Annotated in this window: 58 protein-coding genes and 4 pseudogenes (2 of these 62 running past the window's edge); 40 read left to right on the top strand and 22 right to left on the bottom strand. The window is 34.8% G+C overall.

Going from position 1 to position 57,671, the window contains the following annotated elements; all coding sequences use genetic code 11:
- A protein-coding gene (locus tag ACZZ9T_RS05055; protein ID WP_463441185.1) for a hypothetical protein crosses the window boundary here: on the top strand, positions 1 to 571 show its 3' portion. It extends 404 nt beyond the left edge of the window; only the last 571 of its 975 coding nucleotides appear in the window; its start codon lies beyond the left edge, outside the window; it ends in the stop codon at positions 569 to 571.
- Positions 568 to 2,391, top strand: a complete 1,824-nt coding sequence (locus tag ACZZ9T_RS05050; protein ID WP_463441184.1) for a T9SS type A sorting domain-containing protein — start codon at positions 568 to 570, stop codon at positions 2,389 to 2,391. The genes ACZZ9T_RS05055 and ACZZ9T_RS05050 overlap by 4 nt, the downstream gene beginning before the upstream one ends.
- 79 nt (positions 2,392 to 2,470) lie before the next feature.
- Here the strand turns inward: ACZZ9T_RS05050 and ACZZ9T_RS05045 are convergent, their stop codons facing one another.
- Both ACZZ9T_RS05045 and rho read right to left on the bottom strand, forming a co-directional pair.
- Positions 2,471 to 3,067 (bottom strand): superoxide dismutase, encoded by a 597-nt coding sequence (locus ACZZ9T_RS05045; protein WP_463441183.1) that lies wholly within the window; start codon positions 3,065 to 3,067, stop codon positions 2,471 to 2,473.
- Between the two features lie 175 nt (positions 3,068 to 3,242).
- Positions 3,243 to 5,141 (bottom strand): transcription termination factor Rho, encoded by a 1,899-nt coding sequence (rho, locus tag ACZZ9T_RS05040; RefSeq protein WP_463441182.1) that lies wholly within the window; start codon positions 5,139 to 5,141, stop codon positions 3,243 to 3,245.
- Between the two features lie 146 nt (positions 5,142 to 5,287).
- Between rho and ACZZ9T_RS05035 the strand changes: the two genes are divergently transcribed.
- The 4 genes and pseudogenes from ACZZ9T_RS05035 to ACZZ9T_RS05020 all read left to right on the top strand — a co-directional run bounded on the left by ACZZ9T_RS05035 (position 5,288) and on the right by ACZZ9T_RS05020 (position 9,053).
- A complete protein-coding gene (locus tag ACZZ9T_RS05035) occupies positions 5,288 to 5,677 on the top strand; it encodes a DUF4293 domain-containing protein (protein WP_463441181.1) in 390 nt (129 codons plus the stop codon).
- 189 nt (positions 5,678 to 5,866) lie between these two features.
- On the top strand, positions 5,867 to 6,793 hold the full coding sequence (locus ACZZ9T_RS05030; RefSeq protein ID WP_463441180.1) for a M28 family peptidase: 927 nt from the start codon (positions 5,867 to 5,869) through the stop codon (positions 6,791 to 6,793).
- Between the two features lie 50 nt (positions 6,794 to 6,843).
- Positions 6,844 to 8,683, top strand: a pseudogene (locus ACZZ9T_RS05025) (ABC transporter ATP-binding protein).
- Between the two features lie 22 nt (positions 8,684 to 8,705).
- Complete coding sequence (locus tag ACZZ9T_RS05020) at positions 8,706 to 9,053, top strand: DUF1801 domain-containing protein (RefSeq protein ID WP_463441179.1); 348 nt, start codon at positions 8,706 to 8,708, stop codon at positions 9,051 to 9,053.
- A 52-nt stretch (positions 9,054 to 9,105) separates the two neighbouring features.
- On the opposite strand, the gene ACZZ9T_RS05015 is transcribed toward ACZZ9T_RS05020, so the two are convergent.
- The 6 genes from ACZZ9T_RS05015 to rsfS all read right to left on the bottom strand — a co-directional run bounded on the left by ACZZ9T_RS05015 (position 9,106) and on the right by rsfS (position 15,328).
- Positions 9,106 to 10,434, bottom strand: a complete 1,329-nt coding sequence (locus tag ACZZ9T_RS05015) for a peptide-N-glycosidase F-related protein (protein ID WP_463441178.1) — start codon at positions 10,432 to 10,434, stop codon at positions 9,106 to 9,108.
- Positions 10,435 to 10,627: 193 nt separating this feature from the next.
- Positions 10,628 to 11,281: a phosphatidylserine decarboxylase family protein gene (locus ACZZ9T_RS05010; protein WP_463441177.1), complete on the bottom strand. Its 654-nt coding sequence runs from the start codon at positions 11,279 to 11,281 to the stop codon at positions 10,628 to 10,630.
- A gap of 66 nt (positions 11,282 to 11,347) precedes the next feature.
- Positions 11,348 to 12,220 carry a phosphatidate cytidylyltransferase gene (locus tag ACZZ9T_RS05005; RefSeq protein ID WP_463441176.1) on the bottom strand — a complete coding sequence of 291 codons (873 nt, stop codon included), beginning with the start codon at positions 12,218 to 12,220 and terminating at the stop codon, positions 11,348 to 11,350.
- A 21-nt stretch (positions 12,221 to 12,241) separates the two neighbouring features.
- Positions 12,242 to 12,823: an LUD domain-containing protein gene (locus tag ACZZ9T_RS05000; protein ID WP_463430270.1), complete on the bottom strand. Its 582-nt coding sequence runs from the start codon at positions 12,821 to 12,823 to the stop codon at positions 12,242 to 12,244.
- Positions 12,824 to 12,955: 132 nt separating this feature from the next.
- Complete coding sequence (ftsH, locus tag ACZZ9T_RS04995) at positions 12,956 to 14,941, bottom strand: ATP-dependent zinc metalloprotease FtsH (protein ID WP_463441175.1); 1,986 nt, start codon at positions 14,939 to 14,941, stop codon at positions 12,956 to 12,958.
- Positions 14,942 to 14,959: 18 nt separating this feature from the next.
- Entirely contained in the window at positions 14,960 to 15,328 is a 369-nt protein-coding gene (gene rsfS / locus ACZZ9T_RS04990; RefSeq protein ID WP_129535260.1) for a ribosome silencing factor, read from the bottom strand.
- An 86-nt stretch (positions 15,329 to 15,414) separates the two neighbouring features.
- Between rsfS and ACZZ9T_RS04985 the strand changes: the two genes are divergently transcribed.
- Positions 15,415 to 16,128 carry a biotin--[acetyl-CoA-carboxylase] ligase gene (locus tag ACZZ9T_RS04985; RefSeq protein WP_463441174.1) on the top strand — a complete coding sequence of 238 codons (714 nt, stop codon included), beginning with the start codon at positions 15,415 to 15,417 and terminating at the stop codon, positions 16,126 to 16,128.
- Here the strand turns inward: ACZZ9T_RS04985 and ACZZ9T_RS04980 are convergent.
- From ACZZ9T_RS04980 to ACZZ9T_RS04965, 4 genes are read right to left on the bottom strand one after another with little or no spacing between them, the layout of a single operon-like run.
- A complete protein-coding gene (locus tag ACZZ9T_RS04980) occupies positions 16,122 to 17,234 on the bottom strand; it encodes an LptF/LptG family permease (protein WP_463441173.1) in 1,113 nt (370 codons plus the stop codon). The genes ACZZ9T_RS04985 and ACZZ9T_RS04980 overlap by 7 nt on opposite strands.
- Positions 17,235 to 17,243: 9 nt before the next feature.
- A complete protein-coding gene (gene tgt / locus ACZZ9T_RS04975) occupies positions 17,244 to 18,377 on the bottom strand; it encodes a tRNA guanosine(34) transglycosylase Tgt (RefSeq protein ID WP_463441172.1) in 1,134 nt (377 codons plus the stop codon).
- A 2-nt stretch (positions 18,378 to 18,379) separates the two neighbouring features.
- Entirely contained in the window at positions 18,380 to 18,748 is a 369-nt protein-coding gene (locus ACZZ9T_RS04970) for a DUF4296 domain-containing protein (protein WP_463441171.1), read from the bottom strand.
- Positions 18,745 to 19,461, bottom strand: a complete 717-nt coding sequence (locus ACZZ9T_RS04965; protein ID WP_463441170.1) for a polyprenol monophosphomannose synthase — start codon at positions 19,459 to 19,461, stop codon at positions 18,745 to 18,747. Before ACZZ9T_RS04965 ends, ACZZ9T_RS04970 begins: the two co-directional genes overlap by 4 nt.
- A gap of 59 nt (positions 19,462 to 19,520) precedes the next feature.
- Here ACZZ9T_RS04965 and ACZZ9T_RS04960 point away from each other — a divergent pair, with 59 nt between their 5' ends.
- The 5 genes from ACZZ9T_RS04960 to ACZZ9T_RS04940 all read left to right on the top strand — a co-directional run bounded on the left by ACZZ9T_RS04960 (position 19,521) and on the right by ACZZ9T_RS04940 (position 23,786).
- Complete coding sequence (locus ACZZ9T_RS04960; RefSeq protein WP_463430264.1) at positions 19,521 to 20,207, top strand: DUF4271 domain-containing protein; 687 nt, start codon at positions 19,521 to 19,523, stop codon at positions 20,205 to 20,207.
- Between the two features lie 12 nt (positions 20,208 to 20,219).
- Positions 20,220 to 20,960 (top strand): uroporphyrinogen-III synthase, encoded by a 741-nt coding sequence (locus ACZZ9T_RS04955; protein ID WP_463441169.1) that lies wholly within the window; start codon positions 20,220 to 20,222, stop codon positions 20,958 to 20,960.
- Positions 20,961 to 21,126: 166 nt separating this feature from the next.
- The gene (locus ACZZ9T_RS04950) at positions 21,127 to 23,175 is read left to right on the top strand and encodes a S9 family peptidase (RefSeq protein ID WP_463441168.1); all 2,049 of its coding nucleotides are present in this window, start codon (positions 21,127 to 21,129) and stop codon (positions 23,173 to 23,175) included.
- Between the two features lie 46 nt (positions 23,176 to 23,221).
- Positions 23,222 to 23,398, top strand: a complete 177-nt coding sequence (locus ACZZ9T_RS04945) for a hypothetical protein (protein WP_463441167.1) — start codon at positions 23,222 to 23,224, stop codon at positions 23,396 to 23,398.
- Positions 23,399 to 23,444: 46 nt separating this feature from the next.
- Entirely contained in the window at positions 23,445 to 23,786 is a 342-nt protein-coding gene (locus ACZZ9T_RS04940; RefSeq protein ID WP_463441166.1) for a hypothetical protein, read from the top strand.
- A 34-nt stretch (positions 23,787 to 23,820) separates the two neighbouring features.
- Here the strand turns inward: ACZZ9T_RS04940 and ACZZ9T_RS04935 are convergent, their stop codons facing one another.
- Positions 23,821 to 24,306: an SRPBCC family protein gene (locus ACZZ9T_RS04935; RefSeq protein WP_463441165.1), complete on the bottom strand. Its 486-nt coding sequence runs from the start codon at positions 24,304 to 24,306 to the stop codon at positions 23,821 to 23,823.
- A gap of 193 nt (positions 24,307 to 24,499) precedes the next feature.
- Between ACZZ9T_RS04935 and ACZZ9T_RS04930 the strand changes: the two genes are divergently transcribed.
- The 9 genes and pseudogenes from ACZZ9T_RS04930 to fabF all read left to right on the top strand — a co-directional run bounded on the left by ACZZ9T_RS04930 (position 24,500) and on the right by fabF (position 34,759).
- Positions 24,500 to 26,047: a sensor histidine kinase gene (locus ACZZ9T_RS04930; RefSeq protein WP_463441164.1), complete on the top strand. Its 1,548-nt coding sequence runs from the start codon at positions 24,500 to 24,502 to the stop codon at positions 26,045 to 26,047.
- 28 nt (positions 26,048 to 26,075) lie between these two features.
- Positions 26,076 to 26,761, top strand: a pseudogene (locus ACZZ9T_RS04925) (response regulator transcription factor).
- A gap of 134 nt (positions 26,762 to 26,895) precedes the next feature.
- On the top strand, positions 26,896 to 27,555 hold the full coding sequence (locus ACZZ9T_RS04920; RefSeq protein WP_463441163.1) for a hypothetical protein: 660 nt from the start codon (positions 26,896 to 26,898) through the stop codon (positions 27,553 to 27,555).
- A 442-nt stretch (positions 27,556 to 27,997) separates the two neighbouring features.
- Positions 27,998 to 30,700 carry a TonB-dependent receptor domain-containing protein gene (locus ACZZ9T_RS04915; RefSeq protein ID WP_463441162.1) on the top strand — a complete coding sequence of 901 codons (2,703 nt, stop codon included), beginning with the start codon at positions 27,998 to 28,000 and terminating at the stop codon, positions 30,698 to 30,700.
- Between the two features lie 128 nt (positions 30,701 to 30,828).
- Positions 30,829 to 31,701 carry a helix-turn-helix domain-containing protein gene (locus ACZZ9T_RS04910; protein ID WP_463441161.1) on the top strand — a complete coding sequence of 291 codons (873 nt, stop codon included), beginning with the start codon at positions 30,829 to 30,831 and terminating at the stop codon, positions 31,699 to 31,701.
- Positions 31,702 to 31,792: 91 nt separating this feature from the next.
- Positions 31,793 to 32,209, top strand: coding sequence for an OsmC family protein (locus tag ACZZ9T_RS04905; RefSeq protein WP_463441160.1), 417 nt, complete (start codon positions 31,793 to 31,795; stop codon positions 32,207 to 32,209).
- A 119-nt stretch (positions 32,210 to 32,328) separates the two neighbouring features.
- Positions 32,329 to 32,934, top strand: a complete 606-nt coding sequence (locus ACZZ9T_RS04900) for a TetR/AcrR family transcriptional regulator (RefSeq protein WP_463441159.1) — start codon at positions 32,329 to 32,331, stop codon at positions 32,932 to 32,934.
- Positions 32,935 to 32,943: 9 nt separating this feature from the next.
- Positions 32,944 to 33,369, top strand: coding sequence for a PaaI family thioesterase (locus tag ACZZ9T_RS04895; protein WP_463430252.1), 426 nt, complete (start codon positions 32,944 to 32,946; stop codon positions 33,367 to 33,369).
- 148 nt (positions 33,370 to 33,517) lie between these two features.
- Positions 33,518 to 34,759, top strand: coding sequence for a beta-ketoacyl-ACP synthase II (gene fabF, locus ACZZ9T_RS04890; RefSeq protein ID WP_463441158.1), 1,242 nt, complete (start codon positions 33,518 to 33,520; stop codon positions 34,757 to 34,759).
- Between the two features lie 68 nt (positions 34,760 to 34,827).
- Here the strand turns inward: fabF and ACZZ9T_RS04885 are convergent, their stop codons facing one another.
- Both ACZZ9T_RS04885 and msrB read right to left on the bottom strand, forming a co-directional pair.
- Complete coding sequence (locus ACZZ9T_RS04885) at positions 34,828 to 35,586, bottom strand: murein L,D-transpeptidase catalytic domain family protein (protein ID WP_463430250.1); 759 nt, start codon at positions 35,584 to 35,586, stop codon at positions 34,828 to 34,830.
- A gap of 127 nt (positions 35,587 to 35,713) precedes the next feature.
- Positions 35,714 to 36,199 carry a peptide-methionine (R)-S-oxide reductase MsrB gene (msrB, locus tag ACZZ9T_RS04880; RefSeq protein ID WP_463442982.1) on the bottom strand — a complete coding sequence of 162 codons (486 nt, stop codon included), beginning with the start codon at positions 36,197 to 36,199 and terminating at the stop codon, positions 35,714 to 35,716.
- A gap of 143 nt (positions 36,200 to 36,342) precedes the next feature.
- Here msrB and ACZZ9T_RS04875 point away from each other — a divergent pair, with 143 nt between their 5' ends.
- Positions 36,343 to 37,587 (top strand): DUF445 domain-containing protein, encoded by a 1,245-nt coding sequence (locus ACZZ9T_RS04875; protein WP_463441157.1) that lies wholly within the window; start codon positions 36,343 to 36,345, stop codon positions 37,585 to 37,587.
- Between the two features lie 67 nt (positions 37,588 to 37,654).
- On the opposite strand, the gene ACZZ9T_RS04870 is transcribed toward ACZZ9T_RS04875, so the two are convergent.
- The 3 genes from ACZZ9T_RS04870 to ACZZ9T_RS04860 all read right to left on the bottom strand — a co-directional run bounded on the left by ACZZ9T_RS04870 (position 37,655) and on the right by ACZZ9T_RS04860 (position 39,717).
- Complete coding sequence (locus ACZZ9T_RS04870) at positions 37,655 to 38,692, bottom strand: quinone-dependent dihydroorotate dehydrogenase (protein WP_463441156.1); 1,038 nt, start codon at positions 38,690 to 38,692, stop codon at positions 37,655 to 37,657.
- 91 nt (positions 38,693 to 38,783) lie between these two features.
- Positions 38,784 to 39,479, bottom strand: a complete 696-nt coding sequence (locus tag ACZZ9T_RS04865; protein ID WP_463441155.1) for a pseudouridine synthase — start codon at positions 39,477 to 39,479, stop codon at positions 38,784 to 38,786.
- A gap of 43 nt (positions 39,480 to 39,522) precedes the next feature.
- Entirely contained in the window at positions 39,523 to 39,717 is a 195-nt protein-coding gene (locus tag ACZZ9T_RS04860; RefSeq protein ID WP_463441154.1) for a DUF4177 domain-containing protein, read from the bottom strand.
- A gap of 160 nt (positions 39,718 to 39,877) precedes the next feature.
- On the opposite strand from ACZZ9T_RS04860, the gene ACZZ9T_RS04855 reads away from it, so the two are divergent.
- From ACZZ9T_RS04855 to ACZZ9T_RS04840, 4 genes are all read left to right on the top strand, one after another.
- A complete protein-coding gene (locus tag ACZZ9T_RS04855; RefSeq protein ID WP_463441153.1) occupies positions 39,878 to 41,419 on the top strand; it encodes a glycine--tRNA ligase in 1,542 nt (513 codons plus the stop codon).
- Between the two features lie 102 nt (positions 41,420 to 41,521).
- The gene (locus tag ACZZ9T_RS04850; RefSeq protein ID WP_463441152.1) at positions 41,522 to 42,652 is read left to right on the top strand and encodes a serine hydrolase domain-containing protein; all 1,131 of its coding nucleotides are present in this window, start codon (positions 41,522 to 41,524) and stop codon (positions 42,650 to 42,652) included.
- A gap of 82 nt (positions 42,653 to 42,734) precedes the next feature.
- Positions 42,735 to 43,397, top strand: a complete 663-nt coding sequence (locus ACZZ9T_RS04845; protein ID WP_463441151.1) for a hypothetical protein — start codon at positions 42,735 to 42,737, stop codon at positions 43,395 to 43,397.
- The gene (locus tag ACZZ9T_RS04840; protein WP_463441150.1) at positions 43,345 to 44,265 is read left to right on the top strand and encodes a hypothetical protein; all 921 of its coding nucleotides are present in this window, start codon (positions 43,345 to 43,347) and stop codon (positions 44,263 to 44,265) included. The genes ACZZ9T_RS04845 and ACZZ9T_RS04840 overlap by 53 nt, the downstream gene beginning before the upstream one ends.
- A 25-nt stretch (positions 44,266 to 44,290) precedes the next feature.
- Here the strand turns inward: ACZZ9T_RS04840 and ACZZ9T_RS04835 are convergent, their stop codons facing one another.
- On the bottom strand, positions 44,291 to 45,589 hold the full coding sequence (locus ACZZ9T_RS04835) for a M48 family metalloprotease (protein WP_463441149.1): 1,299 nt from the start codon (positions 45,587 to 45,589) through the stop codon (positions 44,291 to 44,293).
- A 94-nt stretch (positions 45,590 to 45,683) separates the two neighbouring features.
- Between ACZZ9T_RS04835 and ACZZ9T_RS04830 the strand changes: the two genes are divergently transcribed.
- The 3 genes from ACZZ9T_RS04830 to ACZZ9T_RS04820 are packed head-to-tail and all read left to right on the top strand — an operon-like array spanning position 45,684 to position 47,435.
- The gene (locus ACZZ9T_RS04830; RefSeq protein ID WP_463441148.1) at positions 45,684 to 46,205 is read left to right on the top strand and encodes a hypothetical protein; all 522 of its coding nucleotides are present in this window, start codon (positions 45,684 to 45,686) and stop codon (positions 46,203 to 46,205) included.
- The gene (locus tag ACZZ9T_RS04825; protein ID WP_463441147.1) at positions 46,171 to 46,818 is read left to right on the top strand and encodes a serine hydrolase domain-containing protein; all 648 of its coding nucleotides are present in this window, start codon (positions 46,171 to 46,173) and stop codon (positions 46,816 to 46,818) included. The genes ACZZ9T_RS04830 and ACZZ9T_RS04825 overlap by 35 nt, the downstream gene beginning before the upstream one ends.
- A 2-nt stretch (positions 46,819 to 46,820) precedes the next feature.
- Positions 46,821 to 47,435 (top strand): YdeI/OmpD-associated family protein, encoded by a 615-nt coding sequence (locus tag ACZZ9T_RS04820; RefSeq protein WP_463441146.1) that lies wholly within the window; start codon positions 46,821 to 46,823, stop codon positions 47,433 to 47,435.
- 75 nt (positions 47,436 to 47,510) lie between these two features.
- On the opposite strand, the gene ACZZ9T_RS04815 is transcribed toward ACZZ9T_RS04820, so the two are convergent.
- The 3 genes and pseudogenes from ACZZ9T_RS04815 to dinB all read right to left on the bottom strand — a co-directional run bounded on the left by ACZZ9T_RS04815 (position 47,511) and on the right by dinB (position 52,041).
- Positions 47,511 to 47,711 carry a DUF4113 domain-containing protein gene (locus ACZZ9T_RS04815; RefSeq protein WP_463441145.1) on the bottom strand — a complete coding sequence of 67 codons (201 nt, stop codon included), beginning with the start codon at positions 47,709 to 47,711 and terminating at the stop codon, positions 47,511 to 47,513.
- 108 nt (positions 47,712 to 47,819) lie between these two features.
- A complete protein-coding gene (locus tag ACZZ9T_RS04810) occupies positions 47,820 to 50,873 on the bottom strand; it encodes a DNA polymerase III subunit alpha (protein ID WP_463441144.1) in 3,054 nt (1,017 codons plus the stop codon).
- 18 nt (positions 50,874 to 50,891) lie between these two features.
- Positions 50,892 to 52,041 (bottom strand): annotated as a pseudogene (gene dinB, locus ACZZ9T_RS04805) (DNA polymerase IV).
- A gap of 61 nt (positions 52,042 to 52,102) precedes the next feature.
- Between dinB and ACZZ9T_RS04800 the strand changes: the two are divergent.
- The 11 genes and pseudogenes from ACZZ9T_RS04800 to ACZZ9T_RS04750 form a co-directional block, all read left to right on the top strand.
- Complete coding sequence (locus ACZZ9T_RS04800) at positions 52,103 to 52,345, top strand: helix-turn-helix domain-containing protein (RefSeq protein WP_463441143.1); 243 nt, start codon at positions 52,103 to 52,105, stop codon at positions 52,343 to 52,345.
- Positions 52,346 to 52,364: 19 nt separating this feature from the next.
- On the top strand, positions 52,365 to 52,880 hold the full coding sequence (locus ACZZ9T_RS04795) for a S24 family peptidase (RefSeq protein ID WP_463442981.1): 516 nt from the start codon (positions 52,365 to 52,367) through the stop codon (positions 52,878 to 52,880).
- 19 nt (positions 52,881 to 52,899) lie between these two features.
- On the top strand, positions 52,900 to 53,127 hold the full coding sequence (locus ACZZ9T_RS04790; protein ID WP_463441142.1) for a hypothetical protein: 228 nt from the start codon (positions 52,900 to 52,902) through the stop codon (positions 53,125 to 53,127).
- A 62-nt stretch (positions 53,128 to 53,189) separates the two neighbouring features.
- Positions 53,190 to 53,795: an alpha-ketoglutarate-dependent dioxygenase AlkB family protein gene (locus ACZZ9T_RS04785; RefSeq protein ID WP_463441141.1), complete on the top strand. Its 606-nt coding sequence runs from the start codon at positions 53,190 to 53,192 to the stop codon at positions 53,793 to 53,795.
- A 24-nt stretch (positions 53,796 to 53,819) separates the two neighbouring features.
- Entirely contained in the window at positions 53,820 to 54,101 is a 282-nt protein-coding gene (locus ACZZ9T_RS04780; RefSeq protein WP_463441140.1) for a DUF7829 domain-containing protein, read from the top strand.
- Positions 54,102 to 54,605: 504 nt separating this feature from the next.
- Positions 54,606 to 55,106: a M15 family metallopeptidase gene (locus tag ACZZ9T_RS04775; RefSeq protein ID WP_463441139.1), complete on the top strand. Its 501-nt coding sequence runs from the start codon at positions 54,606 to 54,608 to the stop codon at positions 55,104 to 55,106.
- A 72-nt stretch (positions 55,107 to 55,178) separates the two neighbouring features.
- Positions 55,179 to 55,526 (top strand): patatin-like phospholipase family protein, encoded by a 348-nt coding sequence (locus ACZZ9T_RS04770; RefSeq protein ID WP_463441138.1) that lies wholly within the window; start codon positions 55,179 to 55,181, stop codon positions 55,524 to 55,526.
- A pseudogene (locus ACZZ9T_RS04765) lies at positions 55,523 to 55,723 on the top strand (patatin-like phospholipase family protein); the annotation flags it as partial. The gene ACZZ9T_RS04770 and the pseudogene ACZZ9T_RS04765, both read left to right, overlap by 4 nt.
- On the top strand, positions 55,724 to 56,215 hold the full coding sequence (locus ACZZ9T_RS04760) for a patatin-like phospholipase domain-containing protein (RefSeq protein ID WP_463441137.1): 492 nt from the start codon (positions 55,724 to 55,726) through the stop codon (positions 56,213 to 56,215).
- 606 nt (positions 56,216 to 56,821) lie between these two features.
- Positions 56,822 to 57,484 carry a DUF2589 domain-containing protein gene (locus tag ACZZ9T_RS04755; protein WP_463430232.1) on the top strand — a complete coding sequence of 221 codons (663 nt, stop codon included), beginning with the start codon at positions 56,822 to 56,824 and terminating at the stop codon, positions 57,482 to 57,484.
- An 82-nt stretch (positions 57,485 to 57,566) separates the two neighbouring features.
- Positions 57,567 to 57,671: the beginning of a hypothetical protein gene (locus ACZZ9T_RS04750; RefSeq protein WP_463441136.1), read on the top strand. 642 nt of this gene lie beyond the right edge of the window; the window shows 105 of its 747 coding nt (coding positions 1-105); it begins with the start codon at positions 57,567 to 57,569; the stop codon falls past the right edge of the window.

Genomic DNA, 57,671 nt, shown 5'->3' with positions numbered 1-57,671 from the left:
AACCGTGAATGGTGACATTTATGCAATTGGGAGTTCTGCTTTAAGTTTACAGGACGATACTAGATTTGATGTTACGACAGCTGATGTCCCTGTACTTAATTCTACAGTATCCATGCCACATTACGGTATTCTTGCTGCATCTGTGACAGCTGGTGCAGAATTATGGATGGCAGGATTTAAAGGTGTTAGGATATTTACAGGAGGTGAGTCAAATCCAAAATTCTTTATTAATACTAATGGTAATGCTTATCTGCAAGGGAAATTAGAAGCAAAAGAAATAAAAGTAACACTTACCCCAACTGCAGATTTTGTATTTGAAGAAAAATACAATCTCCCAAAATTAGAAGATGTTGAAAAACATATCAAAGAGAAAAAACATTTACCAGAAATTGCTTCTGCAAAAGAAATGGAAAAGGAAGGTGTAAATGTGGGTGAGTTCCAAATTAAGTTGTTACAAAAGATCGAAGAATTAACTCTCTACACGATTGAGCAGAATAAGATGATTAAAGAGCAACAAAAGAGAATTGAGACGCTTGAGAATTCTAATAATAAACAAACAAATAAGTTATGAGAACAAAAATATATATCGTTTTTGCTCTGCTTTTCTGTTTGTTAAAAACGTTTGCACAATCATATGAAGAGCTATACTTGCAGGAAGAAACCACTCGTTTAAACCAAGTGCAGATTATAGAAAATGAAATTCAAGTTTTTATTAATCAGAACATCAATGCTTATGATTTTACAGAAGTAATAAACAATGTAAATAACATGAAAGATGAAGATGGAAATTCTTTATCGGGGAATTCTTATCAAGAAGCATTACTTTACGCAAAAAAACAAAAATTAAGAGATGTTTTTTTTCAACAAAACCCAGAGAAATTAAAATATTTTTATGCTACAACACTTAAACAACAATGTGTGAATGGTGGTTTTGAAACTGGAACAACTGCAGGATTTAGCATGGGAACTAGAGCTTACAATCCGCCAAACTGGTCGGTTTACAATATGTTTCCTCCAGCCTCACCCCAATCATTTGTTACTTTGGTTGACAATACGGTTCCAGATCCATTAATTGGTTCAGCCCTAGCGAGGGTGAATACCGGAACATATGCAATTAGGGTGAATAACAGTGTTAATGGGCAATATGATGTATCAATGCTTACAAGACAGTTTGTAGTAAATGAAAATAATATCAGCTTTGCATACGCTTTGGTTTTTGGAGATTCCATGAGTCATTTTGCTACCGGAGATAATCCTTATTATCAAGTAAGATTACTAAATAGCAATAACATTCCTGTTTACACTCGAAATGTAATGCTAAATCCTGGCAATACATTTTTTATCAATCAACAGAACACTCAGATATTTTATACCAATTGGTTATGTGAGCGTATAAACACATCTGGATTGATGGGACAGACTGTAACACTGCAAATTATCATGGCAGACTGTGGTGGAAGTGCACACTGGGGATATGGATATTTTGATGATTTTTGTGGGTTTACATGTAATCAACCTGCATTTAATCCAAATATTTCCTTAAACCCAATCATTAGGGGTTGCCCAACCTTTCCCCTTCCAATTACTGGCAATATCTCTTTGCCTAATAATGCTTTTTTTACAAATGTTACTATACAAGTTCTTGACAGCTCTAATAATGTGGTAAGTACCATTATTAATTCATCTGCACCGAGTGGTTTTTTTTCTACCAATCTTAATTATGATAACTTTTACCCAAATGGTTACAACATTAATACAGATTTTAACATTAGAGCACTTTTGAATTACACAATTAATGGAGTATCACAAACACCTATTATTGCAAATAACACTAATCCACCAGGTCCTGATGTTTCTTTTAAAAACTGTCCTACACCATGTAGAGAAGATTGGTATTTTACAACTAATCAGCCGATTCAAACATCAACAAATTTTCAGGCTAGTTGCTGCATCACCTCCGAATCTTTAATAAACCCTAATCTTAACGTAGAATTTAGAGCAGGATATGAAATAATATTAAAACCAGCCCCAAACGGAACTGCAGGATTTTATGCTACAAGCCATCAATCTGGTAATTTTCATGCATATATTGCCCGTTGTGATGAAAGTAATAGTTTTTCAGAAGCTCAAAGAAAACAATCAAAAACAATTACAAAAAGCACTTCCATTGAGTCATACATTAAAATACACCCCAACCCTACATCCACATACATCAACATAGATTCAGGAAATGAAAAGATCATTTCTTGGGAATTATTTGATGTTTCAGGGAAAAGTATTCTGAAAGGAAGCTCAACTCAAGTAAATGTGCAAAGCTTACCAAGAGCTGTCTATTTACTAAAAATTAATGTTAATAATAAAATAACCACTAAAAAAGTGATTGTAAAATAAAGACAGTACATCAAAAAAGTATAACAAAAAAGGTTCAGAATAATTCTGAACCTTTTTTGTTATTTCTAAATCAAGTTGATTATTTATTAAATAACTCTTCAACTTTATCCCAGTTGACTACTTCAAAGAATGCAGCTACATAATCAGGTCTTCTGTTTTGGTAGTTTAAATAATAAGCATGTTCCCAAACATCTAATCCTAAAACCGGAGTTCCTTTTGAATCTGCAATTGGCATTAATGGATTATCCTGGTTTTGAGTAGAAGTTACAGATACAGATCCGTCTTCATTTTTCACCAACCAAGCCCAACCCGAGCCAAATCTTGTTTTTGCAGCATCAGAAAAATCATTTTTAAATTTTTCAAGGCCACCGTAATTTTCAATAGCAGCTTTTACACTTCCCACTGGCTCTTTGCTTCCGCCTGGAGTTAAAATTTCCCAGAATAAAGAGTGATTGAAGTGACCACCTCCATTATTTCTAACTGCCGGCTTTTCAACACCGTTTCTACAGATATCTTCAATTGACAATTCTGCAAGATCAGTTCCTTCAATCGCTTTATTTAAATTATCGATATATGCTTGATGGTGCTTTGTATGGTGAATTTCCATAGTTTTTGCATCAATCGTTGGCTCAAGAGCATCGTAAGAGTATCCTAATTTTGGTAATTCAAATGACATAAATTTAATTTTTAATGTTAATAGGTAAATTTAGCCAATATTTAAGCCAATATCAACAATTACAGATTATTTTAATAAATCTTTAACATTGATAAATAATTAGGAATTTTAGATTTACACCAAATAAAAAAGCACAGACCAAAATCTGTGCTTCGTTTAAACAATATTAATATATCTATCTATTCATAGACATTAAAAATTCTTCGTTGTTCAGAGTACCTCTGATATTTTTATTTACAAATTCCATGGCTTCGACAGGATTCATTTCTGAAAGATATTTTCTGAAAATCCACATTCTCTGTGAAGTTACCTCATCCAGCAATAAATCATCTCTCCTTGTACTGGAAGACACCAAATCAATAGCAGGATAAATTCTTCTGTTGGCAATTTTTCTGTCTAATTGAAGTTCCATGTTGCCGGTACCTTTGAATTCTTCAAAAATAACCTCATCCATTTTAGAACCTGTATCGATCAATGCGGTTGCAATAATTGTCAGCGATCCGCCGTTTTCAATTTTTCTTGCTGCACCAAAGAACCTCTTCGGTTTGTGTAACGCATTTGCATCTACACCACCCGAAAGAACTTTTCCAGACGCTGGAGTTACGGTATTATAAGCTCTTGCTAATCTGGTGATTGAGTCTAATAAAATAACCACATCGTGACCGCATTCTACCATTCTCTGGGCTTTAGCCAAAACAAGGTTGGCAACTTTCACGTGCTTATCTGCTGCTTCATCAAATGTAGAAGCGATTACTTCTGCATTTACACTTCTTTCCATATCGGTAACCTCTTCAGGACGTTCGTCAATCAAAAGTACCATCATATAAACTTCAGGGTGATTGGCTGCGATAGAATTGGCAATATCTTTCAGCAACATTGTTTTACCGGTTTTTGGCTGGGCAACGATCATTGCTCTCTGACCTTTTCCGATTGGCGCAAATAAATCAACGATTCTTGTAGACATCGTAGAATTATCTCCAGAAAGATTAAATTTCTCTTCAGGGAAAAGCGGAGTTAAATATTCAAAAGCGACACGATCTTTAATGAATGCCAAATCACGCCCGTTAACTTCAACCGGCTTTAATAAAGAAAAATATTTTTCACCTTCTTTCGGCAAACGCACAATACCTCTTACCGTATCCCCTGTTTTTAACCCAAAATTCCTGATTTGTGCAGTAGAAACATACACATCGTCCGGAGATGAAATATAACTGAAATCTGAAGACCTCAGGAAACCATAGTTATCAGGTAATATTTCTAATACGCCTTCAATACTAACCATTCCGTCGAAATTGAATTCTTTTCTGGATTCATTCTCTTCCTGTCTTTCAGAATTTCTGTTCTGATTCTGATTAGGGTTTTGGTTTTGATTAGGATTAGAATTCTGGTTTTGATTGGGATTCTGATTATTGTTTTGGTTAGGATTCTGATTATTATTCTGATTCCTGTTTTGAGGGTTCCCACCGTTTTGCTGCGGTTGGTTTGGTCCTTTTTGATTAGGATTCTGACCTTGTTGTTGTGGTCTTTTAGGTCTTTCTTCTCTCGCCTGTGTCGGAGCCGGAGTTGCAGCTTCAGCTTGAGAATCTGTATTTGCCTGAGTTTCTACTTTTTCCTGAACCTGATTTTCAGGATTATTAGCAGGAGCTACTCTTTTTCTTTTTTGTTTTGATGCATTGTTCAAAGGCCTTTCTTCGGTCTGCTCTTTTGCATCTTCCTGAATCGCCGCTTCTGCAGCAGCTGGCTTTTCTTCAGCTGGCTCGTCTTTTTTCGCAGGTTCTGCTTCTGCTGGATTTTCGGCAGCAGCTTTTGGTCTCGGTGCCTTTTTGGGAGCAGATTTTTTAGGTGCAGCTTTCACTGTTTTTTCTGCTGTGGCAGGTTTCTCTTCAGGTTCTGTGTTACTTTCTGTGGTATTGAAGTAATCTTTTGCAACTTTAGGGTTAGAAGCCTGAAAATCAAGAACAGCGAATATTTTATCATTATCTGTGCTGTTTCTTGCAACCTTAACGCCTAAATCTTTTAGAATTTTAGCCAATTCCGTTACGGATTTTGACCTTAACGTTTCTATGTTAAACATATATAAAGTAAAAAATGTAATTAGTTGTGAGTAAGAAAAGTAAGTCCGGTGACTTTTGTTTTCAAGTACATTGTATATTGCAAATCTACACTTATTTTTGAATTGTGCAAAATTTATGTTATTTTTGCATCTGAATTTAAAATTCTATGTTACAAAGAATACAGACTATTTGGATTTTACTGTCGGTTTTAGCGGCAGCTTTCCTATATATTACAGGACAGGATGTAGAAGTTTTCGGAAAGACTCCGATAATCAGCATCCTATCAATTGTTTTGGTTTTGGTAGGCGCATTTAGTTTGTTTAGCTTTAAAAACAGAAAAAGACAAATCATGCTGAATACCATCAGCATCATTATAAACGCTTTGTTGATTGGTATATTGTTGTACTGGGTGCAAAACTTATCCGGAGGAATAGATTTTCCTGAGAAGGGTATTGAGCCGGTTTTCCCATTGATTGCGGTAATCTGTTTGTTTTTGGCAAACTTATTTATCAAAAAAGATGAGAGGCTCGTAAAATCTGTAGACAGACTTCGATAACTTAACAATGATTTTTTTTGAGTAAGAACAGCTTCCTTTGGGAGCTGTTTTTTTTACTTATACAACAGATTCGTACAGATGCAGAGTTTTTATTTAAATTTGCCAAGATCACATGATTGTTATTTGACAAAGTATGATGCAACAATTCATTAAAAACTTCGACATATCCATTTAAAATAAATATTTAACATGAAAAAACTCACTTATCTTATGCTGTCTCTTTTCTCTGCAACTGCTTTTGCACAGGAAGTTTCTACCGAAAGAATCAAAACCGTCATATCAACTCTTGCTTCTGACGAAATGAAAGGCCGGGAAATCGGAACTGCTGAAAACGACAATGCGGCAAAGTATATCGCTCAACTTTTTAAAGAAAACAATTTAGAATACTGTACGGGAAATTCTTACCTCGTTCCATTCAATTATAAAGGAAAAATAGCTTACAATGTTTGCGGAATCAAAAAGGGTAAATCTGAAAAAACCTTAGGCTTTTCTGGACATTTTGATCATATTGGAGTGAGCAAAAAAGAAGGCGATGATACTATTTACAATGGTGCAGACGACGATGCAAGCGGAATTACAACATTGGTAGGCGTCGCAGATTATTTCAAAAACAAAAAACCGGAATTCTCAATGCTTTTCATGGCATTCAACGGTGAAGAAAAAGGTATGTTGGGATCAACAGCCATATCAGAAGATAAAAATTTAGACAAAATATATCAAAATCTTTCTGCTCTTTTTAATTTTGAAATGGTAGCAACTGAATCTGAATTTGGTAAAAATGCAGTATTTATCACAGGAGATGAATTTTCTGACCTTGACGAATTATTTAATGAAAATGCAGTAAATGATCTAAAAATCTACCCCGATCCTTACGCTTCAGAGCAGTTATTTTACAGATCAGATAACGTAAGTTTTGTGAAGAAAAAAATCATCGCTCATTCTATTTCTACTGCAGATATGAGCAAAATTAAACATTATCACCAGGTAAACGACGATATTAATGTGGTGGATTTTGAAAATATGACACAGCTTATTAATAATTTCGGGAAAACTCTGGAAAAATTAAACCCAAAAAACTTTAATCCAAAGTATAACGATAAAGTAAAATTCAATTAAAACCGTCTTATCATTATATTTTAATTAATTTTGCTATCCAATTATATTGAATGAACGAATATAAAAAAATACTGAAATTTGCCAAACCGCATCAAAAATACATTTACGGGAGTTTGTTTTTTAACCTTATGTATTCTGCTTTTCAGATTGCTTCTTTAGGGACGATTCTTCCGGTTTTAGGAATGCTTTTTGGAACTATTAAACCAGAAAAATACGAATCTGCGCCCGTTTACTCGGGAGACATCATAGATTTCTTCACCTATTTAAAAGAATACTCTAATTACTATGTTCAGAGTTCTGGTTACTGAATATGGTTCTTTAAAAGTATTGGCATGGCTGTGTATCATCACTGCATTCATGTTTTTACTAAGAAATGTTTTCCGTTATTTAGGTTCTTTTTTACTGATCAATTACCGGGTAGGTGTTACCAAAGACCTTCGTGGTGCGATGTACCGAAAAATTCTTTCTCTTCCTGTATCATTCTTTACAGAAAGCAGAAAAGGAGATATGATGTCACGGATGTCAAATGATGTTGGTGATGTAGAAGGCAGTATCTTGGGAAGTTTGGTAGATCTTATCAATGCACCTTTTATGCTTATCAGCACATTGATTACTTTATTCTTTTTAAGCCCGGAAATGACGCTCTTTTCATTATTAGTTTTACCAATCATGGGAACAATGATTGCCCTTATTGGAAAAAGCCTTAAAAAAGATTCTCACGAAGCTCAGAACGAGATGGGAAATATCTTTTCTATCGTCGATGAAACCTTAAAATCGAATAAAGTCATTAAGATTTTTAATGCAGAAAAAATAATGAACAACCGTTTTATGCAGTCGATGCAGAAATGGATTAACAGTTCAATAAGATTAGGCAGAAAAAAGGAATTAGCATCGCCCATGAGTGAGTTTTTAGGATCTGTTACTTTCTTAATTATTGCGTGGTATGGCGGAAAACAAATCATTGTAGAACAAAACATTTCTCCTGCTGATTTCCTTGTATTCCTGGGTATTTTCTTCCAGATTTTACCGCCAGTTAAAAGTTTGGCAAGTTCTATCTCTAATGTACAGAAAGGCGAAGCTTCTCTCATCAGAGTATTGGAAATTCTGGATGCTGATGTGAAAATAGAAGAAGCTGCAGAACCGGTTTCAATTTCTAATCTTGAAGCTCATATTCAGTTCAAAAACATTGGTTTTTACTACGATAAATCTAATTTAATTCTTAAAAACTTTAATCTGACTATTCCGAAAGGGAAAACAGTTGCACTCGTGGGGCAAAGTGGAAGCGGAAAAACAACTATCGCCAATCTTTTAGCACGATTTTACGATGTTTCTGAAGGCGAAATTTTGATTGACGAAACCAACATCAAACATTTAAAGCTCGTAGAATACAGGAAGCTTTTGGGTATGGTTACTCAGGAATCAGTTCTGTTCAACGATACGGTTTATAACAATATTCTGATGGGTAAACCAGAAGCCACGAAAGACGAAGTCATCGCTGCAGCCAAAATTGCCAATGCAGATTTATTCATTTCTCAACTTCCGAACGGTTACGACACCAATATCGGAGATGATGGAGGAAAACTTTCCGGTGGCCAAAAACAAAGGGTTTCTATTGCACGAGCAGTTCTTAAAAACCCACCGATTATGATTTTGGACGAAGCTACCTCCGCTTTAGATACAGAGTCTGAAAAATTTGTACAGGATGCGCTTGAGAAGATGATGGAAAACAGAACGTCTTTAGTGATTGCTCACAGACTTTCTACCATTCAAAAAGCCGACTGGATCGTTGTAATGGAAAAAGGCGATATTGTGGAACAGGGAACTCACCAGGAACTTATGACAAAACGAGGAACCTATCACAAGCTGGTAGAACTTCAGAATTTTGATTAAATCTTTTTAAATTCAATTTAAAATGAACCCCATACAAGAGTACTTCTTCAGAATTGACGAGCCTGAAAGAAGTACTCTTTTGTTTTTAAGAAAGAAAATTTTAGAATCCGACCCGGAAAACATCACTGAAACTTTAAGTTTCGGGCTTCCCTTTTTTAAGTTTAAAAAGAAAATGCTGTGTTACCTCTACTACAGCAAAAAGTATAAGAAACATTACATCAGCTTTTATCACGGCGATCGATTAGATCATGCTGAACTGATTTCTGAAGGCAGAAAGAAGTTTAAAATTCTTTTGATTGACATGAAAGAAGATTTGCCTTTGGGATTTATTTTAGAGCTCATCAACGAGGTCAAACTTCACATCAAATAAAAAAGAGAAACCTATCAATGTTTCTCTTTTGTTATTTCAAGTTATGTGATGATTATTTTCTGATAATTTTATGTTTAAACTGAGTTCCACCTTCCAATATAATATCAAGCAAATATGTTCCTGATGGATAAGCTGTGAGATCAACTTTTGAATCTTTTACTTCACTTAATTTCCTTCCTTCAATAGAATAAACGATGATATTCTTTACTTTCTTATCTGATTTGATGTTCACAAAATCTGATGTAGGATTCGGAAAAACAGAGACATCAACCGTTGAAACATCTTTCACCGCCAAAAGCTGATTATTACTCTGCATGTAGATAGAAAGTACAATTCTGCCATCCTGTCCGTTAAAAACAGCAGTCGGAACTTCATATTTTAAAGTATGATTTCCTCCCGAAAGTGATAATGCCGTAAAACTTCTAATAGGAACAGAGTCTCCGGGACACCAATTATTCCAAGCAGTCCACCAAGCGGGGCTCTGCGGATAGTTACCATAAATTCCATTACCCTGAGTATTATACATTCTGTAGGGCTCACAAGATTTACCACCGGGTGTAAATGTTAACATTGAAATATCATCTAAATACACTAAGTTTTGTCTTCTTACATATTCTTCACCACCGGAATTTGCACCATGTGGAGTCGTAATGATAAAAAATTTGGCATTGCCTGTACTTTGATTTAAATTAAAATTAACAAGCCTTACAGTTTCTCCTGCTTGATCAGTATTATTATAATTATTCAACTCGTTAGAATCTAATAAAGGCAATAGATTATTATATTGATTAGGAACTGCAGGATCATTGTAGGTGACAAAATTAAGCGTTCCTTCAAAAACATCATTTCTGCCGCTGCATCCTGCAACTTGTGTATTGGCTGCATAAGGAACTCCAAAAACATCAAGTTCTACCCACATATCATACATATTCCTAAGAGCAGTATTTCTAAAAACAGAGTACAGATTATCTACTTCATAGGTGTATGGTACTGAAGTAGGAGAAATGTTTTTGTTCATGAATGGCGTTATATATCTTCCAATTTCAAATCTTTTTACGGCAGGATCATTGAGCGTATAAGTCGTTTGGTTTTTCGGAACTAAAGCGATATGTATTCCACCAATTCTGTCATAATTATCACACAACGCTCCGATCGTTACATTCAGCTGAATTTTATTTTGAAAAGAATTCAGTTCATTATCCGTCAGCTTTTTAGCATATCTGTAATTGGCAAGCCTTATTGTATTTGAAGGAACCGGGTTGGTAACGTTGCCTGCATAACCATCATAAAACACTATTTGAGAAAAAACATTGACTGTAGTTTGTGCTTGTGTAATTAAAAATGATAAGAATAATAAAATAGAAAGTAATAATTTTTTCATATACACTAAATTTGTAATATTTTTGTCAAATATCTAACAAAAACACCAAATAAACAAGAATAAAAACATAAAAAATTCAAAATAAATAAATTATTCCAAATCATCTATTACTTAAAAAAATTTTAATATTTAAACGAAAAAAAGAGAAAACGTTGATGTTTTCTCTTTTATAAATTATATTTTACATTTTTTATTAATCTTTCATTCTGGCGATCACATCGATTCCACCTTTGGTTTTATCGCCTATTTTGCAGATAATCTCGGTATCTAAAGGCAGGAAAATATCCATTCTTGAACCAAATTTGATAAATCCGAACTCATGCCCTGCTTTTGCCAGATCGCCTTCTTTACAATAGAAAACAATCCTTCTCGCTACATAACCTGCAATCTGTCTGAAAACCACTTTATGATGGGTCATGCTTTCTACTGCAACGGTCGTTCTTTCGTTCTCTGTAGAAGATTTTTCGTGCCATGCAACCAGATATTTTCCTGGGTGATATTTTTTGTAAATTACATTTCCTGAGACCGGAAAACGACAGATATGTACATTTAAAGGTGACATAAAGATAGAAACCTGAATGGCTTTTTCCTTTAAAAACTCAGTTTCCTCTACTTCTTTGATCATCACTACTTTTCCGTCTACTGGTGCAATTACATTTTCTGTATGATCTAAAATATCACGATTGGGAACTCTGAAGAACCAAAAAACCAGACCGTAAACAATGAGTAAAGGGAGAATGATCAGTAACGAATACATTTCCAGAAAATAAATGGATAAGGCAGCAATGATCGCAAACAGTAAACTGGCAACTACAATGGTACCTTTCGATTCTTTATGTAATTTCATAAATGGATATATCTAATTGTATGTTTTAAACTTTATATTCTGCGAATGCAAAGATAATATTTAAGTTTAAATAAATTTTTCTAAAATAAAGTACAAATATACAACAGGAACACATACTAAAAAACTATCAAGCCTGTCTAATACACCACCATGTCCCGGAATAATATTTCCGCTGTCTTTAGCGCCGAAAGTTCTTTTCAATTGACTTTCTACTAAATCCCCGAGAGGTGCAAATGCTGCAATCAAAAAGCCCACAACCATCCAGTTTCCTCGAAGCTGTGGCTGATACATTTCAACAAAATAAGAAAGAATTAAGGTAAGAACTACTCCACCTGCATACCCTTCCCATGTTTTTTTAGGTGAAATTTTAGGAGCCATTTTATGTTTCCCGATTGACCTTCCTACTATATAAGCGAAAGTATCACTGCTCCAGATCAAGATAAATAAGAAAATAACTTCAAGCGAAAAACTGTTATCAAACGAATGAAACTTTGGCAAACCTAAAGCAAAAGAAAAAGGCAATGCAACGTATATTACCGTAAATATCAATTTTCCGCTGTCAAAGTAAAGTTCGCTTGTAAATTTGAATAATGTAACAATCGCAATTACAATTAATGCCAAAGCAAGAATTTCGGTAAGCCTGAAATTGAAGTAAAAATCGTGATAAAAAAATCGCTTCGAAAACATATAGAAAATAATCAAAACGACAGGTAACACTACCCATTTTTCATATCCTTCACCAAACTTCATGATCTTAATACATTCCCAAGTTCCCACCAGTAAAAGAAATGTGATCAATCCGTAGTACAGATATTGTTGTTTTACAAGACCCGGAGAAATATTATCTAAAAGTTGTGCTCCTAAAGGTGTAGTACAAAGAATAATGACTGCAATGTAAACAATCCCCGATATGGTTCTCTGAATAAGATTTTTGTCCAAAATTTAAAGTTTAAATTGTTTCTAGTCTTCCAATAAAAGCAGAAACAGCTTGGTATTATTATTTGCAGCAGCATCCAGTTTAGAATGATTCCCGCTGATTGAGGTAAGATTTTTAATGTTTCCGGTGCGTTTTATTTTTCCCATTGCATCATTCAGATTATTCACGATCTGAGAAACATTGGCCATCACAACAATTTTTGACGGCAATCTTGAAGAATGATAATGAAGGATATTATTGTGTGAAAGCATAATTCTGCCATCATATGCAATAAGATATTCACAGGTAATGAATGCAGCATCATTAGATACTTCAAGTTGTGGAGTATGGGAAATCTTCAGAACATTTAAAAAATTTTGCAAATCTTTGTCACAGCAAAATACAGAATTCACACCCTCAATCTTTAAGATTTGGTTTAAGGTCTGCAAAGCTTCAGCTTCATCGGCACAATAATTAAAAAAACCTCCGGAATGTGTAAACAATTGGGCAAACTTATAATCGAGATCAGCATTTTTCAGCGAATCTCCCAGCTTTTCCAGACTTTGTCTGTCATCATCCTCGGGCTGATTGGTTAGTTTGCTTACAATTCTCTTAAATAAACTCAACTTAATGTATTTTAGTCAACTTGATACAAAAATAGAAAATTAATTAGAATTGCTTCTAATAATATCGGTTTAAAATGAAAAAACCCGGCAATTTTACAATCACCGGGCTGTATTCAATTGAATATAAATATTTTAAAGCTGAGTGGGGCTTTCCGGTGCCTGAATCTCGCCTTCTTCTACTTTTTCGTGTATCGGAATAATCGTATTCGTCACTGGTCTCTCCGTCAATTCAGGATCCCATGCTCTCTGACCGAATATTTCTTCAAGATCTTCTCGGAATATTACTTCTTTTTCCAGAAGTTTTTTCGCCAAAGCATTCAGTTTATCTTTATTTTCACTTAAAATTCTAACTGCTCTTTCGTACTGATTTTCGATAATCGATTTGATTTCGGCATCAATTTTAGAAGCAGTAGCTTCAGAATAAGGTTTTCCAAAATTATATTCTGACTGACCCGAACTGTCGTAATACGAAATATTACCAATAGTCGGGCTCAATCCGTAGATCGTAACCATCGCCTGAGCTCTTTTGGTAACCGTTTCTAAATCTGAAAGCGCACCTGTAGAAATATTATTAAAGATCACCTGTTCTGCTGCTCTACCGCCTAAGGTAGCACACATTTCGTCCAACATTTGTTCGGTAGTCGTCAACTGTCTTTCTTCCGGAAGATACCAGGCTGCACCTAAAGAACGTCCTCTCGGTACAATCGTCACTTTCAATAATGGTGAAGCGTGCTCTACCAACCAGGAAATTGTTGCGTGACCCGCTTCGTGGAATGCCACTCTTTTCTTTTCAGAAGGCTTGATTGCCATGTTTTTCTTTTCAAGACCGCCAATGATTCTGTCAACAGCGTCTAAGAAATCCTGTTTGTTTACAGACTCATGACTATTTCTAGCTGCAATTAAGGCTGCTTCGTTACAAACATTTGCAATATCTGCTCCACTGAAACCCGGAGTTTGCTTTGCCAGGAAATCACGGTCTACGGTATCGTCTAATTTGATTTTCTTTAAATGAACATCAAATATTTCTCTTCTCTCATGTAATTCCGGTAGATCCACATAAACCGAACGGTCAAAACGACCTGCTCTCATTAATGCTTTATCCAAAATATCAGCTCTGTTGGTAGCTGCCATTACGATAACATTGACATCGGTTCCGAAACCGTCCATCTCAGTTAGCAATTGGTTCAATGTATTTTCTCTTTCGTCGTTACCGCCGGAGAAATTGTTTTTTCCTCTTGCACGTCCGATCGCATCGATCTCATCAATAAAAATAATTGCCGGAGATTTTGCTTTTGCCTGAGCAAATAAATCTCTTACTCTTGATGCTCCTACCCCAACAAACATTTCAACAAAATCTGAACCTGAAAGTGAGAAGAACGGAACTTTAGCTTCCCCTGCAACAGCTTTCGCCAGTAAGGTTTTACCTGTTCCCGGAGGGCCTACCAAAAGTACTCCTTTAGGAATTTTACCTCCTAACTTGGTGTATTTTTCAGAATTTTTCAGGAAATCTACAACTTCCTGTACTTCTTCTTTAGCCCCTTCTAATCCTGCAACATCTTTAAATGTTGTTTGAATTTTTTCTTTTTCGTCGAAAAGTTTAGCTTTAGATTTTCCGATTGAGAATATCTGTCCGCCCGGACCACCACCGTTCCCCATCTTTCTGAAAAGAATGAAGTAGAATAATCCTAAAATAGCAATCCAAATTAAGGCTGAGAAAAGAATTTCCGTAAACGGACTTTTACCTTCAGCGTAATCTTTGGAAGTTTTTATAGCCGGATTATCTTTTTTGATGGTATCAAATTTTTCTAAGAAAAGTTGTAAATCTCCATATTTCAGACTGTAATCAGCTTTTGAAGACATTCCTAAATTTGAAAAAGGATTTGCTTTATCGTCTTTCTTTACGGTTGCCGTTTGTGCAGCCTTTGTCAAAAATACCTCAGCTTTCTGCGCTTGTTTGTCAATTACTACATTCTGAATTTTTCCAGTCTGCATTTCTCTGAAGAAAGCATCTTCGTCAATTGTTTTTGCATTATTATCACCCAAAAAGTTTGAGCCAAAAAATAACAAAAGGGCAATTATTGCGATTGGAAAAAACCAGTTAAATCCTTTATTATTCATTTAATACTTTTAAAATTTTTATACTTCACTTTCAATTTTGGTGATTTTCGCATCACCCCAAAGTTCTTCTATGTCGTAATACTGACGAGTTTCTTTCTGGAAGATATGCACGACAACCGTTACATAATCCACCAAGACCCACATTGAGTTTTCTGTACCCTCAACATGCCAAGGTCTGTCCTGAAGATCGTTTCTTACTTTTTTTTCTACACTTCCAGCTAATGCTGAAACTTGTGTATTTGAGTTTCCACTACATATTATAAAGGTTTCTGCTACTGAATTTTCAATTTTTGAAAGGTCGAAAATCATAATGTCTTCTCCTTTTACATCCTGTATAGCTTCTACAATTTTATCTATTAGCGCTTGCTTTTCTACTGTTTTGTTCATTAAAATATCTATAATCTGCAAATTTATTGTTTTTCTTTTACTTTAGCCTTACTTTTAGGGCTTTAAATGTCTTAAAGTTTTCTTAAATGAGCGAACTGTTTTATCAAAAAGAGTGTTCTTCTACTAATGACGAAATATCTCGGGTTTTACTTTATCCACATTCAGATTTTGTCGGGCTCTATACTTTTAATCAGACAAAAGGAAGAGGTCAGTATGGAAATATTTGGAGTTCGCAGGCTGAGCAGAATCTTGCGTACACAATTGCCGTAAAAACTAAAAACATAACGCTCAGTGATTTTTTGTTCAATTACTATACCGCAACTACAATACGAGAATTTCTTGCCAAACTGACTGATAAACCGGCAAAAATAAAGTGGCCAAATGACATCATCCTCGCAAACAAAAAAGTAGTTGGAATTTTGATTGAGAAGAAAAAATTCAACGGGGAAAACTATTTCATCATCGGAGCAGGAATCAATATTCTTCAGGAAAAATTTAATGAAATATCTAATGCAGGATCATTCTTTACGCAAACCGGAGAACAATTAGACCTGCAAAATTTCACGAGAAATCTCCATCACTTCTTAGTCGAGAAATTTAAAAACCTGGCTTCTGAAAACGAAATTTTAGAAAATTTTAATATCAATTTATTCAGAAAAGATGAAATTTCCGTATTTGAAATTGACGGAAAGCGACAAAATGGCATCATCAAAAAAGCTGACGAAAAAGGTGAAATCTGGATTGAATTTGAAAACGAATTTCGGTCTTTTTACCACAAAGAAATAAAACTTCTTTATTGATTGGCTCTTCTAATGTACAATACCAAAGTCAAAGGGAAAAATATAATATTGGGCATCCACATTGATAATGCGGGAGACAAGACTTTATTCTCTGAGACAACTTTTAATGCTTCAAAAGAGAAAACAAACACAAATGCCAGAGAAATTCCTATCGCCAGATTGATTCCTAAACCGCCTCTTTTCTTTTGGGATGAAAGGGAAAGTGCTAAAAAAGTAAGTATAATAATTGAAACAGGCATTGAGGTTCTTTGATGAAACTCATTCAGGTGAGCATTTAAGTTGCTGTTTCCTTTTTCTTTTTCTCTTTCAATAAATTTTATGAGTTCGGGAGTGGTTTTATTCTGACCCAAAAGTTCATTTGGAAACAATTCTTCAGGCGCTTGCCCATAACTTTTTCTTAATTCAAAGCCCTGTCCCAATTTTTCTGAATCATTAGTATTGATCGTTTTTTCAAGATAACTATTGAGTACAAACTGTTTTTTGGACCGATCCCAATACGCATCATTTGCCTTTAACTCATAGGTCATTTTACGATTTTTATCAAACTTTTGGTAGACAAAACCGTAACCTCTATTGTCTTTTTTGTTCCAGGAGTTGACAAAAATATATTCCGTCTTGCTTAACTGAGCCGAAACGGGAGCTGTCCCGAGAATTTTATCTTTATTGGTTTGATTATAGGTGTAAGCTTCGAGCGCATTTTTCTTGATATTTGCCCAAGGTAAAACGAAATGATTCACAATGAGTGAGAGCAAAGCAATAAAAAGGGATGTTAAAAAATAAGGCTTTGCAAATCTGTGAAAACTTGCTCCACTACTTATAATTGCTACAATCTCCGTGTTATTTGCCATTCTCGAGGTAAAATAGATCACAGAGATAAACACCAGAATCGCTAAGAAAGTAACAACAAGATTAATAATCCAAAACGGATAAAAATGGATTAGGAAATAAGTAAGATTTAGTTTTGGGTCAATTGCGGTTGCATTTTCAATTCTGGGAATTTTCTGCTGAACGTCGATAACCAAAACAACTATAGACAGCAATATCAACATGAAACCAAAGGTTCCAAGGTATTTTTTTATGATATATCCGTCTACAATTTTAAACATCAAATAATTTTAAAGTCTTTGTCTTAACACAGGAACTACAGAATTTTTCCATTCATAGAAATCTCCTGCTATAATATGTTCTCTCGCAACTTTTACCAAATCTAAGTAAAAAGCCAGATTATGAATCGATGCAATCTGCTTTGCCAGATATTCTTTTGAAACAAATAAATGACGCACATACGCTTTAGAATATTCCTGATCTACAAAACTTGTCCCAAACTCGTCTAAAGGAGAAAAATCTTTCTTCCATTTTTCGTTTTTAAGATTCACAACACCTTGCCATGTAAAAAGCATTCCGTTTCGTGCGTTTCTTGTAGGCATTACACAATCCATCATGTCGATTCCCAAACCGATAGACTCCAGAATATTCCATGGAGTTCCTACTCCCATTAAGTATCTTGGTTTCTCTTTCGGTAAAATATCGGTAACCTCATCGGTGATTCTGTAGAGTTCATCTTCCGGTTCACCTACAGACAGTCCGCCAATGGCATTTCCCTCTGCACCTGCTTCTGCAATGACTTCCGCTGAAATTTTTCTTAAATCTGAATACGTTGAACCCTGAACGATTGGGAAAAACCTTTGCTTGTAGCCGTATAATTCAGGATTTTTTTCATTCCAATCCATGCATCTTTTTAACCAGCGATGAGTCATATCCATAGACTTTTTCACCTGATTATAATGTGCAGGATAAGCAACACATTCGTCAAATGCCATGAAAATATCTGCCCCGATCTGTCTCTGGATTTCCATCGATTTTTCCGGGGTGAATAAATGTACGCTTCCGTCGATATGAGATTTGAATTTCACTCCTTCTTCAGACATTTTTCTCGTTCCCGAAAGCGAAAAAACCTGAAAACCACCGGAATCGGTAAGAATTGGAAGATCCCAGTTCATAAATTTATGCAAACCTCCTGCTTCCTGCATCACATCCATACCCGGACGAAGATATAAATGATAGGTATTCCCCAGAATAATCTGAGCTTTGATATCATCTTTTAACTCTCTCTGGTGTACAGTTTTTACACTGGCGACAGTTCCTACCGGCATGAAAATCGGAGTTTGCACCACACCATGAGCTGTTACCAATTCTCCTGCTCTTGCTTTTCCCTGCGAAGTTTTTTCTATCTTAAAAAATTGCTGCATATTTATCTTACTAATTTGGGGAGATTGGTGTTGGGTTTAAATTTACCTTCCACAAAATCTTTTGCCTTAGGATCTTTATCTAAAAGAATTTCCTGAGCATTATCCACAATTTTATTCATTTTTCCTTTTGCTACATAATATTTATAGCTTTCAACAAAATCGTCTGCCTTTACATTATGATTCTTAAGGATATATCTCGTTCCGCTTTCTAAATTTTTATTCTGATACGTGTTGGTAACCTGATCGTTTATCGCCAAATCTGCCATGATCTCAGACATTGTACTTTTGTCTAAAAGATTTTTTGGCTTGTCAATATATTCGGTACAAGAAACCAAAAACAGAAAAATAAAAAGCACACCCAGTCTTTTCATAATTTATTGATTATTGATTTCCATTTTAAATTTAAAACACCAAAAACAGCTTCGTGAATGATACCGCCGTTCATTTTGCTTTCTCCTAATTCTCTATTGGTAAAGATAATCGGGACTTCAACAATTTTAAAACCTTTCTTAAAAGTTCTGAATTTCATTTCGATCTGAAAACCATACCCTTTCAGTTTCACATTATCTAAACCGATTTCTTCTAAAACTTTTCTCGAAAAGCAAACAAAACCGGCAGTGGTATCGTGAATGGAAAGTCCTAAGATAAATCTCACATATTTCGAAGCAAAATAAGACAACAAAACTCTCCCCATTGGCCAATTGACAACATTCACACCTGTAGAATAACGAGAACCGACTGCCATATCGGCATTCAGGCAAGCATCAAAAAGTAGAGGTAAATCGTTGGGATTATGAGAAAAATCGGCATCCATCTCAAAAATGTAGTCGTAATTATTTTGAAGCGCCCATTTGAAACCGTGGATGTAGGCTTTTCCCAACCCATCTTTAATGTGTCTTATTGACAGATGAAGTGTGTGAGGAAATTTTTTCTGTAATTCTTTAACGATATCCGAGGTTTTATCTGGCGAAGAATCATCTACTACCAAAATATGAAACTCTTGCTCCAAAGCAAAAACAGCAGAAATTATCTTTTCGATATTCTCCTTTTCGTTGTATGTTGGAATGATGACAAGTTTTTTCATTTCAATTGGCAAAGATAAGTTATTTAAGCTTTTTATTTTATACAAAATAATCTATAATTTTGCAAAAAAATATTCCGTTGCCACAATCCCAAAATTTTACCAACCAAATAAGAATACCTGAAAATAATGATTGGGTAGTTTTTATACTCATAGGATGCCTTTTCTTATATATTTTTATGATGAATGTCGTAGAGCGGGAAGCCAACCTCAAAGATTTTCTTCTTCAGAAGTACTTTGATTCAAGCAACAATCTGCCGAGCTGGATGATTACTTCCTGTGTAATCATACTAAGTTTAGCTGTATTACTATCCCAATATATACCGGTGGTTCCTGAATATGTGGCAAAATTGAATGTTTTTGGATACCAGATGAATAAATTTGGGTTTTGCCTCACCGCAGTTTCTTTATTTTATTTTCTGCGGACTGCGTTAGGATTTTTATTTTACCAAAGTATAGGCGATGGTAAAAAATGGAATATTTTTTATTTTACCTCTACCAAATTTTACTTCGTACTATCTATTTTGGTGATTATTCTCTGTATTACCCACTATTATTTCCCTATTAACAGAAGTGAGGCGTTTTTGTACTATTTCTATTTTTTCACATTTGTATTCATATTCAAAGTTTTTTTCTATTTATTTCACAGGAACAATATATTACCTCAAAAATGGTATTATAAATTTTTGTATATTTGCACGCTTCAAATAGCACCTTTATTGTGGCTATGGAAGTTATTATTTATTTAATAGAAGTACAAGATGAGAATAAAGTCTATATTGGTTTCTCAACCAGCGCCTAGTGAATCTTCTCCCTATTTGGAAATCGCAAAGAAGGAAAAAATAAAGATTGATTTCCGTCCTTTTATCCATGTCGCAGGAGTTGACAACAAAGAATTGCGAACTCAGAAGATAGATCTGACCCAGTATACCGGTATTATTTTTACCAGTAAAAATGCGATTGACCATTATTTCAGACTTGCGGAGGAAATGAGATTTTCAGTTCCGGATACCATGAGATATATCTGCCAATCTGAAGCAATCGCCAATTATCTTCAAAAACATATCATTTACAGAAAGAGAAAAATCAGCTTTGGTGAGAAAAACTTTACAGATCTTCTGCCTTTGTTTAAGAAGTTTCCTTCTGAAAAATATTTGCTTCCTTCGTCTGATGTTCTGAGTGCGGATATTCCAAAAACTTTGGATTCTGCCAATATTCAATGGACGAGAGCAATCATGTACAGAACGGTTTGCAGCGATTTGACAGATATCAATATTAAGGATTATGATATGTTGATTTTTTTCAGCCCGCAAGGAATTAAATCTTTACAGCAAAACTTTCCCGACTTTAAGCAGGAAGACACAAAAATTGGAGTTTTCGGACCTACCACTTCAGCAGCAGCAGAAGAAGCAGGCTTGAAAATAGATCTGATGGCTCCTACAAAGGAAACACCATCAATGACGATGGCACTTGAAAAATTCATCAAAAGTTTACACAAATAGTTTTTAAAACTTTATACCATACAGCCGTCTTTTCGTTTAAAGGAAAGATGGCTTTTTTTTAATTAAATTTGAACAAAAATTAATATTGAATACAATTTCGTTTTTAAGCACAATTTTAGTATACAATTTAACACGAAAAGATTCAATTAAATAGTACAATATTCAGATGAAAGCTCCCCAAGCAAAAAAAATAGAAAATATACTCGAAATTCACGGCGATAAAAGAACTGATCATTATTTCTGGATGAATGACCGAGAAAACCCTGAAGTCGTCAAATATCTAGAAGAAGAAAATGCTTACGAAGAAGCGATGATGAAAGAAACTGAAGCTTTTCAGGAAGAACTTTACGAGGAAATGAAAGCACGTTATAAAAAAGACGACGAGTCTTTGCCCTATTTTTTTAATGAATATTGGTACATCGTGCGTTATGAAGAAGGAAAAGAATATCCTATTTTCTGCAGAAGATTTCAAACAATGGAAAATCCTGAAGAAATCATTCTGGATGTCAATATTCTTGCAGAAGGTCAGGAGTTTTTTGAGGTTGCCAATGTTGCAGTGAGTCCTGATAACGAGTTGGTTTCTTTCTCGGAAGATAATGTAGGAAGAAGGATCTACAGCTTAAATTTTAAAAATTTAAAAACAGGTGAAATTCTTTCAGACAAAATAGAAAACACGACAGGAAAGGCAGTTTGGGCAAATGATAACAAGCACATTTTTTATATCAGAAAAGATGAAAGTCTTCGTGCGTATAAAGTTTACCGACATGAATTAGGAACAGAGCCTTCTGAAGATGTATTGATTTTTCATGAAGAAGATGAAACTTTTGATATCAATGTTTTTAAAACTAAATCTTTAGAATATATTTTTCTGGCGAGTTCGAGTACGATTTCTGATGAGCATCATTTTATTCCTTCAGACAATGTTTTTGCAGAATGGAAAGTGATACAGCCAAGAATTGATGATCTGGAATATTCTGTGGAGCATTACGAAGATGAATTTTACATCATTACCAATGCAGACGACGCCACCAATTTCAAAATTGTAAAAACCAAAATTAACAATTGTGGCATAGAAAATTGGGTTGATGTAATCCCTCATCGTGCAGAGGTTTTATTGGAAGGCTTTGAAATTTTCAAAGATTATCTTGTTTTGGAAGAAAGAGAGCAAGGACTTTTACAAATCAAAATCATCAACGACAAAAGCGGAGAAACGTATGATCTACCTTTTTCAGATCCAACTTATACTGCTTATATTGGGTTAAATTTAGAATTTAATACCGAAATTCTGCGTTACGGGTATACTTCACTCACGGTTCCCAGTTCTACTTTTGAATACAATATGAAAGATAAAACCACCAAACTTCTGAAACAACAGGAAGTTTTGGGTGGAAAATTTGTCGCGGAAAATTATATTTCAGAAAGAATATGGGCAGAGTCGAGAGATGGAGAATCTAAAATTCCTATTTCATTAGTTTATCATAAAGACACCGAAAAAACATCCGAAACTCCGGTTCTTTTATACGGATACGGAAGTTACGGACATACGGTTGATGCTAGTTTTTCTAATGTGAGGCTTTCAATTTTGGACCGAGGTTTCATCTATGCCATTGCACACATCCGCGGTGGGGAATATTTGGGAAGAGAATGGTATGAAGAGGGAAAAATGCTTTTTAAAAAGAACACCTTCTTCGATTTCATCGATGCCGGAAAATATTTAATTAAAAAAAACTACACTTCATCCAGGCATCTTTATGCAATGGGTGGAAGCGCAGGAGGTTTATTGGTAGGAGCTGTCGTTAATTACGAACCTCAGTTATTCCACGGGATTGTTGCGCAGGTTCCTTTTGTTGATGTTGTAACAACGATGCTGGATGAAACCATTCCTTTGACAACCGGAGAATATGATGAATGGGGAAATCCGAATGACGAAGAATATTATCATTATATGAAAGAATATTCGCCATACGACAATGTAGAAGCGAAAGATTACCCGAATATGCTGATCACAACTGGTTTTCACGATTCACAGGTACAATATTGGGAACCTGCAAAATGGGTTGCCAAATTACGTGAATTGAAGACTGATGACAATCTTTTATTATTTAAAACCGATATGAGCTCAGGTCACGGCGGCGCAAGCGGAAGATTTGAATCTTTAAAAGAAGACGCTTTGGAATATGCTTTTTTGATGAAACTTGAAAATAAAATAATCTAAATCATTATTCTGATTTTGTTTAAATTTATTATTAAATAAAATTGTGATGTTAATATTAATTTTTGTAGCAATTACAGTCATTTATTATCTTATACAGAGAGATAAGATCAGAAGAAGTGAAAAAAGAGAGGATTTCAAAATCAGACAGGAAGAAAAATTGGCTCAACTTCTAAAAAACGCAAGAGAAGAAGACCAAAGGAAACACGATAATAATAATTTATAAACAAATGTTTTATTCTTTAATAAAAAGAATACCAAACAAATATATCATGACAGAAGCAGAATTATGGGCTAAGGTTGAAGAATTTTTTCAAATAAATTTCGACACAGAAAAACACCCGCAGATTGACACCATTCTATTTTTAATTGGCGTACAGGAATTGGGAAGCGGGCAACAGAAATATACCAAAGACGACAAATTAAACATCCTTCACATTGCAGTCTGCAGATTGCTGGAGCCTTTTGGCTACTTCAAATTTACCCATTATGATAAAGACGGATATCCGCATTTTGACGAACTGGAAAAACTCCCGGAATTGAAACCTAATGAACAACAACTTCTGATGAAGAAAGCGATTATTCATTACTTTCAGGAAGAGGAGCTCATATAAAAAAAGGAAAGCGATGATGCTTTCCTTTTTTATATTATTTCAAAATTTCTTCCAATTGATTTAAACCCATTTTAAAACCTTCTTCAAAACCCATTTCAAGTTGCTTTTTCATATCTTCCTCATTTTGAAAATGCATATTTACAGACAACTTGGTTCCTTCTTCAACTCCTGTAAATCCCAGCAACCATTTGGTTTGTGGAAAATTTTCGTCAATATTTCCATTCTCATCACAAAATGCATCTGTTCCGTCGAAACTTCTCCCGTTATTGATTTCTCCATATTTTACAACTGAATACATTTTCTCACCTTCCGGACCATTCATCGAATACAACCAAACTCCACCTTCCTCAAAATTGAGATTTTTGGTTTCGCATTTCCAGGGTTTTGGCGCCCACCATTGATCCAGCAACTCACCTTTGGTAAAATAATCCCAAACTTTCGATACTTCCGCATCATACACTTTCATCACATAGATGCTTTTCGCATCAAAATCTTTATTAAAAACAATTTCAGAACCCATACATAATATTTTATTTAAAATTAAAAATTTAAAGTCAGAAATTATCAATTATTTCCCAATAAAAAACATATAATTCCTAAATAAATGTTAAAAAACATGATTTTATGAAATTGAACACAATTTTATGGCGCATTTTTTGTTTATATGGTCATAAAATATTTAATTTTAACATTTGTAATTACAAATTATATTCATGAATAACAAATTCATCCCGATAATCTCAGTTTTTATGACCATCTCGTTGATCGTCTTCGTAACGCTGCAGTTTTATTGGCTTAAAGGATATTACGGAGCTTTGGAACAGGAGTTTTCAAATAAGGTTTACACAGCTCTTGAAAACACCTCAAAAACGGTTTCAGAATTAGAAGTTGAAAAATTATTCAATGAAAATTATGAAAATTTCAGAACCAATATTAAAGCAAACAGCAAACAGCCATCGCTTACCACTATTCAGCAGACTATAGATTCCGGAACTCAAAGGTCAATCGTTTATTCTAAAAATCTTGTAGAACAGAAACTACTGCCTCTCAATAAAAGCGGAGATTCTTTACGTTTAACCACAATGTACACTGATGGTGCTGCTTATACGATTAAAAAAGACACTACTAAGAGAGAAATATTAACTAATGAAATTAATCAGGATATTGAAAACGGAGATTATACTTTCAAGGAATTCCTAGATGTAAGAGGTAACAATCTGCCCATCGCAAAACGTGTTGATACAAAAGACTTAGACTCAATTATCACCAAAGAATTGAGTATGAAAGGAATATCTGCTAACTTCGGCTATGGAGTTATGGATAAAAATAACAAAATGACAAACGTTTTCAATAAAATTTTTAAAGATAAAAAAGAAAGCAATATCTATTCATATCCTTTATTTACCGACACGAAAGACCGTACTTTATATACTTTAGCACTAGTTTTTCCAAAAAAAGAATATTCTTTGGCGATGAATAACTGGCCTATGCTTTTGGGAACGTTTCTCTCTTTGCTGACGATTTTGGGAATTTACATTATCTCAATCAGTTACATGATGAAGCAGAAGAAAATTGCTGAGATCAAAACCGACTTTATCAACAATATGTCTCATGAGTTCAAAACTCCGCTGGCAACAATTTCAGTGGCTACAGATTCTTTAGCAAATGATAAAATTGCTACAAATCCTGAAAAAGTTAGATATTACTCCGGTCTCATTAAGCAGGAAAACCTGCGGATGAAAAAACAGGTAGAAAATGTTCTCAACATGTCTAAACTTGAAAGAAATGAGGTGAAATTGTTTCTGCGTGAAACCAACGTAAGAGAATTGATACAGAAAACAACAGAATCATTCGGGCTCATTGTCTCTCAAAGAAACGGAAGATTGAGGCAGGAATTTAATGCCAGTAAATACATATTTAAAATTGACGAATTCCATATTTCGAATATGCTGGTCAACCTCTTGGATAATGCAAATAAGTATTCTCCCGAAGCGCCGGAAATTGACGTAAAAACAAGAAACGAAGGCAACTGGTATGTGATAGAAATTTCCGATAAAGGAATGGGTATGGAAACCGAAAACAAAACCAGGATTTTTGAAAAATTCTTCCGTGAAGAAACAGGAAATATTCACAATGTAAAAGGTCAGGGACTCGGGCTTTCTTATGTGAAAAAAATCATCGAACTTCATAAAGGTCAGGTAATTGTAAATTCAGAAAAAGACAACGGAAGTACATTTATCATTAAACTTCCAATGGCTTAAACATAAATTACATAAACAAAAAAAAGATATGAGTAACAGAATATTATTAGTAGAAGACGACCAGAGTTTCGGAGCCGTGTTAAAAGATTACCTTTCAATCAACAATTTTGAAGTGACTTTAGCGGTGGATGGCGAACAGGGTCTTAAGGAATTTACAGAAAACGAATTTGATATCTGTATTTTCGATGTGATGATGCCAAAAAAAGATGGTTTTTCTTTGGCAGAAGACGTTAAAAAAATTGACAAAAACACACCTATCATATTTCTTACTGCAAGAAACATGAGAGAAGATATACTGAAAGGTTACCAATTGGGAGCTGATGATTATATCACAAAACCATTTGATACTGAATTACTTTTATACAAAATCAAAGCAATTCTTCAGAGAAGCTCAACTTTAGAAAATGAAGAGCAGGAGCAGTTTAAAATCAGCAATATTTTCTTTGATTCTATGTTGAGACAGTTGAGAGTTGGTGATAATGAGTACAAACTTTCACCTAAAGAAAACGAGCTTTTAAAATTATTGTGTCTTCACAGAAACGACTTTATGCCAAGAGATCTTGCATTAAGAAAGATCTGAAAAAAGAAAACTACTTTACGGCAAGAAGTATGGACGTTTATATTGCTAAATTGAGAAAACTCCTCAAAGACGATGATGGTTTGGAAATCATCAATGTACACGGAGAAGGCTTCAGACTTTTGGTTAAAAACTAAAACGAACGTTAAAATATCAACATAATACAGAAATTAGCAAAGCATTCGAAAATGTTTTGCTAATTTTGTTGTGTACGATTAATTTTTAATATGATTTCGTTTTGAGATTCATATTTCATCAACAAAATTTACACATGAAAAATATATTTTTAGGCTTTATCACTGCTGGGATTTTAGTTATTTCTTGCAAAAAAGATGAAAAACCCACTTACATCAAAGACGAAGCCGGAACCCAGCAACCTGCCACTGCTGTAAATAATGCACCCCAAACTTCATTATTAAATCAGGCTGGAATTCAAACAGCTGCGCCAAATTCTCAATCTGTCGCAACTGCTCCTGGAATGAATCCTCCACACGGACAACCTGGGCATAAGTGTGAAATTCCTGTCGGACAACCATTAAACGGAGCTGGCGGAACAGTGCAGACAGCCAATCCTTCAACACAAAATATCACTGTGAACGGGAATAATCAGCCAGTTCAGATTGATCCCAATGCAGTAAGTCCGGGAAAAATAATGATTGATCAAAACGGAAAACAGGTAAAAACTGCTCCGGGAATGAACCCTCCACATGGACAGCCTGGTCACAGATGTGATATTCCGGTTGGTCAGGCATTGAATAGCAAACCAGCACCTGCATCTCAGCCTTCAGCGCAAACAAACCAGATACAAGCGCCACAGCCTGCACCAGCGCCACAAGCTGTAGCCAATAATACAGGACCAAAACCTAAACTAAATCCTGCGCATGGTGAGCCTTGGCATGATTGCGCTAAAAAAGTTGGTGACGCACTATAATTTTTTTCGTAAGTTTGCATCGTGAAGTACATTCAGGTTTTATTGATTATCTTTTGTTTAGGAATTTTCTTGATTCCTAAAGATAATTTTTATGCCCAGGCTTCACAGGAAAACTGTTGCAAAACAGAATCAAAGACTGATACTTGTTGCAATAAAGATCATAGCAGCCATGATAAAAAAGATGGGCAATCTTCTTGTAATGACGATTGTTGTTCTTTTTGCATGACTTGTCACACCTTCGTTGAAAACCTTTCTGGCAAAACGATATTTTTCAATTATTCTCCATTCAAATCTGAGAAAAAATTAGAATTTCAATATTCTGACCCCTACATTTCAAATAGTTTAAAAGACATTTGGCAACCGCCAAAACTAGCTTAATTATATTCGGATTATTCATTAAATGTTAATGAATCGTTTTTTAATTAAACTAAATTTTAAACACATGAAATCATATACTACCAAGGTAATCCTTGGCCTATTTCTATTATTTACACAATTCATCTTTGCTCAAACACTCAATAAAAACCAGTTTCAGGTAAAAGGAAATTGTGAAATGTGCAAAGAGAGAATCGAATCAACAGCATTAAAAGCTGGCGCAACAGCAGCACGATATTCCATTGACACACAAACTCTTACTTTAGAAACGTCCACAAATATTTCTTCGGAAGATATTCTCAAAAAAGTAGCAGAAGCCGGACATGACAATGAAAAATTTAAAGCAACAGACGATACTTATTACAAGCTTCCGAGTTGCTGTCATTACGAAAGAGAAGTTCCTGCTGCAAAAATCGCATCAACAGAAAATCATAACCACACGAAAGGTGAGAATGAATTTTTCGTGAAAGGAAACTGTGAATCTTGCAAAGCCAGAATAGAAAAAGCAGCTAAATCTGTCGGAGCAAAATCAGCAGAATGGAATGCAGAAAAACAAACCGTAGTCTTAGATTTTGACTCATCTAAAACTTCATCTGATAAAATTCTCAAAAAAATCGCTGATGTAGGTCACGACAATGAAATGTACAAAACAATAGATGAAGTATATAAAAACCTTCCTGGTTGTTGTTTGTACGACAGAGACATCCCGATGGGCGCAGCTAATCCCAAACTGCACGCCGATGAAAACCAAGACCATAAAGAAACTGATAAGCATAACCACTCACCTGATGAGAACTCTGAAAGTATTAAAAGTAACAACGAGAAAAACATTGAAGAAGTACAACTAACAGCTTCAAAAGCAGGAACTTCTATCAATAAAAAAGAAGCAGGCCTGGTTTTTAATATTGATAAAAAAGAATTATTAAAAGCAGCTTGTTGTAATTTATCTGAAAGTTTTGAAACCAATGCAACCGTAGATGTTTCATTCAGCAATGCGGTAACAGGAACAAAGCAGCTGAAAATGTTGGGTTTAGATCAAAAATACACCAGCTTAACGAAAGAACTTCTCCCTGAAATTAGAGGTTTGGCGTCAGCTTACGGTTTAAATTTCATTCCCGGAAGATGGATTGAAAGTATTCAGCTGACAAAAGGCGGGAGCACTGTAACCAGTGGGTACGAAAGCATTACCGGACAAATCAATACAGAGCTCATCAAACATTCTGAAAAATCTGAAACTTCTTTAAATTTATTTTCAGATTTTAATGGGAGAGCTGAAGCCAATATTACGCATGTAGAACCCATCAACGATCATTGGACGCAAACTTTTCTGCTTCATGGCAACGGAACGTTTGGTGATACAGACATGAATGAAGACACTTTTCTGGACAGACCAAAAGGAACTCAATTGAATGCAGCTTATTTATTGAATTATAATGATTTAGAGCACTCAGGTTTTGGTTCGCATTTCGGGATTAATTTCGTGAAAGACGAAAGAACTGCCGGACAAATGGGTTTTGATAAAAAACTTTCACAAGATAAACAACACGCTTACGGAGTAGGAATAGACATTTCAAGATTTCAGGTTTGGAACAAGACAGGATATGTTTTTAAAGGAAAACCTTACCAAAGTCTGGGCTGGATGAATCAGTATGTTTATCATCAGCAAGACAGCTTTTTTGGTTTGAGAAATTATTCCGGACAACAGCACACGTATTATTCAAATTTAATTTTTGAAAGCATCATCGGAAATACCAATCATAAGTACAAAACCGGAGCAAGCTTTATGTACGATACCTATAACGAAGATTATTTGACTGATAATTTTAAAAGAAACGAAGTTGTTCCGGGGATTTTTGCAGAATATACATTAACAGGATTAAAATATACTTTGGTTGCTGGTGCGAGAGCCGATTTCCATAATCTGGCAGGAACTCAGTTTACACCCAGAGTAAACTTTAAATATGATTTTACTCCGCAAACTATTTTAAGATTATCTGCAGGACGAGGTTTCAGAACAGCGTCTGTTTTTGCGGAAAATCAACAGTATTTTGCATCCAACAGAAATATCCAGATTTTCCAAAATGGCGGAGATATTTATGGCTTGAGACCGGAAATCGCTTGGAATTATGGCGCAAGTTTACAGCAGGAATTTAAGTTATTCGGAAGAAAATCTACTTTGATGGTAGATTTTTTCAGAACAGACTTTCAGGATCAGGTTTTGGTAGATTTAGACCGTTCACCTCAACAACTGACTTTCTATAATTTAGAAGGTAAATCTTTTGCCAACTCGTTCCAGACACAGTTTGATTTTACACCTTTCAAAAATTTTGAAGTGAGACTGGCTTATAAGTATTATGATGTACAGGCAGATTATCTCGATGGCAGAAGAGAAATTCCTTTTATGGCTAAGCACAGAGGTTTTGTCAATTTAGCTTATGCAACCAATAAAAATACAAAAGGTGGTTTCTGGAGTTTCGATACTACTTTAAATGTTGTCGGGAAACAAAGGCTTCCCAATACTGCAAGCAATCCGTTAGAATTCCAGATTCCTACATACTCGGAATCTTATGCGGTTGTGAATGCACAGATTTCAAGAAATTTCAATCAAAAAATAAGAGCTTATTTCGGAGGGGAAAACCTGACTTCTTATTATCAGAAAAATGCGATAGTAGATTTTAAAAATCCTTTCGGAAATTATTTTGATGGAGGAATGGTATATGCTCCGATCATGAAAGCCAATTTCTATTTGGGATTAGATGTGAGTTTCTAATTTGGAACGATAGAATTTGTTTTTTAAATGAGTCAATTTTCAAATTTCAATATAAAAACAAAGCATGATGTCAATAATTTAATTTTATTGCGTCATGCTTTTTTGTATCTTTCAACTAAACAAAATGTATGGGTTTAGAAAGCTTATTTTTTGAAGACGATTATAAAAAATTTGGTTTCGAGCACTTTTCACAAGATAACTTTAAGACTGTGGAACGTTTAAAATCACAGCCATACATCAAAGTTCTGTATTTGCCTGCAGGATACGAACTGACAGTAGATTTTAATCACTTTAAAACAGATTCTCCGAGTTTGTTTTTCATCACTTACCAGCTTCTTGATATTAAAAAAGGAAATACAGATGAAGCTTCCCTCCTTTATTACAACAGAGATTTTTATTGCATTCAAATACATGACAAAGAAGTTGCATGTGATGGATTACTCTTTCACAATGTTTTTGAAAATCCTAAAGTTGAACTCAATGATTCTGAAAACAAAATTATTAAGAGTCTGTTTGAGAATATTAAAGACGAGCTACAGTCTAAAGATTCTTCATCTGAAGAAATGATCAGAACTTATCTGAAACAAATCATCATCCGTGCTACAAGAAAGTGGAAAGCGCAAAACATCGAAACTGAAAGCCTAAAAATAAGTCATCATGAATTGGATATTTTCAGAGATTTCAGTCGATATTTAGAAATTCATTACAGAGAAAAGCATCATGTATCAGATTATGCCGAAATGTTGCATATTGCTCCCAAAACACTGTCTCATAAGTTTAAAAGCCTCAATCTGGACTCACCCAATCAATATATCATCAACAGAATTTTGCTTGAAGCAAAAAGGCTACTCTTCTATACTGAAAAAACAGTGAAGGAAATTGGTTATGATCTAGGCTATGAAGATCCTGCATATTTCAACAGACTGTTCACCCAAAAAACCGGAAGTACACCTGTAAATTTCAAGAAAAATTATTCATCGGGAAAAAAGTACAACATTTAATGCCTTTAATCTATTTATTTGCGAACTTAGACTCCATATCTTTGTATCATCAAAAAACAATCAATATTTAACATTAAAAAATTCAAACATTATGAAACGTAACGCAACAGCCGTTTGGAACGGTACCGTAAAAGAAGGAAAAGGTCATTTAACGACTCAAAGCACAACGCTTAACCAAACTCAGTATTCTTTCAACAGCCGATTTGAAGATGGCGTAGGAACAAATCCTGAAGAATTATTAGCAGCAGCGCACGCAGGATGTTTTACAATGAAATTGAGTGCAGAATTATCTCAGGCTGGTTTTACACCTGAAGAACTAACGACAAAATCTGTCATCACTTTAGATCCAAGTGTTGGTAAAATAACAAAATCTGAATTGACTTTAACAGCAAAAATACCTGGAATTTCTGAAGAAGATTTTCAGAAGTATGCAAAAATTGCTGAAGAAGGTTGTCCGGTGAGTGCAGCTTTCAATTTTGAAATCACTCTGAATGCTACTTTGGCTTAATTAAAAAATTAAGTTACTGAAATACAAGTCTGAGAATTATGATCTCAGGCTTTATTTTTGAAATAAAATATACCGATTGGTATATTTTTTACTATATTTGCATAGTACCAAAGATAAAAATGTCTAAAGCAGATAAAACCAAACAGTTCATCATTGAGAAAACGGCAGCTTTGTTTAATAGCAAAGGCTACACAAGAACTTCACTTTCAGATATTTCTGAAGCAACCGGTTTAACGAAAGGAAGCATTTACGGTAATTTTGAAAACAGAGATGAACTGGCTCTTGAGGTGTACAAGTTCAATTCAGGTTTGCTTAGTAAAAATTTATCTAAATCTTTTGGAAACGAATTTCCTTCTTCTCTGGATAAACTGAATGCTTTTGTTTCATTTTACAGAAAAAACTGGCATTTTGTTTTTGCAAACGGCGGCTGTCCGATTATGAATGCGGCAACAGAATCTGATGACACTTTTCCGGATCTTAAAAAACAGGTTAAAATCTCTTTTGAGATCTGGATGAAAAATATTTCCCTAATTATTTCAAAAGGTCAGAGCAATGGAGAATTCAACCCGAAAATATCTCCGGAAGAATATGCATCGCTTTTTATCATGCTAATCGAGGGAGGAATTCTTTTGTCTAAAACTACAGGGGACGAAATGCATTTAAATCTTGCCTTAGATAAAGTTTTATCAATTATTAATACAGAAATCAAAAAGATTCCATCTTAAAAAAATACTATGGATAAACTTGCAAAGCTCCAAACCTTCATTGGGAAGGAATTTACAGAATCGCCTTCTCCTTTTATGAGATGGCTCAACCCCGTAGTGGTTTTGGCTGATGAAGGGCACATCATATTTCAATATAAAGTAAGGACAGAATGGCTCAATCCTATGGGAAATCTTCATGGTGGTGTAACCGCAGCGATTATGGATGATATCATCGGAGCAACAATGTTTTCACTGAATGAAAAAAACTTTATCGTAACTGTAAATAATACCATCGATTATTTCTCCACAGCAAAAGAAAATGATCTTATTCTGGCAGAGGCAACAATTATCAAACATGGAAAGCAATTTATAAATGCACAATGCGAAATATGGAATGCTGATAAAACCCGCCTGATTGCAAGAGGAACTTCTAATTTATTTAAAATCAATAACTAAACATAAAACTCCCTTTTACATTTGGCATGATTATGTTAAGTCTCAAGAAAGTATAAATCTCTATATGAACTCGCTAAAATTTGTTTTGATTCACAAATATCACTCGATAAGCGATAACATATAACCTTTAAAAAAGTATAAAATCTATATGAAAAGAGTTGTCATCACAGGAATGGGTGCAGTAACACCGTTAGGAAATACGGTCGAAGATTTCTGGCAAAACAGCATCAACGGAAAAAGCGGTGCAGATCTAATAAAACATTTTGATACAGAAAAATCTAAAGTACATTTCGCCTGCGAAGTCAAAAATTTTGACCCAAAAGTTCATCTCACGCACAACGAAATCAAAAGAAGTGATCTCTTTACACAATATGCAATGTACTCTTCTGCCGAAGCCATTCAGGATTCAGGACTGGATCTTGAAAAGATGGATCCGTTCGATACCGGAGTAATCTGGGGAACCGGTCAGGGCGGAATGTGGACATTTGAACATGAGGTAATGGAATTTGCGAAAGGTGACGGCACACCACGTTTCAATCCGTTTTTTGTTCCGAAATTTATTGCAAACATGGCATCAGGAATGATCTCTATGAAGTTTGGTCTTCAGGGGATTAACTATACCACCGTTTCTGCATGTGCAACCGGAAATACCGCTATCATGGATGCTTTCAATTATATCAGATTAGGAAAAGCAAAAGTGATTATCAGCGGAGGTTCTGAAGCAGCAATTACTCCGGCTTCAGTTGGCGGCTTTTCTATTATGAAAGCAATGTCTACAAGAAATGATGATTTTGCAACAGCAAGTCGCCCGTACGATGCCGACAGAGATGGTTTTGTAATGGGTGAAGGTGCAGGATCCTTGGTTCTTGAAGAATATGAACACGCAAAAGCTCGTGGAGCAAAAATTTATGCAGAACTAGTAGGAGCAGCAATGACGGCGGATGCTTACCATATGACAGCACCTCATCCCGAAGGAGCAGGAGCAATAAAAGCAATGCAGCTTGCTTTGGAAGAAGCGGGTGTAAATGCCGAAGATATTAATTATATTAATCCTCATGCAACTTCTACTCCACTTGGAGATTTGATTGAGCTGAATGCAATTACTAAAATTTTCAAAGGAAACACCAATCTTGACATCAGTGCAACAAAATCAATGACGGGTCATTTATTGGGAGCAGCAGGAGCAGCAGAAGCGATTCTTTCTATAAAAGCTATCCAGAACGGAATTATTCCGCCAACTATTAATATGCACAATATTGATGAGAGAATCCCGAGAGACATTAATATCGTTTTTAATGAAGCGAAAGAAAAAGAAATCAATTATGCTTTAAGCAATGCATTTGGTTTTGGTGGCCATAATGCAACCTTAGTATTTAAAAAGTTTAAATAAATTTAAAAAATTCAAACAAACATAAAAAAAAGCTGTCTTCATTTATAAGACAGCTTTTTTATTTTAGTTTAAGCTTTCAGCCATTCTGATGATGAAAGATAATTCTCATCAGGATAATAAATAAAAAGACAATTTTTTCCTTTTATTGTATTGATAATGGGCTCAGTCAGATTTCTGGGGAGCGCCGGACAACCCCAGCTTCTGCCGATTCTTTTATGCACCGCTGCAAATTCTTCACTTACATAGTCTGCACCGTGCATTACCACTGCTCTTCTGTATGCGGCATCATTGAAGCCTTTATCCATTCCTAAAAGTTTCAGTGAATATCCATTGTCTCCATTATAAGTTGATTCAGTAATATAGAATCCCATGCTGCTTTGTAACGAACTTTCTGTGTTAGAAAAATTAGTCGCAAATTCTTCACCAGTATTCTTTCCATGAGCAACGAGTGAATTAAAAAGAATTTTTTTCTGTTCCGTATCAATTACCCAAAGTCTTTTTGTATTGGATGATAAAGAAAAATCACAAACTGTAAGTAAATGTGCGTCTTCGCTTAGCTTTCCTGCTTTCTTAAGGTTTTCAAATCCTAATAATGCTTTAGCAAAAACGTCAAATTGTAGTTTATTGGTATTTTCGAATGATAACGACTGGTAAAGTTCTTCCGAAGAACTCACATTGTTTGTTTTTTTTGAAGATTCTGATTCAACTATAGTTTCTATTTTGTTTGTGTTTATCGTATTTCTGTTATTTTTTTCTTTGTTTGGAGAAAGATAAAATGATGTAGAAATCAAATACACAATGCCTAATACGCTATAAAATCCTTTCATTAAATACTATGTTAATTAAAATTGGTCGGACAAAATTATATAAACATAACAAGATAACAGTTAAAAACCGTGAAAGTTTAACTGAATTTAAGAAAGTTTAACGTAGTGATTATCTGATATTAAGCTTTTATTTTTTAGAATCAGGCACAAACTCCAAGCTTACAGAATTCATACAATAACGAGTTCCTGTCGGAGCAGGACCATCATTAAAAACATGACCCAAATGAGAATCGCAACGTTTACAAACCACTTCAATTCTTTCCATGCCATGCGAAGAATCTCTGTTGTAAGCAGTTCCTTCTTTATCCGCTTCAAAAAAACTCGGCCATCCGCAAGTAGATGAAAACTTAGAATCTGAACGGAATAAATGATTGCCACAAACCGCACAATAATATTCTCCTAACTCGTCAAATTCATTGTATTTCCCGGTGAAAGGTCTTTCTGTGGCGGCTTCTCTGGCGATGGCATACAAATCCGGTGAAAGAATTTTTTTCCACTCATCATTAGAAACCTTTAGCTTTGTTCGGTCTGTTCTAGAATAATATGGATTATTTTTTGCTTCTGTATTTTCCATGGAAGTAGATTTTACGGGTTTTTGAGTCTGCGAACACATCTGCAGAAAGGTTAATAATAATATGGGAATTAAAAATTTCATGATTGAATTAAAAACTGAAGATCAAATGCAAATTTTAATCCGAAATGAAGTTTGAATGACTTTTTTTGAATTCCAACTTCAAATTTACTAAATTTGAGACTATGAATGACGAACTAAAAAGAAAACAGCTCAATAAATATAAGGCTTTTGCTACAGGACTTTTTGTTTTAATGGCAGTTATTTTTGTAGTGACTACCATTCTCCAAAAAACTCACGAGTCGCATTGGATTGGCTACGTGCGAGCATTTTCAGAAGCTGCAATGGTTGGTGCTTTGGCAGACTGGTTTGCCGTGACAGCGCTGTTTCGTCATCCGCTGGGAATCCCTATTCCGCATACGAATCTGATTGAAAACAGTAAAGAAAAACTGGGTGATAATCTGGGCAGTTTTGTAGTTTCAAATTTTCTTTCGCCGAAAACAATTCGTCCCTACATTCAGAAAATTAAAATCTCAAATTTTGTCGGTGAATGGCTTACTAAAGAAAGTAACCAGGAAGTTTTGATTAAAAATCTTTCAGACATCGTTTTAGACATTTTGAATAAACTGGATGATTCTGAAGTCACCCGTTTTATCAGCAAAAAAGTGAGCGAAATGACTGATGATATTCAATTAAATAAAATTTTAGGAAACGGAATCATCTATCTTTTAGACAAAAACGATCATCAGAAAATCGTCACCAATCTTTCAAAACAAATCAAAGAATATCTGATAGAAAATGACGCAATGATTCAGGATCGGGTAAAAAAAGGAAGCTATTCTTTTATTCCTTCGTTTGTTGACAATAAAATTGCTGAGAAAATTGCGAGCGGGCTTTCAGATTTCTTCCGAGAAGTTGAGGAAGATACCAATCACGAAATCAGAGACTTAATCACCAAAAAGATTTATGAATTTTCTAATGATTTAAAAGAAGATCCAAAATGGAATGATGAATTTAAAACCATCAAAAATGACTTTCTGAAAAATGACAAACTAGACCAATATTCGAACGACATTTGGCTTTCGATTAAAAAAACATTAAGTACAGAATTGCAGGAAGAAGAATCTTCGTTAAAGAAATACATCACAAAAAATCTGAATGAGTTTTCTCAGAATCTTAAAACCGATGAAAAACTTCAGAACAAAATCGATCACTGGGTGAGAGTTACCGCTTATAAATACATTCTCAAAAACACACATCAAGCAGGAAACCTCATCAGTTCAACGGTTGGAAATTGGGAAGGAAAACAACTCAGTGAAAAAATGGAACTGGAGGTCGGAAAAGATTTGCAGTTCATCCGTGTCAACGGAACTTTGGTAGGTGGTTTGGTGGGATTGATTATTTACACAATTTCCCACTTTTTTCTTTAATCTAAATTGTAAGCATAAAAAAGCAAAGCCTCAACGACTTTGCTTTTCAATATATTTTAATTTAAATCTATCGTGCAATTCTGCTTGCTCTCGTCAAAAGTTCCTGATTAATATCGTTAATCAATTGTGGCCCTTCATAAATAAACCCTGTATACAGCTGAACCAAACTTGCACCGGCATCCAGTTTTTCGATCGCATCTTTTGCCGAATGTATCCCGCCAACTCCGATGATAGGGAAAGCTCTGTTGCTTTTATCTGAAAGATATTTGATCATTTTTGTGCTTCTCTCACGAATGGGTTTTCCGCTCAGACCGCCGTTTCCGATTTCTGCTAAAACTTCCGGTGAAGTTTTCAAACCTTCTCTGTTGACTGATGTGTTTGAAACCACGATTCCGTCAATTTTTGTTTCTGCAATTAGATCTATAATTTCGTCTAATTGCTGATTATTTAAATCCGGAGCTATTTTTAGAAGAATTGGTTTAGGATTGATTTTGGTTTGATTGATTTCTTTTACGGCTGTAATCAGCTCTCTCAGATATTCAACATCTTCCAGTTTTGCATGGCTTCCGACGTTGGGACAGCTTACATTCAAAACAAAATAATCTACATAAGAATGCAGACCTTCGAAACAGTCGAGATAATCCTGTGTATAATTTTCCGGGGTTGTGTTGGTGTTTTTTCCGATGTTTCCGCCGATGATGATTTTGCCTTTGTTGCCCTTTAGTTTTTCAATTGCTGTTTCTAAGCCGTCATTGTTAAAACCCATCCTGTTGATGATTCCGCCATCTTCAATTAACCGGAATAGTCTTTTCTTAGGATTTCCTGCCTGTGCTTTTGGCGTTACGGTTCCTATTTCTACAAATCCGAAACCTAAATCTCCCAATTCGTTGAACAAAACCGCATTTTTATCAAAACCAGCGGCTAAACCAACCGGATTTTTGAATTTCAATCCGAAAACTTCTCTTTCAAGACGTTTGTCTTCAATAGGTTTCGGGAGAAATAATTGGGTAAGAAAACCAAAATTTTTAAGCATTGAAAAAGTAAAGTGATGAACTTCTTCGGGATCAAATTTGAAAAGAATGGGGCGTATGAGCGATTTGTACATTAGAAAAAAGTTTTACAAAAATACCATTTTAAATCGAATGTTTTTTTGGCGAGTGATATTTTATTTAAATGAGATCATTTGTTTTAGGCTATCAACAATATAAACTAAGGTCGAAATTTAAAAGATCTCCTACTTTTTTGAACTCGTCATCGATAGTGGCATTCACTGTAATTCTTTCGTTTGAAACAGGATGTTTGAAGGTCAACTGGTGTGCGTGTAGCGTCATTTTATTGATACCAAATGCTTGGAGCCAAAGTTTATTTTGCTTGTTGCATCCATGTTTTCGGCAGCCTAAAATCGGATGCAAAATATGTTTAAAATGTTTTCTCAGCTGATGAAATCGTCCCGTTTCAGGAATGGCTTCTACCAGACAATATCTGGAAGTCTGATGTTTTAAAAAAGGCAAATCTATTTCTGAGGTCTGGAGACGTTGATAATAAGTGACTGCATTCTGTTTAACTTCATTTTCGTTCACTAAATCATAATCAATTGTGTCTTCTTCATTTGCCCAGCCACGCAGGATAGCGATATACTTCTTTTCAACTTCCCGTGATGCAAATTGCTCGCTCATTATTCTGAGTGTTTCTTTATCTAAAGTAAACAACAAAACGCCCGAAGTTTTTCTGTCTAAACGGTGCACAGGGAAAACTTTCTGCCCAATCTGCTTCTTCAGCTCCTGAATCGCATACGTTTCTGCTTCACCGGAATAAAAAGATTTATGCACCAATAATCCGCTGGGTTTATTGATGGCAATAAGATGCTCGTCTCGGTAAAGGATTTCTAACATGGGACAAAAGTAGGAAAACCTTGTTCATTAAAAAAAATCGTGATTAAAGTTCACGTTTAAAAGTGTAATGAAACAAATACGTTCCCATATGTTCTCTACTTTCGACACTCACCAATTCCCAACCTTCATTACCATATTGGTTGAGTGTTTTATCCATTTCAATCGGATCATATTCTACAGTCCAAAAATTAACTTTAGGCTTTAATACAACAGTCTTGTATTCGAATCTTTTTTTCATAGAAAGTCTTTTATTTTAAATCTACAATTAATATTTGAATCCTGCTTGTTTCATAAAATTCAAAAATCAACATTATCTATCAATAAATTGTCTTTTTTTATTGATTTTCCTGATTTTGGATTCCATTTTCATATTTTTGCAGTTCAGACGTAAAAAAATTATGGCAAAGCAAGAAGATGTTTTCAAGAAAGTGATTTCTCACGCTAAAGAATATGGTTTTATTTTCCCTTCCAGTGAGATCTATGACGGGTTATCCGCTGTTTATGATTATGGACAGAATGGTGCAGAACTGAAAAATAATATCAAACAATACTGGTGGAAAGCGATGGTACAGCTGAACGAAAATATTGTAGGTATTGATTCAGCAATTCTGATGCACCCAACTACTTGGAAAGCTTCTGGCCACGTTGATGCATTCAACGATCCTTTGATTGACAATAAAGATTCTAAAAAACGTTTCAGAGCAGATGTTTTGGTAGAAGATTACTGCGCAAAAATCGAGGATAAAGAAAATAAAGAAATTGAAAAAGCAGCCAAAAGATTTGGCGAGTCTTTTGATAAAGCTCAGTTTGAAGCCACAAATCCTAAAATTTTAGAATACCGTGCAAAAAGAACAGAAATCCTTTCGAGATTAGCAAAATCTTTAGAAAATGAAGATCTGGCTGACGTAAAAGCTTTAATTGAAGAACTGGAAATTGCTGATCCGGACACAGGTTCCAGAAACTGGACGGAAGTAAGACAATTCAACTTAATGTTCGGAACTAAACTGGGTGCTTCTGCAGATTCTGCGATGGACCTTTATCTCAGACCGGAAACTGCACAGGGTATTTTCGTGAATTTCTTAAACGTTCAGAAAACTTCACGTCACAGGCTTCCTTTCGGTATTGCTCAGATTGGTAAAGCGTTCAGAAACGAAATCGTTGCAAGACAGTTTATCTTCAGAATGCGTGAATTTGAACAGATGGAAATGCAGTTTTTCGTGGCTCCGGGAACCGAACTGGAATTTTATGAACAGTGGAAAACAAAACGTCTGAACTGGCATTTGGCTCTTGGTTTAGGAAACGACAATTACAGATTCCATGATCATGAGAAACTGGCGCATTATGCAAATGCAGCAGCAGATATAGAATTTAATTTCCCGTTTGGATTTAAAGAACTGGAAGGTATTCACTCCAGAACAGATTTCGATTTGAAAGCGCATGAGAAATTCTCCGGAAGAAAACTGCAGTTTTTTGATCCTGAAAGAAACGAAAACTATGTTCCTTATGTCGTAGAAACTTCTGTTGGTCTCGACAGATTATTCCTTTCTATATTCTCGCATTGTTTAAAAGACGAGGTTCTGGAAGACGGTTCCGAAAGAACAGTTTTATCTTTACCGCCAGCTTTGGCACCGGTAAAAGCAGCTATTTTACCGTTGATGAAAAAAGACGGTTTAGCAGAATATGCTGAGAATATCTTTAATGATTTAAAATATGATTTCAATTTATTCTACGAAGAAAAAGATGCCATCGGGAAACGTTACAGAAGACAGGACGCCATTGGAACACCTTACTGTATTACGATTGACCACGATTCATTAACCGATCACACGGTAACCATCAGAGACAGAGACACGATGCAGCAGGAAAGAGTTCCGGTTTCTGAGCTGAGACGAATTATTGATGAGAAAACAAATTTCAGAAATTTGCTTTCTAAAATATAAAACTTTTAAATTAAATATTTAAATCCCGACATTTTAAGTTCGGGATTTTTTATTTTTGTTAAATTATCAAAAAAAAAGAAAGCTCAAAATATTCCAACATTCATGAAAAAAGTATTAACAGCAGTTATCGTAGGAACCTCAGCAATAGCTGCTGTAATTTATCTTTCAGGATACGGATATATTTTTAAAGCAATCGGAATTAATTTAAAAAAAGGTCCAGTAACTCCTTCCATCGATGATGAGGAAAAATTCCCTTCTCTCCCCGTTCCGAATCTCCATCCGAAATCATGGGGAAAAGATGCAAATTACAATACCAAAATACTTTCGGAAACTGTCTTAGAAAATTTGGAAAAAACACGCGCTTCATCACTTATCATAATACATGACAGCAAACTTATACATGAACAATATTGGAAAGACCACACCTCATCTTCATTAATGAATTCTTTTTCGATGGCTAAAGGAATTCTTTCAATTTTGGTCGGTTGTGCTATTGACGATGGGTATCTACAATCCGAGGATCAGCTTATCTCTTCCATATTTCCACAATATAAAAACAGCCGTTATGGGAAATCCCTGACACTTCGCCATCTTATGACAATGCAGGCTGGGCTGGATTGGGAAGAAGAATATCATCATCCTTTTGCACCCAATTCTAAACAATATTTTATTGATGATCTTGCAGAGCAGGCTTTTAATGTAGATGTAAAAGAAATGCCCGGAGAAAAATATGAATACCAAAGTGTTGCACCACAGCTTCTAGGTCTTGCTCTGAGAAAAGCAATTGGCAAACAGCTCTCAGTCTATCTTTCAGAAAAGCTCTGGAAGCCTCTAAATATGGAATTTCCTGCCAAATGGAGTATCGATGAAAAAGGAATGGAAAAAACTTTCTGTTGTATTCATGCAACTCCAAGAGATTTTGCGAAAATCGGGCAGCTTATCATACAGAATGGCAATTGGGAAGGAAAACAACTTATCAGTAAAGAATACTTCGAAAAACTGCTCACTCCTACAAAAGCCAACGATGCATTTTGTTTCACAATTTGGGCAGATAACGAGAATAAGATTAAGCATAAATTTTTCTATGGGTTTTTAGGTCAATTTATTATTATGATTCCAGAAAAGAAAATGGTAATTGTGAAAACAGGTTTCTATAACCGACTTGAGGTTGATAAAAAACTAAGACCCCTTCAGGTAAAACTTCTGGTTGATGAGCTTAGCCAAATGATATAATTTATTTTCAACAAAACAAAAGCTTTTCGTTTTTACTTAAGAATAATTCAAGTATTTTTCTATTTTTGTTAAAATTTCATTAATGAAGAAAATCTACTTGTTACTTTTGGGGTTGACCCAAACTTTCGCCTATTCGCAAACTCAGGATTTAGCTTCTTTAGCTTCCGGACAAAACATCGGGATGAATGCGCTTTTTGACACTAAAGATAATTTATATGGTTATGTGTCTATGTATTCTTACGGAAAAACGGATAAAAAAACTCAGAAATTTGAATATGTGATTTTGGATAAAAACCTCAACCCTGTTGCCAATAAGGAATTTGAAGCAGGACTTTTGGTTTCCAACTATTTCGGATATGTAGATTTTAAAGGTCAAATTATTTTACGCCCTTCCGATTTCAATTATCTGCAGGCTTTTTCCAAAGATGCTGCTTTGCCTGTGTCGATGGTGATTAATCCTAAAACAAATACGGTTGCGCCAAAAATATATTACGATTATCTGGAAAACGGAACTTTTGTAGAAATTAATCAGCCAAAGAGTTTTAAAGAAGAAAGAAAAGAAAACCGAGCAGAGAAAAAAGACAAAGGCTACAATTATGTTTCTTCAGTCGGAGAAATTAAAGAAGGAGGTTTCATTGCTGTAGAATACAATGACTATGGAAGATACGTCAACAAAAACAGTCTGATAAAATTTGACGAAAACAAAAAAGAAAATCTGGAGATACAAATACAATACGAATGGTGATAAAAAAGTTTTTTCTGATCTAACCATTTTAGACAAAGACGAAAAAAGTCTTTACGGTATCCTGAAAAACGTCAATGACGACAATAAGACATTCAATCTTTTGGTTATAGATATGAAAACCGGAAAAGAAATTTCTAATAAACCTGTCACCGGACTTTCTCCCGAAACTATAGACTATATAGATGATTTATATTCCAGTGGCAGGAGAATGGCGAATGACAAAGTTTTTGACGACCGAGTTGTACTTCTCGGAAGAAATTATGTCTCAGAGAAAGACAGAGGTTTTGCGAGATTTATGCTTGATAAAAAGAACTATAATATTGATCTTAAAGAATTAAACTATAAACCGGATCTTTCTAACCACATTCCGAAACTGAGTGCAGACGGAGGCGTAGAAAACGGTTATTTTCTTCAGACCAAAGATGTTTTTTTCCTGAGTGACGGAAGCGTAGGAATTTTGTCGGAAAAATTTAAACCCGAAGGAAATTACAGTGCTCCGAAGACTACCGATTTAGTATATATCAATACCGATAAAGATTTTAAAGTAAAAGATGTGCAGATTTTTGAAAAAGAAAAAACAAGATGGTCAAATAACGATTATCTGTTTTCGCAATATCTGAATGACAGTAAAGATGTTGTTTTCTTCTATCGTGACTACCAAAAAGATCAGGTAACAAAAGAAAAAAAATGGAATCTCTTTATTAATACGGTGATCAACGGAAAATTTAAGCAGGAAATTATTCCTATTTCTGAGAAAGACAATTATATTGTAACACCGTATGTTGCAAAAGAAGGATATATTTTACTTCGGGAGCTTAATGAGAAAGAGAAGTTCAATCAGGTTCGTCTTGAACGATTGAATTATTAATAATAAAAAGAATCCTGATCTACGATCAGGATTCTTTCGTTTGATAGTAATCTGCAATATTTTTTATTTCATCGAGACTCAGATTCCACATAAAATTCAGAAACTGCTGGTAGCTTTCACTTTGATTCTTAGGATCCACACGATCTAAATATCGATTTAAGTTATAATTTTTCCGGGCTTCGTAGATTTTACCGAAACATTTTCCCAGCCAGCTTTTATAATACTTCTCTTCTTCCCCATCCTGTAAAAACTGGAGGGTTGCATAAATCCCTACTCCATAATCTTCTGAGTGATAAAGATTCGGCAACGTTTCCATTCTTGCGATTTTCTCAAGAACTGCATAAGATTCTGATGCTTTTTCGTCCGGAGCTTCAGTTTTCAATTCGGAAAACAGCTTCTTGAGATGATTGATTCTCATCGTAACTTCAGGATGTGTTTTCAGAGAATCTTTATTCAGCTTTTCGTTAAAATTATTGTAGTTGTACAAAGAAAAATCTTCTTTTTTCAGCCATTTATCCTGAAATTCCTGTTTCGGAAGATTAAAGAATTTCCTGTACGTTTCCACATTCAATTGACGCGGAGAGATGGTATCAAAATCTTCCAGTCTTTTCAGCGTATTAATGAATTCTGTTTTTTTAAAATCACTGTTTTTAAAAACTACATATCCTAAAGAATCTGCCTGCATTTCCTGCTTTCTGTTTTCGGCACCTTTTTGATAAATTCTGTTTTTCAGAACATCGAAAGCCCTTTGATTGCGGTTTATTTTTGTCGATTTAATGTTTTGCACCACCATTTTATCCATCTGATCTTCGCCAATTAATTTGAGGAAAGTCTGCAGGGTATGTCCTGTAATTTTATGTCCTAATTCATGCGAAATAACAGACGCGAGCTGATCATCATTATTTAACCAATTAAAGAGCCCCATGTTGATCACAAAAGTTCCGTCAGCAAAGCAGTAAGCATTCGGTGTATTGTTTTTAGCAATAAGGATTTTTAAATTTTGCGGAATCTGAGGATTGTTTTTTCTTAAGCGCTCAAGCAGATTTTTTACCTTTGCATCAAATACAGAATTGAAAATGAAGTCTTTATTTTTCACCTGTTTTTCAAAATCTTTGCTTAATTCTTTATAGATTTTAGACAATTCGTTTCCTGCTTTTCCGGAATATTTTGTTTTTAAATCTTTAATTAAAAATTCATTGTTGGCAGAGTAATTTTTGACAAACTCTTTTCTTTGAACATAATCTGTGGTATCAAGCGGTTTATACGCTTGCCCAAAAAAAAATGCCGAAAAGGACAACAATAGAAAAGATAAATATTTTGTCATTATAACCATCAATAATCACAAAAATAATTCATTTAGTGATACATTTATTACTTTCTTTTCAAAATTATTTTAAATTTGTTAAAGATCGTTCATTATGACAATTGTAATATATTTTATCGCGTTGATCATTGCTTTGGTTGCTTTGATTTATCTTTTGGGATATGCCTATCTTTTTAGCGGAATTTCTAAAACGTATCTCCGTGGAAAATCCAGCGCCAATATTGATGACGGAAAATTTTTCAGAAGTAATCTTATAGCTACAGCTACACCCAAACCCTGGGAAGAAGACCCTGAATTGAATAAAAAAGAACTTCCAAAACATATTTCTGACGATCTTTTTCATTCTAATACTGCATCATTTTTAGTAATCAAAAATGGGAAGCTTTTACATGAGCAATACTGGAACGGTTACACATCACTTTCTAAAACCAACTCTTTTTCAATGGCAAAAGCAATTACAGTCATGCTGTACGGGAAAGCTCTGGAAGAAGGAAAGATTAAAAATATCGACCAGAATTTTTCTGAATTTTATGATGAGTTTAAAACCAAACCTTTCGGTAAAGATCTAAATTTACATCATCTTGCAAAAATGGAATCATGGTCTGGATTGGGATGAAAACTACAAAAACCCTTTTCTTCCCAATGCTCGGGCTTACTATGGAAGAAGTCTGATGAAAGCTACATTTGCAAGAAAATTTAAAGAAAAACCTGGTGAAAGATTTGAATATCAAAGTGGCTCAACTCAGCTTTTAGGATTTGCTGTAAAAAAAGCAGTCAATCAATCTCTATCAAGTTACCTATCAGAAAAATTCTGGATTCCGTTGGGAATGGAAAAAAATGCCGACTGGAGCGTGGACGAAAGCGGAATGGAAAAAACCTATTGCTGTATTCATTCCAATTCCAGAGATTTTGCAAAACTCGGACAGCTGTTTTTAGATGACGGAAAAGTGGGTAATGCACAGATCCTAAATTTAGATTTCATTGAAAAAATGAGAACTCCCACAGAAAAATCAAATCAAATCTACGGCATGGGATTGTGGATTAACCATGACAATCCTATTAAACATTATTACTTCCTTGGTCTTCAAGGTCAGTATATCATCATGATTCCGGAGCACAAAATGGTGATCGTGAGAACCGGAAGCTATAACAATTTACCTAAAACAGACCGCGGAAGACCAGATCAGGTGAAATTTCTTGTGAATGAAACCGTAAAATTATTTGCTTAAAAATGGAAAAGTACAGCCCAAAAGTTGATGAATACATAGAACAATCTCAGGATTTTGCGAAGCCAATTTTAATCTATATCCGAGAAATTCTTCATGAGTTTTGTCCCGATGCAGAAGAAGCTATCAAATGGAAATTTCCGACTTTTATGTACAAGGGAAAAATTCTCTGCTCGATGGTGTCATTTAAACACTATTGCAGTATGGGATTTTGGCTGCATGATGCAATGCAGACATTAAAAAACCTTGAAACAGAGGTAGAAAGAACCAATATGTTCAGTTTGGGCAAGATTACCAAATTGGAAGATCTGCCGTCAAAACCTCAGCTTAAAAAAATTATTCTGGAAGCAATGGAACTCACCGAAATGGGTGTTAAGCTTAAAAAAACAGCACCATCAAAGGTGGAAATTGCAATTCCTGAATATTTTAAAAATGTTTTAAATCAAAACAAAAAAGCGTTAGAATTTTTTGAAAAAGCTTCTGTCTCATTCAGAAAAGAATATATCCATTGGATCACAGAAGCTAAAACAGAAACTACCCGAAACAAGAGAATGGAACAGGCTCTGGAATGGATTTCAGAAGGCAAAGGAAGAAATTGGAAGTATGAAAAGAAGAAATAATTTTGCGGAAAGTTGGATGATGGAAGCCTGATGTTTACAAGTTTGAAAACAAATCTCCTCTTTTAAACTAAATTCTTAGTGGAATCTGAAATTCGCCTCGGGAAGTGTATTGTTTTTTAGAAAAGCTTCGTATTCGGGAGACATCTGAGTGTGTCCCCAAGTATTTTTACCACTCATGCTTCCGAGTCGCACCTTATCTTTGCCATATTTTTTATTCATCGCATCCATCACTCTCATCACCGGTAAATGTTGGTTTTGGGTGTCTTCTTCAAACAAACTTAAAAAAAATCAATACACCATATACGGCAACCCAAACAAATAACCAACAGATCCCACTTATTGTTATCAATACTATATTATGATATTATAACGGTACACATAAATTTATATTTTTAAATTTCTTGGTAATCCAATTTCATGAGCCTGCGGATAAGGTTTTCGGGAGGTCATACTCACATCTTCTTTAATCTGCCGGTGGATATCATATTGTTTTTCTTTATCATAGGAATAACGAGGATCAGGAATCATGTGCATTTTTGCCATCTTATGAATGGTAATGGTCGGAAAATGATAATCGACTTCTACCGTTCCCAAAAGCAAATAACATCCACCTCCCTGAAAATTATACTGCTTCAGACTATCCGGAAAATGCGCTGTATCAAAATAATCTCCATTCACATCAATCCAGGTTCCGAAATACATTTCTCCTTTTCTGGTTGGGACATGTTTTCTTGCAATCAGATAAGCCAGCATTTTCACTTGTTTTTTATGAAACTTCAATAAATCTTTTACGCAGACGGAGCCTCTATATTTAGTTTGCAACAAATCAAAAGGACTGCATGAAACCGGAAAACCTATTAATTCAATCTCATCGAAAGCATCTTCAAAACTTTCTCTTTTTAATTCCGGAAGCTTAAACTGCTGAACAGGTTCTTCAATTAGTAGTAAGCCTCGATTCTCTGGTTTAAAATTCACTAATAATACTCTAGCTTCTACAAGCAATTCGTTTTTAGGTTTACCTGTAAAACGAAATGCGCCGATAAATATTAAGGTTTGGATCGTTTCGATACCGATCTGAATACGTTTAATAAAGTCTTGTAAGGATTTATAATCTCCATTCCTTTCCCGTTCTTCAACAATTTCATAGGCAATTTTTGTCTCTAACCCATCCAAAAGCATTAACCCTAAAAAAATATTCTTTTCCTTTAACGAAGTCTGAAATTCACTTGAATTCACACAGGGAACCTGAACATTTCCTCCAGACATTCTTGCTTCATGAATATAGACTTCTGTACGATAAAACCCTCCCTGATTATTGATGACGGAAACCATGAATTCCAATGGATAATATACTTTCAGATATAAGCTTTGATAGCTTTCCACTGCATATGATGCCGAGTGCGCCTTACAAAAAGAATATCCTGCAAAAGATTCAATCTGGCGAAAAGCTTCAGCAGTAAGTACTTCCGAATGCCCTTGATTTCTACAGGAATTAAAAAAATTGACTTTTACTTCGTTCAATTTTTCAATAGATCGCTCTTTTCCGCTCATCGCTCTTCGGAGAATATCGCCATCGGCATGAGTAAGCCCGCCAAAATACTGGGCAATTTTGATAACATCTTCCTGATACACCATAATTCCATAGGTTTCTTTCAAATTTTCTTCAAAAACAGAATGGAAATACTGAAATTGATCCGGATGATTATGCCTGAAAATATATTCTCGCATCATACCGCTCTGTGCTACGCCCGGCCTGATAATAGAAGAAGCTGCAACGAGGATTCTGTAATTATCACATTTTAATCTTCTTAAAAGCCCACGCATCGCAGGAGATTCTATGTAAAAACAACCAATTGTTCTTCCTATAGCCAAATATTCATTAGCTTTTTCTTCATCTTTGGAAAGTTTTGTGTCCCTGATATCCACATCAATTCCTCTTGTTTTTTTGATAAGATCTACGGTATCCTTTATCGTTCCAAGTCCTCTTTGGGACAAGATATCAAATTTTTCTAATTTTATATCTTCCGCTACATTCATATCGAACTGAACAATCGGAAATCCTTTTGGCGGCATTTCAAGTGCGGAATACTGAGTAATAGGCTCATCAGAAATTAAAATTCCGCAAGCGTGCATGCTTCGTTGATTCGGAAATTTTTCCATTAACTTAACGTATGTATGGATTGTTTGAACAACCGAATTCGTCTCATGAACTTCCATAGTTTTTTTAGTCAGTTCATCCAGCTCATCTTTAGGCAGCCCAAAAGTTTTCCCAACTTCTCTAAATCTTGATTTGTATTTAAACTCCACATTGGTTCCACAGAAAGCAACGTGATCTTTCCCATAACGGTTAAAAATATATTCCAGAATCGCATCCCTGTTCTGCCAGCTCCAGTCGATATCAAAATCCGGAGGGCTTTTTCTGTTAAGGTTTAGGAATCTTTCAAAATATAGATCAAGTTCCAAAGGACATATATCAGTAATTCCTATGCAGTAACTGACAATGGAGTTGGCTCCGCTTCCACGACCAACATGCATGAATCCCATTCTGTTGCTGTATCGTACAATATCCCAAGTGATCAGAAAATAAGAACAGAAGTTAAGTTCATCAATTACTTTTAGTTCTTTCTCTACCCTTATTTTTGCGGTTTCATTGTCCTTTCCGTAACGTTTCTCCAACCCCAAATATGCCAACCTTCTCAAAAGCTTAACATCAGATTCTTTGGACTTAGTATAGTATTGCTTACTCTTAACTTTTTCAAAATCAAATTCAAAACTACAGGTTTCCAACAATTTTTCGGTATTCTTTATGATTTCAGGATACCTTTGAAAAGCCTTGATAATCGAATCTCCAGATTTAAAATACTCTGATTTCCTGCAAACATCCTCTTCAGACAGTTTCGATAGTAAAGTATTGTTGTCAATAGCCCTTAAGACCCTATGAAGATTATATTCTTTTTTATTACTGAAAGTAACAGGATGAAGGACCACCATTTTCGGAATCAGCATTTTAAATTCAGGACGGATCAAAAGATTCAGCTCTTCTTCCAGAATTCCAATAAACTCATTGTCTTTCAACTTTGAAGGAATATTATCAATCGGATATACCACAAACACGTTTTTAAATATAGGGGCAACCTCAGAAAGTTCAGCTCCATGGCAGTTGTAATCTGTCAACACTTTATTGACTTCACCAATTCCCGAGAACTCTTTTGCAATAGCAATGTAAAGCAGTCTGTTTTCTTTTTTGACTTCAATTCCTGCAACAGGTTTAATTCCTACTTTTTCACATTCCTTCTTGAAATCATAAATCGCAGTAATGGTATTGATATCCGTCAATACTAATTCCTTAATACCTAAAGAATGTGCCTGCCGTACCAGCTCTTCTACAGATAAAGCGCCATAACGAAGGCTATGAAAAGAATGACAATTCAGAAACATGATAGAAAGTTTTATACGTTATTTTCCAAAATCAAAACCAGATGCCCTGCCGACCGCATCAGTACCAAACCGATTCTTTAAATAATCCATTGCCTGGTATAAACTCATCTGCTCTTCTGTATCTTCGAATAGATTCATCTGATGGTTACCATGCACCAGCCCGGTAAATCGTAATCCAACTAATCTCAGTCTCATTCTTCTTGTATATACCTGATTGAAAAGTTCCAGTGCTATTCTCGAAAGCGTATGATCAGCGGAAGTGTAAGCTACTTTATGCTGTTTGGTTTCCGTATCGAAATTGGCATAGCGAATCTTTACGATCACGGTCGAAGTCAGCCATTTTTCCTGTCTCAATTGATAAGCTAATTGTTCCGCCATTCCTGATATAAGCCTTTTCAATTCTATAATATCCATCGTGTCATTTGTAAATGTTCTTTCCGTTGAAATTGACTTTCTTTCCGAATATGGAACAACAGGGTTTTCATCAATACCATTGGCTTTTTTCCATAATTCTTTCCCATTTACTCCAATCATCTGCTGAAGCACAATTACCGGCATTTCAGCCAAAGTATGAATGGTGCGGATTCCAATCCTTGACAATAGTTGAAAGGTCTTATCGCCAACCATTGGAATCTTCTTAATGGATAAAGGATTTAAAAATGACTGCACTTCCATTTCCTTAATTTCCAGACTTTCCCACGGGTTTTGATTCTCCTGTTCCTATTTTTGAGACCGTTTTATTCGTAGATAGGGCAAAACTTATGGGAAGTCCTGCTTCTTTTTTTACTGCTGCTGCAATTTCCTGAGTCCATTGATAACAACCGAAAAATTGATCCATTCCGGAAAGATCCAGGTAAAATTCATCGATGCTCGCTTTTTCCATCACAGGTACTTTTTCCTGAATAATTTCGGTAACCGTATGGGATAAATTAGAATACAATTCATGATCGCCACGGATTACTTTTGCATCCGGACATAATCTGAGCGCCATTCGAATCGGCATTGCTGACCGGACCCCGAACTTACGTGCTTCATATGAACACGATGCAACCACTCCACGATCTCCACCTCCTATAATTAGGGGAATTCCGTCAAGCTGAGCATTATTACGCCTCTCGCAGGATACGAAAAATGTATCTAAGTCCATATGTACAATCGCACGATTCATTTTACAAAACTAGATACTATTTGTATCATTTTTCGTATATTTGCAGATACAATTTGTATCAATGTCGATTTTTTCAGAAAACATCAGGTTTTTAAGGACTCAAAAAAATTTATCTCAACAGGAACTTGCGGATAGAATCTCCATGAGCCGTGTCCGCTATTCAAAATATGAGGATGGACGTTCTGAAGCTCCTTACGAACTTTTAATCAGAATTTCAAAATATTTTAATGTGAGTATTGATTTGCTTCTCACGGTGGATATCAGAAAATATCCGCTGGAAAATGTATTAAAACTTCCAGAATAACAGGATTGTTTTGCCTGTTGTGGTAGACGAATTAGGAAATAACAGTATTGAAATTGTGCCTCAAAAAGCATCTATGGGCTATTTATCGGGGTACAGTGACCCTGAATACATTGAAAACTTACAGAGAATTACGCTTCCATTTCTGACTGGTGGAAAGTACAGGGCTTTTCCTGCTCAAGGAGATTCTATGCCGCCATTTAAAGATGGTTCCTATATTATTGGAAAATATGTTGAAAGCATTGATGACCTGAAACCGAATAAAAGTTATGTTTTTGTCACGTTAAATGATGGTATTTCTTACAAAAGATTTACCTCAAGAAATAAAAAAACAATAACTGTTGCTGCTGACAACTCTTTTTATAAACCTTATGATATTCCTCTGGGAGAAGTTGTAGAAGTCTGGCAATACGCCTCAGGAATTTTCCCCGAAGATTTTGAACCTGATAACTTTGAAAATTATAATTTAAAAGAAATGTTTCTGGAAATCAGAAAAGACATTCAAGGTCTTGATGAAAAGATTTCAAAAAACAATTAGAAAAAACTTACATTATTTAATGATCATCTCTTACTACGATTTTCAGAACTTACCAGACCGTCAGGCGCAGTATGATTTCACTCTTGCTCACGGACGTTTAATCAGCGAAAGAACCACTTCTCAATCAAAATATATTTTGTACGAAGTTTCGAGTTTTTCGGTGGAACTTATTTATGATATCATTCACGATAAAATTATCAGTATGAACCTTTTTGAAAATAAATCTTCCTATTTGAACAAAAATTAAAACTACCATAAATCCTATCCAAACAAGATATTAAGTATTAAATATTTAAACTAAATACTACAGTGAGCCAGCTCAGTTTATTTAATTCAGAAGACCTTTATGAGTTTCCAAAAAACCTTTTGGAATATAGAGAACATTTTCTAGATCCAAAAGAGGCTGACCAACTAAAAAAGCACTTACTATCTACAGTTCCGTGGAAGCAACGTACCCAGAAAATGTATGATAAAACTGTATTGACTCCTCGACTCACTGCATGGTACAGCGATAAGAAAATTTTCGAATCTGCAGACAAGACATCAGATGCTAATCCATGGACACCTGAGCTCATATCACTAAAAGAAAGAATTGAAAAAGAATTTCGCTATCAATTCAATGGCGTTTTGCTGAATCTCTACAGAGACCACAATGATTCCGTTGCCTGGCATCGGGATAAAGAAAGCAGATATGGAAAACGACCGATTATTGCTTCAGTAAGCCTTGGACAAACAAGAAATTTTGATTTTAGAAAAGTAGATCATCATCAGAGTAAATACAGCCTTCCTCTCCCTCATGGATCATTATTAATTATGAAAGGTGATTTACAGGAGCACTGGGAACACAGAATTGCTAAGTCCAGCATTCCAATGAAAGAACGTATTAATTTAACTTTTCGTTTGCGAACTGCATAATTATAATAAAAAGCAACTCTAAAGATGCTTTATTTACAGTACATTTTTTATTATTTAAGAATTCTATTTTTTATCCTACAAAACAAAAATATTGAATTCAATATCAATCACTCAGATTCTGACGATGAAACAACATTCCTAGAATTATATAAAAAAGAAGATATCCCTGTTAAGCATTACATCTGTAACAATGTTACCCATTTTTACAGTCGGTATTGGGAATATATTGAATTAGCCTTCAAAAAGCACGAAATTTGGGATCTGATAATGAACAAGACAGAAAAAAAACTTTTCACTCTAAATTAGAAAAACTCTATCAAAATTTCCCGAAACAAGAATATGATATAGATACGGTTGTAAAAATCTTTATCCGGAAGTCTTCAATTAGATTTAAGAAACAAAATTTTCGTTAAAACACATAATAGAGTTTATTAAGACCTATTACGAGCCTATTTATTCAAAACAACACACATAATTAGTTCTAAAATAATTATCAAAACATTGTTATCAAAATTAGAATTGTTAATCAAATGATTAGCTACGTAATTTCGATATACTATTGATAAGTAATAACTTTCGATAACAGGAAACGAAGAAATTATTGCACTCTACTAAGGCATACATGATTAAGAAATGACTGATTTAAAACACAAAACTATAACTTTTAAAACAGAATATTATGTTTAACTGAAACTTTAACATTTAATTTAATCAACTGATAATCATTATATTAAATAATTTTAAATACGTCATGTTTTGTCGTATTCCGCATCTACATTTGCTTTTCAGAACAATTAAAAAAAATTTGATATGGATAAAATAACACTACAAAGAATTGAAAAGCTGCACCCGTTTGTAAGAGAAGAAGTGAAAAAAATCATTGAAGAATGTGACACCGCTCTTACCGGAAAAGCAAAGGTAAGGATCACGCAAGGATGGCGAAGTTTTGAGGAGCAGGAAAAGCTCTACGCTATTGGCAGAATTACTTCAGGAAAAAAAGTCACCAATGCAAAAGCCGGACAAAGCATTCACAATTATGGTCTGGCTGTAGACATCTGTATGATGATCGACGGAAAAACGGCAAGTTGGGACACCGTAAAAGACTGGGATAATGATCAAGTTGCCGATTGGTACGAATGTGTGAAAATTTTCGCAAAATATGGCTGGGATTGGGGCGGAAACTGGAAAACTTTCAAAGATCTCCCCCACTTTGAGAAGAAAAATATTCTGACGAAAAAAGGATTGGTGAAGACGAGCTGGAGAACACTTTTAAAGATGAAAAGAGATAAAGATGGGTATGTTGTTTTTTAGAAAATAATTTAATGCGACGAGTTCTGTCGCACTCCGTTCCTACCTTTACTTTACCAAACAACAGTAGAGAAAATGAAAAAAGTAACCCTACTTTCTTTAGACGGAGGTGGAATAAGAGGTATCATTACCTGCATTATTTTACGCTACATAGAAGAGCAACTTCAGATCTATGATCACCCAAAGGCGAAGCTTGGAGATTATTTTGATCTGGTTGCAGGAAGCAGCACGGGAGCATTGATTGCTTCGATTATTTTGTGTCCAGACGAACAACGAAAAGCAAAATATTCTATCCAGAAAGGTCTTGAATTATACGCTGAAAAGGGCGGCAATATATTTCAGGTTTCCTTTTGGGAAAGACTGGTCAATCCTTTTGGATTGTTGAATGAAAAAATCTCCAGGAAGCACTTGAAAAAAACCTGAATGATTTTTTTGGAAAATTAGAATTAAAAGAATTAATAAAGCCTTGTTTAATAACAAGTTACGATATAGAAAACAGAAGAGCCAAACTTTTTAATTCATGGAAAGCCCATCTAAATACAGATAATTTTTACGTAAAAGACGTTTGCAGAGCAACTTCGGCTGCACCTACTTATTTTAGTCCGGTACAAATTAAATCAATGTACGGACAGATTTTCAGCCTGATCGACGGAGGAATGTTTGCCAATAATCCCGCACTTTGTGCTTATGCAGAAGCCAGAAAAATTCCGTTTGCCGAAGTGCTGAAAAATCATCAGAAAGCCAACCATCCAACTGTGAATGATATGATCATCATCTCTATAGGAACCGGTATTGAATCTAAAAATTATTCTTTTAATAAAATGGAAAAAGCCGGGAAAATAGGTTGGGTAACACCAATTATAGACATCCTCATGTCTGCAAATGCAGAGACCGTGGATTATCAGCTTGGGCAGATGTTTCAGACTTTGGGTCAGAGAAATCAAAAAAATTATTACCGTATCAATCCTTCTCTGAAAAACGCTTCACCCGCAATGGATAATGTAAGAAGATCTAATATTGAAAATCTTATTCAGGCAGGATTGAGCTATATTGATGATAACAGAGAAACTTTAAATCAAATTGTGCAAAAATTAATCAGAAATAAAATATAAGCTATTTTGCTTATAAATGTAACAAATAAGGTTTTAAGCTTATATTGATTCAGTGAAAATGAAATAAAAACAGTTCATGTTTTTTGACGACACAAAAAATGATCTTTATTTATCATTAAAAAGCAAACACACTGCGAAAATATAAATTTAAAGATAAAGAAAATTATAACACGACGAGTTTTGTCGTCTCTCAAAACTATCTTTGAAGTAATAAAAATCCTCAAGAAAAACACAAACTATTTTTAAATAAAGTAAATAACAAAGATTATAACACGACGAGTTTTGTCGCCTCTCGAAATTATCTTTGAAGTAAGAAAAATCCTCAAGAAAACACAAACTATTTTAATGAAATTAATAAGAAAGATTATAACACGACGAGTTTTGTCGCCCTCTCCTATTATCTTTGAAGTAAGAAATAACTAGAGAAATGGTAGCTCAATAAGTTCATTTCAGTCTTAAAAATAACCCAAACAAATTTCTATTATTATCAGCCTTCAGTTTGAAAAAACTGAAACAGGAAATGTATTACCCAATTTTGAATATTAGTCTGCTAGCACTAACTATATATTATTTAACCCATTTTTTAACCTTTAAATTTTTAAAATTATGCCAAATTTAGTACAAGAACTAAACAGTTTAGATTTCAGCGTTTACATCGGAGGTCCTTTGCAGGCAGCTGTAAAAGCACAACATGACGCTTCCATTTCTCAGGTCAACTTCATCAAAGAAGTAGGTTTTATCCCCGGTACAACAACAGGAACAGGCGCTGCGGCCGTGACCACACCTTCTCAGTTGAGATATGTAGATTTTAATTACGAAAAATCTATTCCTAATCCCGATTTTGGTAAAACTCTTCAACAATTGAAAGATGAGGGAAGAATTGATGCCGCTGCAACACAAATACCACCAAGCATTAATGTTGCGCTGCAATTCCTTAAATCAGCTGTAAACCTAAAAGTTCCTTTCCTTACGATGCTTACGGTTCCGGCTTTAAGAATTGATGAGATTACAATTGATTTTAATGCAAAATTGAATTCAGTAGAAACTCAAAACGTATCAAGCGAATTCGCAGGAAGTGCATCTATCAGTGCAAAGTTCTGGAAAGTGAAATTCAATGCATCTGCTTCTTATAAAAAGACGACTTCAAGCACTTCAACGACAGAAAAAACATACACTTTGGGTGTACATGTAAGAGCTGTAAATGATGAATTGCCTGCCGGTCTTTCAAGAATCATGGATATGCTGGAAGACAGTATTGCTGCTGTTTAATTTTTTTATCTTTTTTTCGGATGGTTGCTTCGGCAGCCATCCTTTTCAACTATTTTTTTATTAATTATTAAAACATGATATTATGCCAAAATTGAATGAATACTTAGGAGGTCTTGTTTCAGAGATTGCTTCTGCCAGAAAAATGGCAGATCTACAAACAGTGCAAATAGCAAGAGAATACGCAAAA

This window comes from Chryseobacterium sp. AC417 (genome assembly GCF_979258215.1).
The sequence above is the reverse complement of the archived record's forward strand: the minus strand, read 5'-3'. Positions and strand labels throughout refer to the sequence as shown.

Bases quoted from the DNA above. Each gene is read 5' to 3' on its own strand.
- ACZZ9T_RS05050 (WP_463441184.1), top strand. From the start codon at position 568: ATGAGAACAAAAATATATATCGTTTTTGCTCTGCTTTTCTGTTTGTTA.
- ACZZ9T_RS05045 (WP_463441183.1), bottom strand. From the start codon at position 3,067: ATGTCATTTGAATTACCAAAATTAGGATACTCTTACGATGCTCTTGAG.
- rho (WP_463441182.1), bottom strand. From the start codon at position 5,141: ATGTTTAACATAGAAACGTTAAGGTCAAAATCCGTAACGGAATTGGCT.
- ACZZ9T_RS05035 (WP_463441181.1), top strand. From the start codon at position 5,288: ATGTTACAAAGAATACAGACTATTTGGATTTTACTGTCGGTTTTAGCG.
- ACZZ9T_RS05030 (WP_463441180.1), top strand. From the start codon at position 5,867: ATGAAAAAACTCACTTATCTTATGCTGTCTCTTTTCTCTGCAACTGCT.
- ACZZ9T_RS05020 (WP_463441179.1), top strand. From the start codon at position 8,706: ATGAACCCCATACAAGAGTACTTCTTCAGAATTGACGAGCCTGAAAGA.
- ACZZ9T_RS05015 (WP_463441178.1), bottom strand. From the start codon at position 10,434: ATGAAAAAATTATTACTTTCTATTTTATTATTCTTATCATTTTTAATT.
- ACZZ9T_RS05010 (WP_463441177.1), bottom strand. From the start codon at position 11,281: ATGAAATTACATAAAGAATCGAAAGGTACCATTGTAGTTGCCAGTTTA.
- ftsH (WP_463441175.1), bottom strand. From the start codon at position 14,941: ATGAATAATAAAGGATTTAACTGGTTTTTTCCAATCGCAATAATTGCC.
- rsfS (WP_129535260.1), bottom strand. From the start codon at position 15,328: ATGAACAAAACAGTAGAAAAGCAAGCGCTAATAGATAAAATTGTAGAA.
- ACZZ9T_RS04985 (WP_463441174.1), top strand. From the start codon at position 15,415: ATGAGCGAACTGTTTTATCAAAAAGAGTGTTCTTCTACTAATGACGAA.
- ACZZ9T_RS04980 (WP_463441173.1), bottom strand. From the start codon at position 17,234: ATGTTTAAAATTGTAGACGGATATATCATAAAAAAATACCTTGGAACC.
- tgt (WP_463441172.1), bottom strand. From the start codon at position 18,377: ATGCAGCAATTTTTTAAGATAGAAAAAACTTCGCAGGGAAAAGCAAGA.
- ACZZ9T_RS04970 (WP_463441171.1), bottom strand. From the start codon at position 18,748: ATGAAAAGACTGGGTGTGCTTTTTATTTTTCTGTTTTTGGTTTCTTGT.
- ACZZ9T_RS04965 (WP_463441170.1), bottom strand. From the start codon at position 19,461: ATGAAAAAACTTGTCATCATTCCAACATACAACGAAAAGGAGAATATC.
- ACZZ9T_RS04955 (WP_463441169.1), top strand. From the start codon at position 20,220: ATGAGAATAAAGTCTATATTGGTTTCTCAACCAGCGCCTAGTGAATCT.
- ACZZ9T_RS04950 (WP_463441168.1), top strand. From the start codon at position 21,127: ATGAAAGCTCCCCAAGCAAAAAAAATAGAAAATATACTCGAAATTCAC.
- ACZZ9T_RS04945 (WP_463441167.1), top strand. From the start codon at position 23,222: ATGTTAATATTAATTTTTGTAGCAATTACAGTCATTTATTATCTTATA.
- ACZZ9T_RS04940 (WP_463441166.1), top strand. From the start codon at position 23,445: ATGACAGAAGCAGAATTATGGGCTAAGGTTGAAGAATTTTTTCAAATA.
- ACZZ9T_RS04935 (WP_463441165.1), bottom strand. From the start codon at position 24,306: ATGGGTTCTGAAATTGTTTTTAATAAAGATTTTGATGCGAAAAGCATC.
- ACZZ9T_RS04930 (WP_463441164.1), top strand. From the start codon at position 24,500: ATGAATAACAAATTCATCCCGATAATCTCAGTTTTTATGACCATCTCG.
- ACZZ9T_RS04920 (WP_463441163.1), top strand. From the start codon at position 26,896: ATGAAAAATATATTTTTAGGCTTTATCACTGCTGGGATTTTAGTTATT.
- ACZZ9T_RS04915 (WP_463441162.1), top strand. From the start codon at position 27,998: ATGAAATCATATACTACCAAGGTAATCCTTGGCCTATTTCTATTATTT.
- ACZZ9T_RS04910 (WP_463441161.1), top strand. From the start codon at position 30,829: ATGGGTTTAGAAAGCTTATTTTTTGAAGACGATTATAAAAAATTTGGT.
- ACZZ9T_RS04905 (WP_463441160.1), top strand. From the start codon at position 31,793: ATGAAACGTAACGCAACAGCCGTTTGGAACGGTACCGTAAAAGAAGGA.
- ACZZ9T_RS04900 (WP_463441159.1), top strand. From the start codon at position 32,329: ATGTCTAAAGCAGATAAAACCAAACAGTTCATCATTGAGAAAACGGCA.
- ACZZ9T_RS04895 (WP_463430252.1), top strand. From the start codon at position 32,944: ATGGATAAACTTGCAAAGCTCCAAACCTTCATTGGGAAGGAATTTACA.
- fabF (WP_463441158.1), top strand. From the start codon at position 33,518: ATGAAAAGAGTTGTCATCACAGGAATGGGTGCAGTAACACCGTTAGGA.
- ACZZ9T_RS04885 (WP_463430250.1), bottom strand. From the start codon at position 35,586: ATGAAAGGATTTTATAGCGTATTAGGCATTGTGTATTTGATTTCTACA.
- msrB (WP_463442982.1), bottom strand. From the start codon at position 36,199: ATGTGTTCGCAGACTCAAAAACCCGTAAAATCTACTTCCATGGAAAAT.
- ACZZ9T_RS04875 (WP_463441157.1), top strand. From the start codon at position 36,343: ATGAATGACGAACTAAAAAGAAAACAGCTCAATAAATATAAGGCTTTT.
- ACZZ9T_RS04870 (WP_463441156.1), bottom strand. From the start codon at position 38,692: ATGTACAAATCGCTCATACGCCCCATTCTTTTCAAATTTGATCCCGAA.
- ACZZ9T_RS04865 (WP_463441155.1), bottom strand. From the start codon at position 39,479: ATGTTAGAAATCCTTTACCGAGACGAGCATCTTATTGCCATCAATAAA.
- ACZZ9T_RS04860 (WP_463441154.1), bottom strand. From the start codon at position 39,717: ATGAAAAAAAGATTCGAATACAAGACTGTTGTATTAAAGCCTAAAGTT.
- ACZZ9T_RS04855 (WP_463441153.1), top strand. From the start codon at position 39,878: ATGGCAAAGCAAGAAGATGTTTTCAAGAAAGTGATTTCTCACGCTAAA.
- ACZZ9T_RS04850 (WP_463441152.1), top strand. From the start codon at position 41,522: ATGAAAAAAGTATTAACAGCAGTTATCGTAGGAACCTCAGCAATAGCT.
- ACZZ9T_RS04845 (WP_463441151.1), top strand. From the start codon at position 42,735: ATGAAGAAAATCTACTTGTTACTTTTGGGGTTGACCCAAACTTTCGCC.
- ACZZ9T_RS04835 (WP_463441149.1), bottom strand. From the start codon at position 45,589: ATGACAAAATATTTATCTTTTCTATTGTTGTCCTTTTCGGCATTTTTT.
- ACZZ9T_RS04830 (WP_463441148.1), top strand. From the start codon at position 45,684: ATGACAATTGTAATATATTTTATCGCGTTGATCATTGCTTTGGTTGCT.
- ACZZ9T_RS04820 (WP_463441146.1), top strand. From the start codon at position 46,821: ATGGAAAAGTACAGCCCAAAAGTTGATGAATACATAGAACAATCTCAG.
- ACZZ9T_RS04810 (WP_463441144.1), bottom strand. From the start codon at position 50,873: ATGTTTCTGAATTGTCATTCTTTTCATAGCCTTCGTTATGGCGCTTTA.
- ACZZ9T_RS04800 (WP_463441143.1), top strand. From the start codon at position 52,103: ATGTCGATTTTTTCAGAAAACATCAGGTTTTTAAGGACTCAAAAAAAT.
- ACZZ9T_RS04790 (WP_463441142.1), top strand. From the start codon at position 52,900: ATGATCATCTCTTACTACGATTTTCAGAACTTACCAGACCGTCAGGCG.
- ACZZ9T_RS04780 (WP_463441140.1), top strand. From the start codon at position 53,820: ATGCTTTATTTACAGTACATTTTTTATTATTTAAGAATTCTATTTTTT.
- ACZZ9T_RS04775 (WP_463441139.1), top strand. From the start codon at position 54,606: ATGGATAAAATAACACTACAAAGAATTGAAAAGCTGCACCCGTTTGTA.
- ACZZ9T_RS04770 (WP_463441138.1), top strand. From the start codon at position 55,179: ATGAAAAAAGTAACCCTACTTTCTTTAGACGGAGGTGGAATAAGAGGT.
- ACZZ9T_RS04760 (WP_463441137.1), top strand. From the start codon at position 55,724: ATGTACGGACAGATTTTCAGCCTGATCGACGGAGGAATGTTTGCCAAT.
- ACZZ9T_RS04755 (WP_463430232.1), top strand. From the start codon at position 56,822: ATGCCAAATTTAGTACAAGAACTAAACAGTTTAGATTTCAGCGTTTAC.